This window comes from Ruminococcus sp. NATIVEDY161, from assembly GCF_045819895.1.
GTDB lineage: Bacteria > Bacillota > Clostridia > Oscillospirales > Acutalibacteraceae > Ruminococcoides.
The window spans coordinates 691,805-749,475 of sequence record NZ_CP162392.1 but is presented as its reverse complement, the minus strand read 5'-3'; the positions used below and the strand labels follow the sequence as shown (position 1 = coordinate 749,475).

The 57,671-nt window shown below is 46.2% G+C and carries 48 protein-coding genes, 1 tRNA gene, 1 pseudogene and 1 CRISPR repeat array (2 of these 51 running past the window's edge); of the genes and pseudogenes, 35 read left to right on the top strand and 15 right to left on the bottom strand.

All coding sequences use genetic code 11. The features are described from left to right. The 4 genes from cas2 to AB1I50_RS03570 all read left to right on the top strand — a co-directional run. Positions 1-206, top strand: partial view of a CRISPR-associated endonuclease Cas2 gene (gene cas2 / locus AB1I50_RS03585; protein WP_407724865.1) — the 3' portion only. It extends 85 nt beyond the left edge of the window; the window shows 206 of its 291 coding nt (coding positions 86-291); its start codon lies off the left edge, out of view; the stop codon is at positions 204-206. 145 nt (positions 207-351) lie between these two features. After that, positions 352-1,926: direct repeats of the CRISPR family, unit length 33 nt; unit sequence GTCACGCCTCGCAAGAGGCGTGTGAGTAGAAAT. Between the two features lie 314 nt (positions 1,927-2,240). Then, positions 2,241-2,663 carry a ribbon-helix-helix domain-containing protein gene (locus AB1I50_RS03580; RefSeq protein ID WP_407724864.1) on the top strand — a complete coding sequence of 141 codons (423 nt, stop codon included), beginning with the start codon at positions 2,241-2,243 and terminating at the stop codon, positions 2,661-2,663. Continuing rightward, positions 2,656-4,185: a MobP3 family relaxase gene (gene mobP3, locus AB1I50_RS03575; protein ID WP_407724862.1), complete on the top strand. Its 1,530-nt coding sequence runs from the start codon at positions 2,656-2,658 to the stop codon at positions 4,183-4,185. Before AB1I50_RS03580 ends, mobP3 (AB1I50_RS03575) begins: the two co-directional genes overlap by 8 nt. Positions 4,186-4,492: 307 nt before the next feature. After that, entirely contained in the window at positions 4,493-4,762 is a 270-nt protein-coding gene (locus tag AB1I50_RS03570) for a DUF6809 family protein (protein WP_407724861.1), read from the top strand. 248 nt (positions 4,763-5,010) lie between these two features. Here AB1I50_RS03570 and AB1I50_RS03565 read toward each other — a convergent pair whose 3' ends face one another. Beyond that, positions 5,011-6,597 (bottom strand): SpoIIE family protein phosphatase, encoded by a 1,587-nt coding sequence (locus AB1I50_RS03565; RefSeq protein WP_407724860.1) that lies wholly within the window; start codon positions 6,595-6,597, stop codon positions 5,011-5,013. A 134-nt stretch (positions 6,598-6,731) separates the two neighbouring features. Between AB1I50_RS03565 and AB1I50_RS03560 the strand changes: the two genes are divergently transcribed. Next, positions 6,732-7,028, top strand: a complete 297-nt coding sequence (locus tag AB1I50_RS03560; protein ID WP_316610782.1) for an STAS domain-containing protein — start codon at positions 6,732-6,734, stop codon at positions 7,026-7,028. A gap of 238 nt (positions 7,029-7,266) precedes the next feature. Beyond that, complete coding sequence (locus tag AB1I50_RS03555) at positions 7,267-9,177, top strand: hypothetical protein (RefSeq protein WP_407724859.1); 1,911 nt, start codon at positions 7,267-7,269, stop codon at positions 9,175-9,177. Between the two features lie 50 nt (positions 9,178-9,227). On the opposite strand, the gene AB1I50_RS03550 is transcribed toward AB1I50_RS03555, so the two are convergent. Further along, positions 9,228-9,794 (bottom strand): TetR/AcrR family transcriptional regulator, encoded by a 567-nt coding sequence (locus AB1I50_RS03550; RefSeq protein ID WP_407724858.1) that lies wholly within the window; start codon positions 9,792-9,794, stop codon positions 9,228-9,230. A 1,170-nt stretch (positions 9,795-10,964) separates the two neighbouring features. On the opposite strand from AB1I50_RS03550, the gene AB1I50_RS03545 reads away from it, so the two are divergent. The 4 genes from AB1I50_RS03545 to mobP3 (AB1I50_RS03530) all read left to right on the top strand — a co-directional run bounded on the left by AB1I50_RS03545 (position 10,965) and on the right by mobP3 (AB1I50_RS03530) (position 14,809). Next, a complete protein-coding gene (locus tag AB1I50_RS03545; protein WP_407724856.1) occupies positions 10,965-12,179 on the top strand; it encodes a tyrosine-type recombinase/integrase in 1,215 nt (404 codons plus the stop codon). Between the two features lie 169 nt (positions 12,180-12,348). Beyond that, entirely contained in the window at positions 12,349-12,708 is a 360-nt protein-coding gene (locus tag AB1I50_RS03540; protein ID WP_407724854.1) for a helix-turn-helix domain-containing protein, read from the top strand. Positions 12,709-12,876: 168 nt separating this feature from the next. Next, positions 12,877-13,287 (top strand): ribbon-helix-helix domain-containing protein, encoded by a 411-nt coding sequence (locus tag AB1I50_RS03535; protein WP_407724852.1) that lies wholly within the window; start codon positions 12,877-12,879, stop codon positions 13,285-13,287. Further along, the gene (gene mobP3 / locus AB1I50_RS03530) at positions 13,256-14,809 is read left to right on the top strand and encodes a MobP3 family relaxase (RefSeq protein WP_407724851.1); all 1,554 of its coding nucleotides are present in this window, start codon (positions 13,256-13,258) and stop codon (positions 14,807-14,809) included. Before AB1I50_RS03535 ends, mobP3 (AB1I50_RS03530) begins: the two co-directional genes overlap by 32 nt. Positions 14,810-14,841: 32 nt before the next feature. Here mobP3 (AB1I50_RS03530) and AB1I50_RS03525 read toward each other — a convergent pair whose 3' ends face one another. The 4 genes from AB1I50_RS03525 to tnpC all read right to left on the bottom strand — a co-directional run bounded on the left by AB1I50_RS03525 (position 14,842) and on the right by tnpC (position 20,413). Further along, positions 14,842-15,522, bottom strand: a complete 681-nt coding sequence (locus AB1I50_RS03525; RefSeq protein WP_407724850.1) for a DUF6444 domain-containing protein — start codon at positions 15,520-15,522, stop codon at positions 14,842-14,844. Between the two features lie 412 nt (positions 15,523-15,934). Then, positions 15,935-18,340 (bottom strand): leucine-rich repeat protein, encoded by a 2,406-nt coding sequence (locus AB1I50_RS03520; RefSeq protein WP_407724849.1) that lies wholly within the window; start codon positions 18,338-18,340, stop codon positions 15,935-15,937. Between the two features lie 214 nt (positions 18,341-18,554). Beyond that, the gene (locus AB1I50_RS03515) at positions 18,555-19,310 is read right to left on the bottom strand and encodes a hypothetical protein (RefSeq protein ID WP_407724847.1); all 756 of its coding nucleotides are present in this window, start codon (positions 19,308-19,310) and stop codon (positions 18,555-18,557) included. 242 nt (positions 19,311-19,552) lie between these two features. Then, positions 19,553-20,413, bottom strand: a complete 861-nt coding sequence (gene tnpC, locus AB1I50_RS03510) for an IS66 family transposase (protein ID WP_407725315.1) — start codon at positions 20,411-20,413, stop codon at positions 19,553-19,555. Between the two features lie 1,133 nt (positions 20,414-21,546). Between tnpC and AB1I50_RS03505 the strand changes: the two genes are divergently transcribed. The 6 genes from AB1I50_RS03505 to AB1I50_RS03480 all read left to right on the top strand — a co-directional run bounded on the left by AB1I50_RS03505 (position 21,547) and on the right by AB1I50_RS03480 (position 26,434). Further along, positions 21,547-22,761, top strand: a complete 1,215-nt coding sequence (locus tag AB1I50_RS03505; RefSeq protein ID WP_407724845.1) for a tyrosine-type recombinase/integrase — start codon at positions 21,547-21,549, stop codon at positions 22,759-22,761. A gap of 101 nt (positions 22,762-22,862) precedes the next feature. Then, positions 22,863-23,291, top strand: a complete 429-nt coding sequence (locus tag AB1I50_RS03500; protein ID WP_407724844.1) for a helix-turn-helix domain-containing protein — start codon at positions 22,863-22,865, stop codon at positions 23,289-23,291. A 168-nt stretch (positions 23,292-23,459) separates the two neighbouring features. Further along, the gene (locus AB1I50_RS03495) at positions 23,460-23,882 is read left to right on the top strand and encodes a ribbon-helix-helix domain-containing protein (RefSeq protein WP_407724842.1); all 423 of its coding nucleotides are present in this window, start codon (positions 23,460-23,462) and stop codon (positions 23,880-23,882) included. After that, positions 23,869-25,275 carry a MobP3 family relaxase gene (gene mobP3, locus AB1I50_RS03490; RefSeq protein WP_407724840.1) on the top strand — a complete coding sequence of 469 codons (1,407 nt, stop codon included), beginning with the start codon at positions 23,869-23,871 and terminating at the stop codon, positions 25,273-25,275. Before AB1I50_RS03495 ends, mobP3 (AB1I50_RS03490) begins: the two co-directional genes overlap by 14 nt. Next, entirely contained in the window at positions 25,214-25,342 is a 129-nt protein-coding gene (locus AB1I50_RS03485; RefSeq protein ID WP_407724839.1) for a DUF6809 family protein, read from the top strand. Before mobP3 (AB1I50_RS03490) ends, AB1I50_RS03485 begins: the two co-directional genes overlap by 62 nt. A gap of 342 nt (positions 25,343-25,684) precedes the next feature. Beyond that, positions 25,685-26,434: a hypothetical protein gene (locus tag AB1I50_RS03480; protein ID WP_407724838.1), complete on the top strand. Its 750-nt coding sequence runs from the start codon at positions 25,685-25,687 to the stop codon at positions 26,432-26,434. A 739-nt stretch (positions 26,435-27,173) separates the two neighbouring features. Here the strand turns inward: AB1I50_RS03480 and AB1I50_RS03475 are convergent. Then, positions 27,174-28,106: a hypothetical protein gene (locus AB1I50_RS03475; RefSeq protein WP_407724836.1), complete on the bottom strand. Its 933-nt coding sequence runs from the start codon at positions 28,104-28,106 to the stop codon at positions 27,174-27,176. Positions 28,107-28,388: 282 nt separating this feature from the next. On the opposite strand from AB1I50_RS03475, the gene AB1I50_RS03470 reads away from it, so the two are divergent. The 3 genes from AB1I50_RS03470 (at position 28,389) to AB1I50_RS03460 (ending at position 33,220) form a co-directional block, all read left to right on the top strand. Further along, positions 28,389-29,714, top strand: a complete 1,326-nt coding sequence (locus tag AB1I50_RS03470; RefSeq protein WP_407724835.1) for a MurT ligase domain-containing protein — start codon at positions 28,389-28,391, stop codon at positions 29,712-29,714. Position 29,715: 1 nt separating this feature from the next. After that, positions 29,716-30,420, top strand: coding sequence for a type 1 glutamine amidotransferase (locus tag AB1I50_RS03465; RefSeq protein ID WP_407724834.1), 705 nt, complete (start codon positions 29,716-29,718; stop codon positions 30,418-30,420). A 214-nt stretch (positions 30,421-30,634) separates the two neighbouring features. Continuing rightward, positions 30,635-33,220, top strand: a complete 2,586-nt coding sequence (locus AB1I50_RS03460; protein ID WP_407724833.1) for an Ig-like domain-containing protein — start codon at positions 30,635-30,637, stop codon at positions 33,218-33,220. A 43-nt stretch (positions 33,221-33,263) separates the two neighbouring features. On the opposite strand, the gene AB1I50_RS03455 is transcribed toward AB1I50_RS03460, so the two are convergent. Next, the gene (locus tag AB1I50_RS03455; RefSeq protein ID WP_407724832.1) at positions 33,264-35,348 is read right to left on the bottom strand and encodes a glycogen debranching protein; all 2,085 of its coding nucleotides are present in this window, start codon (positions 35,346-35,348) and stop codon (positions 33,264-33,266) included. Between the two features lie 301 nt (positions 35,349-35,649). On the opposite strand from AB1I50_RS03455, the gene AB1I50_RS03450 reads away from it, so the two are divergent. From AB1I50_RS03450 to AB1I50_RS03405, 10 genes are all read left to right on the top strand, one after another. Continuing rightward, on the top strand, positions 35,650-35,997 hold the full coding sequence (locus tag AB1I50_RS03450; RefSeq protein ID WP_407724830.1) for a DRTGG domain-containing protein: 348 nt from the start codon (positions 35,650-35,652) through the stop codon (positions 35,995-35,997). Further along, entirely contained in the window at positions 35,994-36,416 is a 423-nt protein-coding gene (locus AB1I50_RS03445) for an ATP-binding protein (protein ID WP_407724828.1), read from the top strand. Before AB1I50_RS03450 ends, AB1I50_RS03445 begins: the two co-directional genes overlap by 4 nt. Positions 36,417-36,564: 148 nt before the next feature. Next, a complete protein-coding gene (locus AB1I50_RS03440; RefSeq protein ID WP_407724826.1) occupies positions 36,565-37,839 on the top strand; it encodes a [Fe-Fe] hydrogenase large subunit C-terminal domain-containing protein in 1,275 nt (424 codons plus the stop codon). Between the two features lie 107 nt (positions 37,840-37,946). Further along, the gene (locus AB1I50_RS03435; protein WP_407724825.1) at positions 37,947-38,273 is read left to right on the top strand and encodes a DRTGG domain-containing protein; all 327 of its coding nucleotides are present in this window, start codon (positions 37,947-37,949) and stop codon (positions 38,271-38,273) included. 1 nt (position 38,274) lies between these two features. Next, complete coding sequence (locus AB1I50_RS03430) at positions 38,275-38,994, top strand: PHP domain-containing protein (RefSeq protein ID WP_407724823.1); 720 nt, start codon at positions 38,275-38,277, stop codon at positions 38,992-38,994. 416 nt (positions 38,995-39,410) lie between these two features. Beyond that, on the top strand, positions 39,411-39,908 hold the full coding sequence (locus AB1I50_RS03425; protein ID WP_407724822.1) for an NADH-quinone oxidoreductase subunit NuoE family protein: 498 nt from the start codon (positions 39,411-39,413) through the stop codon (positions 39,906-39,908). Continuing rightward, on the top strand, positions 39,908-40,459 hold the full coding sequence (locus AB1I50_RS03420) for an ATP-binding protein (protein ID WP_407724820.1): 552 nt from the start codon (positions 39,908-39,910) through the stop codon (positions 40,457-40,459). Before AB1I50_RS03425 ends, AB1I50_RS03420 begins: the two co-directional genes overlap by 1 nt. A 1-nt stretch (position 40,460) precedes the next feature. Further along, positions 40,461-40,835 carry a (2Fe-2S) ferredoxin domain-containing protein gene (locus tag AB1I50_RS03415; protein ID WP_407724819.1) on the top strand — a complete coding sequence of 125 codons (375 nt, stop codon included), beginning with the start codon at positions 40,461-40,463 and terminating at the stop codon, positions 40,833-40,835. Between the two features lie 10 nt (positions 40,836-40,845). Beyond that, positions 40,846-42,654, top strand: coding sequence for an NADH-ubiquinone oxidoreductase-F iron-sulfur binding region domain-containing protein (locus AB1I50_RS03410; protein WP_407724817.1), 1,809 nt, complete (start codon positions 40,846-40,848; stop codon positions 42,652-42,654). A 17-nt stretch (positions 42,655-42,671) separates the two neighbouring features. Beyond that, on the top strand, positions 42,672-44,408 hold the full coding sequence (locus AB1I50_RS03405) for an NADH-dependent [FeFe] hydrogenase, group A6 (protein WP_407724816.1): 1,737 nt from the start codon (positions 42,672-42,674) through the stop codon (positions 44,406-44,408). A 62-nt stretch (positions 44,409-44,470) separates the two neighbouring features. Here the strand turns inward: AB1I50_RS03405 and AB1I50_RS03400 are convergent, their stop codons facing one another. The 4 genes from AB1I50_RS03400 to AB1I50_RS03385 all read right to left on the bottom strand — a co-directional run bounded on the left by AB1I50_RS03400 (position 44,471) and on the right by AB1I50_RS03385 (position 47,645). Continuing rightward, complete coding sequence (locus AB1I50_RS03400; protein WP_407724815.1) at positions 44,471-45,259, bottom strand: class I SAM-dependent methyltransferase; 789 nt, start codon at positions 45,257-45,259, stop codon at positions 44,471-44,473. Positions 45,260-45,261: 2 nt separating this feature from the next. Then, positions 45,262-46,734 (bottom strand): CotH kinase family protein, encoded by a 1,473-nt coding sequence (locus tag AB1I50_RS03395; protein WP_407724813.1) that lies wholly within the window; start codon positions 46,732-46,734, stop codon positions 45,262-45,264. 165 nt (positions 46,735-46,899) lie between these two features. Continuing rightward, positions 46,900-46,976 (bottom strand) — tRNA-Arg (locus AB1I50_RS03390). 84 nt (positions 46,977-47,060) lie between these two features. Further along, positions 47,061-47,645, bottom strand: coding sequence for a hypothetical protein (locus AB1I50_RS03385; protein ID WP_407724812.1), 585 nt, complete (start codon positions 47,643-47,645; stop codon positions 47,061-47,063). A 333-nt stretch (positions 47,646-47,978) separates the two neighbouring features. On the opposite strand from AB1I50_RS03385, the gene AB1I50_RS03380 reads away from it, so the two are divergent. After that, entirely contained in the window at positions 47,979-49,115 is a 1,137-nt protein-coding gene (locus tag AB1I50_RS03380) for a CHAP domain-containing protein (RefSeq protein ID WP_407724811.1), read from the top strand. 97 nt (positions 49,116-49,212) lie between these two features. Here AB1I50_RS03380 and AB1I50_RS03375 read toward each other — a convergent pair whose 3' ends face one another. The 3 genes from AB1I50_RS03375 to AB1I50_RS03365 form a co-directional block, all read right to left on the bottom strand. After that, on the bottom strand, positions 49,213-51,627 hold the full coding sequence (locus AB1I50_RS03375) for an alpha-galactosidase (RefSeq protein ID WP_407724809.1): 2,415 nt from the start codon (positions 51,625-51,627) through the stop codon (positions 49,213-49,215). A 5-nt stretch (positions 51,628-51,632) separates the two neighbouring features. After that, a complete protein-coding gene (locus AB1I50_RS03370) occupies positions 51,633-52,925 on the bottom strand; it encodes an MFS transporter (RefSeq protein WP_407724807.1) in 1,293 nt (430 codons plus the stop codon). 147 nt (positions 52,926-53,072) lie between these two features. Continuing rightward, the gene (locus AB1I50_RS03365; protein ID WP_407724805.1) at positions 53,073-54,533 is read right to left on the bottom strand and encodes a DUF6937 domain-containing protein; all 1,461 of its coding nucleotides are present in this window, start codon (positions 54,531-54,533) and stop codon (positions 53,073-53,075) included. Between the two features lie 350 nt (positions 54,534-54,883). Here AB1I50_RS03365 and AB1I50_RS03360 point away from each other — a divergent pair. The 5 genes and pseudogenes from AB1I50_RS03360 to AB1I50_RS03340 form a co-directional block, all read left to right on the top strand. Further along, positions 54,884-55,441 (top strand): annotated as a pseudogene (locus AB1I50_RS03360) (DUF3793 family protein). 14 nt (positions 55,442-55,455) lie between these two features. Beyond that, a complete protein-coding gene (locus AB1I50_RS03355) occupies positions 55,456-55,878 on the top strand; it encodes a flavodoxin (protein WP_407724804.1) in 423 nt (140 codons plus the stop codon). A gap of 326 nt (positions 55,879-56,204) precedes the next feature. Continuing rightward, a complete protein-coding gene (locus tag AB1I50_RS03350; RefSeq protein WP_407724803.1) occupies positions 56,205-56,459 on the top strand; it encodes a heavy-metal-associated domain-containing protein in 255 nt (84 codons plus the stop codon). Positions 56,460-56,461: 2 nt separating this feature from the next. Then, complete coding sequence (locus tag AB1I50_RS03345) at positions 56,462-57,163, top strand: ABC transporter ATP-binding protein (RefSeq protein ID WP_407724801.1); 702 nt, start codon at positions 56,462-56,464, stop codon at positions 57,161-57,163. Continuing rightward, positions 57,163-57,671: the 5' portion of an ABC transporter permease gene (locus AB1I50_RS03340; protein ID WP_407724799.1), read on the top strand. 1,882 nt of this gene lie beyond the right edge of the window; the window shows 509 of its 2,391 coding nt (coding positions 1-509); it begins with the start codon at positions 57,163-57,165; its stop codon lies off the right edge, out of view. Before AB1I50_RS03345 ends, AB1I50_RS03340 begins: the two co-directional genes overlap by 1 nt.

Genomic DNA, 57,671 nt, shown 5'->3' with positions numbered 1-57,671 from the left:
ATCATGCACAAAGAGTGCAGAACTCTGTGTTTGAAGCTGATTTGGATTATTCTTCGTTTTTGAGACTAAAAAGCAGATTGACAGAATTAATTGACCGGGATAAGGACAGTTTAAGATTTTATTATCTCGGCAATAATTGGGAGCGAAGGGTTGAACACATCGGAGCAAAGCAAACCTATAACCCGGAAGGAGTTATTATCCTGTAAGGCGAACCTCCGATAAGTTGATTTTGGCGGTATCTTCGCCTGAAAAAAACAGGAAAATCACAAACAATTATTCTCGGATAGAATAATTATATCAAGTTGTCCGCCTCTATTGTGGCGTAAATCCGCGAAAACACAGCATTTTGCGGTCACGCCTCGCAAGAGGCGTGTGAGTAGAAATGATAACAAGCCCGACAAAGCCTTCGGCGTGTATGTCACGCCTCGCAAGAGGCGTGTGAGTAGAAATACAAATAAGCCGTCAATTAACAATGTTACATTGTGTCACGCCTCGCAAGAGGCGTGTGAGTAGAAATAGCGAAACTCTGAGAGCCTTTAAGCGTATAGCGGTCACGCCTCGCAAGAGGCGTGTGAGTAGAAATTTTACGAAGAACCTACAACAAAGAAAGAATATACGGTCACGCCTCGCAAGAGGCGTGTGAGTAGAAATGTTAATTATCTGAAAAGTCAGCCCAAGCATAAGCCGTCACGCCTCGCAAGAGGCGTGTGAGTAGAAATGTCGTTAATGCAGGGTGGCGAACACATCGCTGTGTCACGCCTCGCAAGAGGCGTGTGAGTAGAAATGTTATTTCGGCTATTGAGGTAGCTTTCGCGATCGGTCACGCCTCGCAAGAGGCGTGTGAGTAGAAATTTGTTATCAAGGTGAATAACACTATCCTTGCCGGTCACGCCTCGCAAGAGGCGTGTGAGTAGAAATATACCCTGGTTCAGCCTTGTTGCCCGGACTTACAGTCACGCCTCGCAAGAGGCGTGTGAGTAGAAATTATCAGAACCGCTCCTGCTTTGATACATTCGTATGTCACGCCTCGCAAGAGGCGTGTGAGTAGAAATTTCACCGGGCGGCGAGGCGTTCAGCGGCATAAAAGTCACGCCTCGCAAGAGGCGTGTGAGTAGAAATATGACAATAAGCACTGGATATCCACAGCAGATAATGTCACGCCTCGCAAGAGGCGTGTGAGTAGAAATGTTAAGCTCGAGCAGGAGGTTAAAGTTTTAAATCGTCACGCCTCGCAAGAGGCGTGTGAGTAGAAATTTTTGGATAAATGTAAAGAAGTGTTATAGGATTCGTCACGCCTCGCAAGAGGCGTGTGAGTAGAAATAGTATTCCATATACGTTTGACAACACACTGCCAAAGTCACGCCTCGCAAGAGGCGTGTGAGTAGAAATAAATGCGATATTTGGCAATATACCGAGAACGGCGTCACGCCTCGCAAGAGGCGTGTGAGTAGAAATGCTTGCCGATAGCGGATTCATCACCTAACGCTAAACGTCACGCCTCGCAAGAGGCGTGTGAGTAGAAATATGAAATTAACGTTTATTCAAACAGCACGCGCGACGTCACGCCTCGCAAGAGGCGTGTGAGTAGAAATTGCAAAGAACGGCACAAAGCCTAAAGAGTACCTGTCACGCCTCGCAAGAGGCGTGTGAGTAGAAATTGCAAAGAACGGCACAAAGCCTAAAGAGTACCTGTCACGCCTCGCAAGAGGCGTGTGAGTAGAAATCCATTCACGGCTGCCTTTGTGAAACGTGCGAAACGTCACGCCTCGCAAGAGGCGTGTGAGTAGAAATGAGTGTAAGACCGCAAATCCATTACAGTATCAGGTCACGCCTCGCAAGAGGCGTGTGAGTAGAAATAAGCGGTTCGGGTCGCTACAGAATACGCCGCCGCCGGTCACGCCTCGCAAGAGGCGTGTAAGAAGAAATAGCTATCCAACTCAACGGAGCGTTAGTTAATTGCCAAACATTGCATTGCAGATATTACCTTAAAAAGAATCTTTGAAATAAATGAAAAGGAAGTTATCCTCTTGCCCCGGCAAGGGGATTTTTTATAGCCCAAAACGCCGGTGATTATTGGAAGCAGGTAAAAGCGAGCCGTCCTTTTGGGGACGGCCCGCGAAAGACATCGGACGGCAGAGCCGACCGTTATGCAGTTTTAGGCGAACACGCGCAACGTTTGCTGAGGGGTTCCTCAGTATTTGCGGCGTTTGTGTGAACGGAGATATTTTTAGGAGGAAACTATGGAAGAATACAAGAAGGTTACTATCAGTTTTACAAAAGATCAGTTGGAAAAAATGGATGAAATCATGTCAAAGGAGCAAGGCTACTCACGCAGTTCATTGGTGCGTGAAGCGGTTGATTACTACCTCGGATACCTTGCTCAAAAAGGCAGTGTCAGTTATTTGTCGCCGATCATCAGCCAAAATATCAAGCTGGTGCTCGGGAGATTTGAAGAAAACCTGAGTGAGATGTTGTTCAAGTTGGCAGTCGAGGTGAGCAAAAGCAATATCCTTTCTGCGCGTAACTGTGAGCTAAACGACTACGCTTTGAATTATTTGAATGATGTTTCCGAGCAGCTTGTCGCGGAACACAACGGTGTGCTTGATCTTGAAAGCGCGCAGGATTTCGCTGACGCTGATTATTTTGGTGATGAAAATGGCTAAGATAATTGTATCATGTCGCTTCCAAAAGAGCGCAAAGGATATGGCTGATCTCATAAGATACATGGCTACCCGCGAGGGTGTTGAAAAGTTACCAAACAGCAAGAGATTCAATATCGCTTCTTCAAAACAGCACGACCTTATTCTTTCTGTGGTGAAGCATTTTCCTCAAAGCACAAAGTTACTTGAATATGATGATTACTATGCTATGCCCACAATAGAGAACGCGAATGAATATCTCGATGCAGTTGCGGAAAGATATGCTGACAGAGCGGATGAATTGAAGGGTTTGGTCAACTACATTTCCAACCGACTGGGCGTTGAAAAACTCGGTTCCCACGGATTGTTTACACAATTCGATATGCCGATTGATCTCAATACCGTCGCGGAACGCGTAGCGAATCACGACGGTGTTATCTGGACAGAGGTTGTAAGTCTGCGCCGCGAGGACGCTGAGAGGTTACACTTTAACAACGCCGAAGTGTGGAAAAATCTTGTTCGCCGCAACATGAACGAGATTGCACAAGCCCATCGAATCAAGATTGAAGATCTGGAATGGTACGGTGCGTTCCATAATACAACGCACCATCCGCATATTCATCTGGTGATTTTCTCGAAAGGTCAGGAGGGATTTCTTTCTGAAAAGGGAATAAAAAAACTGCGCCGCGCGTTTGGTCAGGACATCTTTCGTGACGAGCAGTACAAGCTGGCGACAATCGAAACCGGATATCGGAATGAGCTGAAAGATAATTTGGCTGACCTTTTACAGCAAATCCAAATGCGGCAATCGATCCTCAACGCTGACTATTATCTTTTTCTGTTGAGAAAAATCAAGGATGAATTACAACAGCAGAAAGGGAAAAAGCTCTACGACTACCTACCGAGAAAGATGAAAGGATTGGTTGATTTCGCTCTGCATGAGTTTGCTAAAGAAAGTGATTTAGCAGAGATCTATTCAAAATGGAATGAAGTCAACCGCGAAAAGTTGAGCCTCTACTACGATACAAAGGACAAGCCCGACGTGCCGATCGAGAAGAACCCGGAGCTTCGGTCACTGAAAAATTTGCTTATCAGGACTGCGTTGAGTATGAATTTTAATGCTTCGGTTGCGGTAAATACCGCGCGTATTGGTTTCCTGTTCTCCATGCTGGCAAAGCAAATCGTCAACAGTGCCGGAAAAAGGTTAGACGAGCTCAACAAGATGATGCCCTTAACGGACAGCAAAGAGCGAGCTAAAATCCGAGAGAAAAAGCTGGCTCACGGGCAGAAAGGAGGTGCAGACGGCTACGGCACTGATGATGAAGTTTACGACAGCCAAGCTGCGGAAGGTATTCTCACCATGCTTGACTACTTGATTTCGCTTGGTAATCAGGAAAGTGAACATGATAACGAGGAACAGAACACGCAAACAGCCGACGAGTTCAATTTTGACAACGCCTATGCTGAATATCTGAATGATGAAGATATCGGCTATGACGATGACCTCGATGACGAGGATGAAGAATATTTCGGACTATCTATGTGAACAACGAGATTAGCGCGCTGTTTCGCCGTATTTCACCCTGTGTGTGGTTTGTTGGAGATAGGTGAGAAAAGTTATCCGTCAAAACTATTTGCTCCGTTTTTGAGCGTTTGTCGCGGGTTGTGAGTGATGTGGCACATTCATATTCGCCTTTAGAGCACTCCCTTTTTACTATACACGTTAGTGTATAGTAAAAACAGGGCAATAGTAGCGTTCAAAATTTGCGCCGCATAAATCAAAGATAACCCGAAAAAACTCTGGACTTTTTCTTTTTCTGTGCTATCCTGTTATGCTTGAAGGAGGTATCGGCATGGATACGATAAAAGAACTGTTCTATGGCAACATACACCCATTCGAGCGCGATGTACCTAAAGACAGCGAGGGTGATAAGCTGAATCAACTCATCATCAGGCATACCGCAACACTCAAATCAACGCTGAACGAGCAGGAAATGCAAATTGTAGCAAAACTAAAAGACGCTTTAACAGAGCAAAGCAGCTTGTGCGAATGTGAAGGTTTCATCAACGGCTTTCGATTAGGCGTCAGGCTGATGGCGGAATCCTTTTACGGCGGAGAGTAAAAAATCGCCCGGCAGCGAGGTGTGCGCTGCCGGGCAAACGACCTAGCTCGACAACATTGCTAAAGGGTGGTACAACGAAAAATAAACGCCCTGTTTCGCTGTATTTCGCCCTGTGTGCGGTTTGTTGGGGGAATGCGAGAAATGAAAACTGCGCTATTTTTGAGCGATTGTCGCAGCTTGTGAGAGATTATTTATCTTATTGTCAGAGGTATAGCACTATATCCATGTAATTTGATATGTGCTGCTTATCAGTCGGGCTTGATCTGGAGTGCAAGCGTTGTCATATCATCCGATTGCTCTGCTCCTTGGGCAAAAGCGTTGATTTCCTCGGTTACAGCTTTCAGCAGATTATCTGCACCGCAGGCTTTGTTTTTAAGCAAAACTTGCTCCAGCCGCGTTTCGCCGAATAACTCGCCGCTTTTGTTTTCCGCTTCCGTTACGCCGTCGGTATACATAAACAGGCAGTCGCCGGGGTTCATTTTTACCTTGTATTCGGGGAAATCAACATCCTCAAACGAGCCTGCCATAATACCGTTTTCAGTATCCAGCGCGGTCAGCTTGCCGGATATGATATACGGATAGTTATGACCTGCGTTGGAGTAGGTCAATTCTCCCGATTCCGGATCGTACACGGCGACAAATGCCGTAATAAACATCATATTCGGATTATGCGCCGCAAGGTTGTTATTGAACTCAAACAGCATTTTTGCGGGAGAGTAGCCGAGCTTTGAGTAGTTGTTCAGCAGAGTGATCGCGCGTGACATAAACAGCGCGGCGGTTATACCCTTGCCTGAAACGTCGCCGATCGCGACAAAAACACAGCCGTTATCCAGTATGTGATAATCATACAGATCGCCGCCGACTACCTTTGCAGTCGTCATCGAAGCGCTGATTTTGACCTTCTCGTTTTCAAAGGAGTCCGGTTCCAGCAAGCCCATCTGAATAGATTGAGCGATGTTCAGCTCGGCTTTTTGCCGGTTCAGCTCTGCAACGTCATCGATGTATTGCTCAAGCTCCTCTGCCATTGTGTTAAAGGAATCTGACATTTCGGCAAGCTCGTCCTTACCCTTGACAGGCAGCTTTTCGAATCCCGCGTCACGGTCTGAGACAAAGCCCTTCATTCTCATACTGATTTTTTTCAGCGGCTTCGATACTCTAAAATACAGGATGACTGCCGCCGAGACGCCGACAGTCAGCGTGACTATAACCATAATAACCGCAAATTCGCGGAATTTCTTTTTAAAATCACTTGTTACATTTTGAAGGGATATCTCGGCGCTCACAATTGATTTGATTTTTGCGCCTGCTTTTCCATTTTCGGAATCTCCGTAATACCAAACCGGCATATAACAAGCCAGCTTGTCCTCGTTTTTGTTCGTGATATGAACGACAATGCCGCTTTCGTCGCCCTCAAAGGCTCTTTTCATCTCATCGGTCAAGCCGCCTTCAACATAATGACCCGTTAAATCGTTTACAGGGTGCGAATCCTCTTTTGACCCTTGAAGCGCGCTGGTGCCGCGCGTCAAATACATGACCGTGTTATCCCGCAAATTCGGCAAAAGAAAGTAGATTATATCCACTTCATACTGATTGCAGGCGTTGGTAAGCACAGATGTTATGATCTGTTCATCAGTCGATTCAATATCATACTTGTCCGGGTCGGTAAAAGTGACAAGCTCGGCGGCATCCTTGGCGGCTTTCGTGATATCGGCGGTCGCTTCGGCAACTGCTTTATTATAGGTGTAGGTGTATAAAGCGGCAAACATCACGACCTCAACAGCGGTAATGATAATCAGCAGCCAAAGCGCTACCTTTTTGAATATAGAAGATTTCATACGCACACCTCCCGATTATCATTATTATACAGTATTCCGAGGCGATTGTCACTAAAAAATTTGCGCAGATTTAATGACAAATCAAAAACACTGTGTTATACTATAAGCAGTAAAAACAAAACGGAGAATGAACTATGAAAGCTACATCATCAAAAAAGGGCAGCACCTGCACACTGACCGTTGAAGGAAAAATCGACACGATGACCGCTCCCGAGTTGGAAGAAGCAGTAAAATCAAATCTTCCCAAATGCGATAAAATGATTTTTGACTTTTCCAATACAGACTATATCACCTCGGCAGGCTTGCGCGTGCTGGTGTATGCTCAGCGCGAGCTGATGAAGAAGGGCGGCGTTGAAATAACGGGCGTAAACGATAGCATCAAAAACGTCTTTACCGTTACGGGAATGTACAAGGTACTGAAAATCAAATAATACTGCGTATTATCAATCAGGGATCTCCGGTGTGAATGGAGATCCTTTTTATTTTTGAGACAATTAGTCAGTCATCTGTCTAAAAGCAGACACTTGACCTAAAAAGCGTCCAAATGTAGACAAACAGCGGCTTTTTTGAAGATTGTATTTGCCTGAAATCGGTGTTATCATAAAGCCACAGTCAAGGGAAAACGAAAACAAAATCCCAAAACAAAACCAAAGAAAAGGAGCTAACACCATGAAAAAGACAAACAACATCAAAACAAGAATCATAGCAGGTTTATTATCAACCGTCACCGCTTTCTCAGTAGGCGTTATTGCAATCAGCTCCGCTTCTGCTGCAGAAATAAATTCTTCCGAATATATTTTGCAGCAGAACGACGCAAACGCTCCCGTGAGCTTTGCGACAGTCAAAGCCGAAGACTACGGCAAGCAGGCAGGCATAAACGCTGCCAACGCCGCGTTTGATACGCTCGGACAGGTTTTCCCCGGAGCGAGCATTTTGGTATCGCCGTTCAAAACCCTGTTCAATGCGAACGTCAAAGGCGACGATCCTATCACAGCGGTAAACAACAAGCTCGACAAAATGGATCAGAAGCTTGATGATATCAGCAACACTCTTAAGGCTCTCAACAACAATATCGACCGCAATGTCGCATGGCTCGGCAACAAGACCGAGCTGAGCGAGCTAAAGACCAACTACCGCAATCTCAGCGCAGCGCTCGAGGACTTTGCGAAGGACATTTATTCGATCGAAAATGATGATGATCTCAACAATCAGCAGAAGATGATGAAGCTGGCGTCACTGAAAAAGGGCGCGGATTTCAGAGACGTAAAGCGTTACTGCACCATCATCAGAGATTATATGGACGGCAGCAACAAATATGTATCGGATTGTATGTTCGACCTGCTCTACAACGACAAGGCTCCCTCATGTATGATAGAGCGGGAAGCCTACAACAAGGCGTTCGGCGCGGCAGAGGATCTGACAAAGCAGTATATGTACGCGGTCTCTCTTATCGCCGAGTGCCAGAAAGCAGCCGACGCGGTTTACTTTTTCACGGAAGCGGACGTCAAGGCGCTCGGAAACGGCATATTCAAATCCGAATACGACAATTTTGACAAGGCAAGAGAGATCTTGGACGCTGACGACGCTGCAAAAATGCTCACAGCGGCAGCCACAGGCGCAGATAACTTCCGGAAGCACAACACCGGCAAATTCATCTTCAAGGGAAGCAAGTCGATCGACAAGGTTTGCGGACGTTTTGAATATGCAGAGCTCTATCCAAACAGAACTTCCAAGACAAACGACTACATCAACAAGAGCGCGCTTTCCACAGACGATATTAAGGCATTGGCGGCATATGTGCGCGAAAATTATCCCAACACCTCTATTTACACCTTCCTCAAAAATAACAAGGCGCTTTATTGTGATTTTAATTTGAAGAATGTCGAGACAGACATCGTTCCGGGATATATCCTGACCGATACTGCCCTTCAAACCGAAGAGCACAGAGTCGGAACCGAGGATTTAGGCGAATATGGCGGAAGTCTGTTATATGACTGCAGTGTTTACGCAAAGGGTATCAATATATGTGACCCTAAATGCGAGGAAGAGAACATTTTGGTTTATACTTATCGCAGAGCAGACATTTATATGTACTTCATTTACTGCCGTTCCAGCTATTATTACTGCAGCTCTTACGAAAAGAAGATCGTCACTCTCGGCGATCCGATCACAACGGATGAGAAAAACGCGGTAAACAAGTTGGACGAAGAAAAGGCTCAGGAAGAAAAAATGAGAAATGAGCTCTCCGCATGGAAAAACTCTCACGTTGAGTTCGCAGATCTCACCTTTGAAGATTACAAGGAATTCTTCGACTGGAAAACATGGAACGAAAGCAGCAGACATTACCATTACGACGAAAAATACTTTGCGGATTATATCAGAAATATGAAGGAATTTAATAAATACGGCAGTTATATGGATAAATACCTTTTTGTACAATATATGAAAGTCAAATTATCTCCCAATCCCAAACACGCAAACGCTCCCTACGAATTGTATCAAGAGTATGTAGAATTATATAATAAAGGTAAATATAACAGAGAGTACGGAATTTGGTTGATCGAATATAAAGGAATGTAAAATACAAAATTATCCCCGTGCCAAAACGGCACGGGGATTGCTTTTTTGCTTTATGAAAATAAACCTTCTATACCGTTGTCAAGCTCGGTGATCGTCTCGACAATAAACTCCTTCGGCTCGGCAAAGCCGCCCTCTACCCACATCGAGATCACTGCCAGACAGCCCTGCGCGCGGTAGCGGCTCATATAGGCGAGGCGCTTGTCGTCGAGGTTCGAGCCGGTTTTCTCGCTCTCCACCTGACGGAACACGCCCTCGATCATTTGGGTGAGGTCGGCGTGCAGCTGTCCGGTGTTGTTGGGACTGAAAATCATCTTGAACACCGCGCGGTTATCATACATATAATCAAGCAGACTCTTGAAAAATTCCTCCGCGGGCTGTTCGCCGAGCTCCAGCGCGATATACGCGATCTCGGTCATGGTCTCTCCCTCGATCTTATCATTGAGATCGTATATATCAAGATAATGCGTGTAAAACGTCGCGCGTCCGATATCCGCTCTGTCCACCAGCTCCTGCACGGTGATCTTGTGCAGCTCCTTTTCGGACAACAGCCCGGCAAACGCGGTGTAGATCGCCCTTTTGGTTCTTTGCGTCCTGCGGTTGTGCTTGCTCTCACTCATCCTGTCCACGCTCCTTCGGTATGCTAGTATCATATCAAATTTCTAGACAGATTGCAAGATACAGCAAACCGGTTTAGAGATTGATTCGCTCAAAATTTGCGCCGCATAAAACAAAGAAAAGCGATTTTTCAAAACTAAAAAAACGACTTGAATATCTCATGCTGAAAGTGCTGTAGGAAATCTCAATAGAATAATCATTAAACAAGAGAATGCTGTGCTTAATTGAAATGGTTTAGCACAGCATTTATGATTTATTGGGGTAGGATTTAGAATTATAGCTGGTGTGATTTGAAATTTATGAGGGAGCGTTTATCAATTACCGCGAAGTTGATTTCTGATGAATCAGAATTACCCTGAGCAACTAATCTCCATAACTCAAAAAAGTATCAGTCACCCTTTTTCTGCTGTTGGGAAAATGCTGGTATTTTGATGCTGTTCCTGAATATTTTGCAAGTTCTGATCTCGGTTTTGCATAAATGACTTTAAAATCATTCAAAACTGAAAACACAAAAAAAGGCTTGGAACCGACGTTCCGAGCCTTGAAAGTTCAGTATTTATGCGGATAATTGTTGCGGCGTTCACGTTTGGAGACCGCTGCTCTACCAACTGAGCTATACCCCTAAATATTTGGTTGCTGCGAGGTGAGACACGCTCACTCGCAAAAAGTATGATACCACATACACGCGGTTTTGTCAAGCGATTTTTGCAAGAAAACCGCAAAATATAACGCGAAGAAAAATGCAATTTATTTGAGGGGGAAGTCAGTCGGTGTGCGGCATACTTGCGTTTTTGGAACTAACGCGTGTCAAGCGCACGTTGATCACATTTTAGTTGTCCGTATTTAAGACGAAAAAAGCGTGCGCCGACACGCGTTTCACAAGCCTTAACCACTGACTGACCACGTTCTCTGTTGAACTTGTTTAACTACGTTCTTTCAGTAGCTGCACTGCGGCTGCCATAGCAGCGAAACACTTGCATTTACTTTTACAATTACGGTTCTACTTTTCAAGGCATTGTACTGATAATGGTACAGTGCTTTTTGCTATAATAGAGATAGGCAACCTAAATTGAAAAAGTAAAGTTCTGTTTTTCTTAAAATACGGCTTATTGACTGGATATTGAAGGATACTTGTGGTACTGTTTTGGTTACCAAAAACGAGGAGTGATACTATGAAACGAGAATTATTAGACAACGGAAATATTTGGCAGAAGTCAGATGGTCGCTGGATCGGGATGGTGCGCTACAAGGATGAGTACGGTGTTACTCAGCGCAAGAGCTTTTCAAGCAAGAAAAAGAAAACGCTTCAAGCAAAGATGACCGAATATGTTAAGAATTTTCAGGAACAAACACCTAACTCGGATGAAGCCCGGAAACCGCTGAAGGAGAGTATGAAGAATTGGCTGCGGGTGTACAAGTTCCCCGAAGTCGAGCGCACGACCTATGACCGATATGAATGTACTGCCGAGCACCAAATCTATCCCTATATCGGGAAGAAGCCGGTAGGCGACGTAACGCCTGCAGATATCAAAAAATTGCTTACAAAGCATATGAACGCAGGCTATGCGTTCACGACGAGCAAAAAGGCGTACTCAATTCTCAAGATGTACTTCAAGCAGATGTACCAGGAAGGTGCTATCCCGAACAATCCGATGGCGATGATTGACATGACGAAGAAAGACAACTACCTTGCTGCACAAGACAAGGAGAGCAAGCCTCAGTGTGATTTGGTGGTCGTATTCACGGATGAAGAATTAGATCAGATCAAAGCGGAAGCCTTCAAACGTTTCGCTAACGGCAAGCCTGTATATCAGCAAGCGGCGGCTTACTTCCTTATGCTCAACACAGGATTGAGGGCAGGGGAGCTTTGCGGTATCATCAACAGTGACATAGATCTCGAAAACCGCGTCATACACTTACAACGCGGTGTTAAGGAAGTACACGTCCGTGATGGCTTGGAGTATGTACCAAAGCTGGAGATAAAGGTCGGCAAGCTGAAAAGTAAAACGAGCAAACGAGACGTGCCACTTAACGACAATGCGATAGAAATGATCAACCGCTTGCGCGAGGAAGTATATCTCGGAGAGGACGCGCCGCTTATCCCTGACGAGAACGGCAACTTCACAAATCCGCGCAATATGCGAAACCGCTTCTATCGTATTCTCGACGCGATCGGTATGGAGCATAAAGGTCTACATACATTTAGACATACATTTGCAACACGTTTGATAAACGGTGTTAAACAACCCGACGGAAGTGTAAAAGCGCTCTCGGTAAAACAGGTTGCAGAACTGCTCGGACACACCACCTCGGAAATCACAGAAATTTACTACGTCAAGCGCGATAATTCAAGACTCGCCGGATTGACCGACAACTTTAATCTGTAATGCGAACGCAGAGCAGAGAGTGCCGACTCTGCTCTGCACGCCCTTTCTCTTTGCGTTCAAAATCTACATTGCCTAAAACGAAGAAACCGGAGGAACAAAAATGTATAAATACAGTCAAACGCCAAATGGTCAATACCACGGCCCTCTCCCCGTGCGTAATTTCTTTCCTTTGCCAAACGCTATTTTTGACCTTGGGCTGACGGCAGAGGAAATCGCCGTTTATGCTTTTCTGATGAAGTGCGAGGACAGGCGAACCTACACTTGCTATCCGAGTTATAAAACTATTGGCAGAGCGATTGGAAAAAGCAAAAACACCGTGATCAAGTATGTGAATATGCTTGAAGAAAAAGGCTTGATAACTAAGCACAAAACCTTTGTGGTAACCAAGGATGGCAAGGCTTGGAATGGGAATCTTATGTTTGGAATTGCGCCTATCAGAGATGCTTTGGATGTTTATTACTATCATCAAATGTGGGATAGAAACCGTATCCCGTACATCAAGCAAAAGAAGCGCAAAAAACGCCGGTGATTATTGGAAGCAGGTAAAAGCGAGCAGTCCCTTTGAGGGCTGCCCGCGAAAGACATCGGACGGCAGAGCCGACCGTTATGCAGTTTTAGGAGAATACACGCGGCGTTTCTGAGGAAGTCCTCAGTATTTACGGAGTTTGTGTGAATAGGAAATATTACGGAGGAAAACATGGAAGAATACAAGAAAGTGACTGTCAGCTTTACGAAAGATCAATTAGAAAAGTTGGATGAAATCATGTCAAAGGAGCAGGGCTACTCGCGCAGTTCTCTGGTGCGAGAGGCGGTAGATTACTATCTTGGCTACCACGCTCAAAAGGGGAGTGTCAGTTATTTGTCGCCTATTATCAGTCAAAATATCAAGCTGGTTCTGTCACGCTTTGAAGAAAACCTGAGCGAGATGCTTTTTAAGTTGGCGGTTGAGGTGAGCAAAAGCAATATTCTTTCTGCGCGTAACTGCGAGCTGAACGACTACGCTTTGAATTATCTGAATGATGTTTCCGAGCAGCTTGTCGCAGAACATAACGGCGTGCTTGATTTGGAAAAGGCGATTGATTTCGTCAACGGAGAAGAAAATGGCTAAAATTATTGTCTCCTGCCGCTTTCAAAAGAGCGCAAAGGATATGGCTGATCTCATCAGGTATATGGCTATCCGTGAAGGTGTCGAAAAACTTCCTGACGCCAAGAAATATAGGATTGCCACTCAAAAACAGCACGACCTTATTCTTTCTGTGGTGAAGCACTTCCCTCAAAGCAAAAAGTTTCTTGAATATGATGACTATTATGCTATGCCGACAAGAGATAATGCGAATGAATTTCTCAATGCTGTTGCAGAAAGATATGCCGACCGCTCGGATGAATTAAAGGGCTTGGTCAACTACATTTCAAACCGTCCCGGCGTCGAAAAACTCAGCTCACACGGATTGTTTACGCAATTTGATATGCCGATTGACCTCGATACAGTTGCGGAACGTGTTGCGAATCATGACGGTGTTATCTGGACAGAGGTGGTAAGTCTGCGTCGTGAGGACGCGGAACGGTTGCATTTTAACAATGCCGACGCGTGGAAAAATCTTGTTCGAAGGAACATGAATGAGATTGCCAAAGCCCATCGTATCAAGGTTGAGGACTTGGAATGGTACGGCGCGTTTCATAATACAACTCACCATCCGCATATTCATCTGGTGATTTTCTCAAAAGGACAGGAGGGATTTCTTTCTGAAAAAGGTATCAAGGAGCTGCGCCGCGCCTTTGGTCAGGACATCTTTCGTGACGAGCAATACAAGCTGGCAACAATCGAAACAGGCTATCGTAATGAGTTGAAAGATAATTTGGCAGACCTGTTACAGCAAATCCAAATGCGACAGTCGATTCCAAATGCTGACTATTATCTCTTTCTGTTGCGAAAAATCAAGGACGAATTACAACAGCAGAAGGGAAAGAAGCTCTATGGGTATCTACCAAGGAAGATGAAAAAGTTGGTGGATTTCGCTCTGCGTGAGATTGCCAAAGACAATAGCATATCCCAAATCTATTCCAAATGGAACGAGATCAACCGTGAAAAGCTGAGCCTGTATTATGATACGAAGGACAAACCGGACGTTCCAATCGAGAAGAACACAGAGCTGCGGTCGTTGAAAAATCTGCTTATAAGGACAGCGCTTGGAATGAACTTCAACGCGCAAATCAAAGTCAACACCGCGCGTCTCGGATTTTTATTCTCTCTGTTGGCAAAAGAGATTGTTAACAGCGCCGATCGAAGGTTGGACGAGCTCAACAAGATGATGCCCTTGCCTGACGGAAAGGAGCACTCTAAGATCCGCGAGAAAAAGCTGGCTCACGGTCAGAAAGAAGGCTCGGACACTACAGGCAATGGGGAAGAAGTCTACGACAGCCAAGCCGTGGAGGGTATCCTGACTATGCTCGACTACTTGATTTCGCTTGGCAATCAGGAGAGCGAACATGATACAGAGGAACTGAATTCTCAAACAGAATACGATTTTGATTTCGACTCTGCCTATTCTGAATATCTGAATGATGATGTTGATTATGATGAAGATGATGACCTTGATGACGAAGAACAACACTTCGGACTTTCTATGTGAACAGCACGGTGAGCGCCCTGTTTCGCCGTGTATCACCCTGTGTGCGATTTGTAGGCGAAAGACGAGTGTGTACCCGACCGGATTGTTTGCGCGGTGTTGAGCATTTGTCGAGGTTTGTGAGCGACTGCCCGTTTTGAGAGATTTTTGAAGGTTATGGTTTTGTTGACGCTGACCGCACCTACCGTATTAAAGGCAACAACAAGCGCTTGCAGATTCTTGCCGTATTGTACATTTGCTTTTACATCTTTGGGAAATGCTCCTGTTTTGGATTCGCCGCAAAGAGGGCACACTTCGACACAGAGTTTTTCGTGAGCGGTGATATTTACCTCAACTACTGCGTCAATGACGTTCCGCGTCTCCTTAACGCAAGCCTTTGAAGCGCACTTATCCCTGTAAGGACATGCGGAACAATCGGCGTGCATATGCCGATGGATTTTGTCAGGCTCGGCAAGAACAGCAAGATGGGTTCCTTGATGTCCTTTCTGTCCGCCGCGTTTCTTACCGCTTTTCTCGCGAAGACTCTTGTTGACTTTCTTGAAACCGTCAGATGATGGCGGTTTGGAGCTGTTGCCAGAGTTCTTGTTAAGCTGCTCACGCAATTCTTTGATTGTCGCGTTTAGTTCGGCTATGGTTTGATTAAGCTTTTCAATTTGCTCTAACAGCATTTGATTTTGCTTCATCAAAGACTCGATAAACTCTTGTGTAACCGGCATTTGCTCCACCGCCTTTCGTTACTGATATTATACCAGAATTAACGAAATTTGGCTATACTATCGCATTTTTGCAGTTGTGAATTTTGACGAACCCGATTTTTAAGAAACGTTTTTAGAGTCTCTGGAGAGCATAGCGTATGACAAATTTATACTTTTTTCATTCGTAAGCCCGCTATTCGATACTTCAAAATTTCTTTTGTGCAGGTATACAAATTTTTATCGTTCTGAATAGTTACATTTGTTTATTAGTAATGACAGCCCTCGCGGCTGTCATTATTTTTGGTCGCGGAAACGTGACGTTTCATCCAATTCGAGAATAAAAACCGGTTAAATAAAAAATGCGTTATCCCGACCGTTTACGATAGCAAATTTAAAGCCTCCACCGCTTGCGGGGGAGGCTTTAAGCAAGCAATTATGCTTTTTTCTTAAATTCCGTAATTTTGTCTACCGTGAACTTTTGGATATCCGTCGCGTCAAGAATATCAACCACGCCATCAGCGTTTACGTCGGCAACGTCTTTTTGTACATCAGTCAGAGTGACTTTATCAACAGTGAACTTCTGAATAATAATCGCGTCGAGGATATCAACAACATTGTCACCGTTGACGTCGCCGGTTGTATAAGTTTTAGGTACAGAAACAACATATACGCTGAAGTGGTCGGTTGTGAATACCAGATATCCGTTTTCATATACGGCGTTCATATCGGTAAGGGTATTATCGTTTTCAACCCTGTAAACCTTCGCGCCTTCAATATCGCAGGGGATTTTTACGGTTACATTACCGTCCGGCTGAACCTCAGCGCCGTCTTTAAGCAGCGAAATATCATACACACTGTTAATAGCTTCGCCCTGACCGAGAACTATATCTCCGGCTTCGGTTTCAGCTTTTTCGATAACCTTAAGAGTCAAGCCTTCATCGGAAGTAACGGAAATATTTGTTTCTTCATCGGTGTATGTTTGATTATTATTCCCGCTTATCACAACAAACGGAATATTATTTTTATTTGCGTATTTTTCCGCCTCGCTTCCCTTAACTCCATATATAGTAAAACCTGCGGCATAGCCGTAAAAAGCGTCATTGCCAATACTCGTAACACTCTCGGGAATTGTTATGCTTGTCAAGCCGGTGCATTGAGAAAATGCAGAATCGCCTATACTTGTAACGCTGTCGGGAATGGTAACACTTGTTAAGTTTTTGCAATTTGAAAAAGCATAATAGCCGATACTCGTCACGCTGTCGGGGATGTTAACGTTTGTCAAACCGGTACAATTATCAAAAGCAAAAGCGCCGATACTCGTTACGCTGTCGGGTATGTAAACGTTTGTCAAACCGGTGCAGCCATCAAACGCAGATGTGCCGATGCTTGTTACACCGTCTTGTATAATAACGCTTTTGATATCCGCTCCCCACGGAGCGGTTGTTATCCAAGAACCGTTATACAATTTGTTTGAATAATTATCCATTTCGCAATTGCCGCTGATTGTGAGTGTGCCGTTTTCATCAAGCGTCCAAGTGCAGCTAAATTTTGAATCATCAAAATTAAAACCTTTAGACAAGGCGTATCTTTCCGCTTCGCTTCCGGAATATCCGTAAATGGTAAAACCGTCAATTTTCTGTAATTCGGAATTATCATCATAATAATATCCAAACGCGCGAATTCCAATAAACACTACACTGTCCGGAATGGTTACGCTTGTTAAACCGGTACATCCTATAAACGCATAATCGCTTATAAATTCCACATTGTCGGAGATTTCTATGTTTGTTATGCTGGTACATTCCGAAAAAGCATAATTGCCGATATCTACCACATTGTCAGGAATCTTCAAATCAGTAACAAGTTCATTGTTTAAATACAGATTGTGTGCATAAGATAAAGGATTAGCATAATTATTGTCATAACTAATATTGCACCAAGCTGCAATATCTGAAATATTGACTTTTGTCAAGCCTGTACATTCTTCAAACGCGCCCCATCCGATATTTGTAACACTATCAGGAATCGATATGCTTTTCAAACCGGTACAACCATCAAATGCAGAACTGCCGATACTCGTAATGCCATCCGGAATTATAAAGCTTGTTAAGCCGGTGCAGTTTCTAAACGCTTGATTGCTGATGCTTGTCACGTTGCCGGGAATGGTAACACTTGTTAAGCCGGTGCAACCGTAAAATACATAATCACCTATACTTGTTACACTATTTGGAAGTGATATATTTGTCAAGCCTGTGCAACCTGAAAACGCACTTTCGCCTATACTTGTCACGCTGTCGGGAATGGTTATGCTTGCCAAAGCGCTACAGTATGAAAACGCATGGCCGGTAATTCCATTTGTTCCTTCTTTAAGAAAAATGCTTGTGTTGTCAGGCATTTTTCCTTTGTATTTATAAGCAACCTTACCTGCGTATACCAAACCATCGGGCTGGTTGTTAAACCATGCTGTATCGCTAAACGCAAACTCTCCGATGTTTGTCACGCTGTCGGGGATTGTCACGCTTGTAAGCCCCTCACTGTAGGTGAACGCCCAACTTCCGATGCTTGTAACGCCGTTTTCTATAACTACACTTTTTATGCTATCACCCCACGGTACAGGATTGTTGTAATCGTAAGAATCCATTTTGCCGTTACCGCTGATAGTCAGCGTACCTTCGTCGTCAAGCGTCCAAGTGCAGTCGCCGGTTGTACCGCTTTGTTCGCCGACTTTTGATGTTTCGGAATTTTCCGCCGCGCTTACGGTAAACGGTACCGCAGTGAATACCGATGTTACAATTATAAACGCAAGCAGTATACTTAGTGTTCTTTTTAATTTCTTCAATTTCTTTCCTCCTCAAAAATACGCCGCAAATTTACGGCATTTTTAATTAACGCTAAAGGACATTATTATTTTATCATTTATTACACTTTAACGCAATCCAAATTATCATTGCCGTTTTTGTCAAATATGCACAATAAAACAACCCCTTCGCAAAGAAACAAATCTTTGCAAAGGGGATTGAATATTTTTAATCTATATCAAAGCGAGACGCTGTTTATCCTACGAAGGGCTGAACATAGTTTACGTCGGCGCTGTCTGAGTTTGATGTGTTGTTAACTGTATTTGCGGTGTTAACTGTATTAGCGCTGCTATTTGACTGTCCGTCGTTGTAGGGCTGTACGGTGTTGTATGACTGATCGGCGTTGGAAGCTTCAACCTTGTTTCCCTTGGGGTTGTCGTTGGGATTTGTCTTTGTGTCGCCGATCGAGCCGTTGCCGGTGTTGTCTGCGCCTGTGCCGCTGTAAGGCTTAACATAGTTTGCTTCTTCACTTGTGTTGTTAGTGCTATTGTTTGAATTGGTGTTAGTGTTGGTATTTGTGCTTGTGTTTGTGTCCGCTGTGTATGTGTTGTTGCTGTTGCTGTTATTGTTGTTGTTAACCGGCGCGGCGTAGCTTGAATTGTCGGTTGTCTTGTTGTTATTTGAGGTCTTTGCTGTCTTTGTCTGAGAAGTCTTTTTGATGTTAGTATCTGTCTGCGATACCGTTGTGCTCTGTGCCGCCGGAGCGGAAGCGGATTTGTTGATTGCCGGGATTCCGAAAATGCAGAAGCCTGCGATTCCTGCCGCCAGTACGGAAGTCGCGAATACCGCGATGATTCTCTGTCTGATTGCCTTCTTCTTTCTGTCTTTCTGAATAAGAGCTACCTTTCTCTGTCTTGCCCATCTTGCGCCTTCCTGAGAGATTCCGCTGTTGTTTGTTTTTGCCTCGAAGTTGTCGTTGTAGTTGTTTCTGATTTCGTTAGTGTTTTTCATTTTTCATTTCTCCTTAATTATTGAAATTTGTCAGGGCTTGGTTTTGTTTTTATTATTTATTTGACGTTTCGCTATCTTTGACCCGCCGTTGCAAATTACTTGATTTAACTCTTCGTTTTCCAAAGGCGGCTTGGATGCAACGTCACGTTGCCCTGACTGTGGCTATATAATAACACACAGACTATGACAAAACCCTGACAAAAATCTGTAATATTTCAAGTTTTTTAAAAAATTGTAACTATTCAGTACCCCATCCCAAAAACCTGATTGATCTGACCTGATAAAACCATCTTAACCGCGTGATAAGAATCAAACCCGTTTTTGCGGGCGGTGCTAACGAACGACATTAAGCCCATGTATTCCTCTGCGCCGGTTCTGCTTCTGAAGCAGCCGCAAACCTTGGTCTTTGTTTTGATGTTGCGGATATCGCGCTCGGCTTGATTGTTGTCGAACGGAACACCGAGCTTTTCTAAAAACAGGCAGACTGCTCCCTTGTGTTTTTTGAGTCTGTCGATGAGCGCGAGAATTTTACCGCGTTTTACTCTGCCGCGTTTTTTCCTGACAGGTTCCGCAATAGGATTCTGCGCGTATGCCTCTTTTATTATGACATCGTATTCGCGTTTGTATTTTTGAATTGTAAACACGCTGAGATAATCTTTTCCTGCCGCGATCGCCTTGTCTTTTGCTCTTTTCATACGCAAAAGGTGTTCCTTGAATTTTCTCGCCCATGCTTGCTCCGGGTGATTTTCTGCAATTCCGTTCAGCTCTCTCAGAAGATGAGCGCAGCATACAGAATGCGTCACATCGTTAAACTTCCAATAGGAAGTCCAGCAATCGTGGACGATGATCCCGTGATAATCAGGAAGGACACCCGTGGATTTTATGCCTTCATAACCGCGTTTTTTGCTGACGGTCATATATGTGTAGCTTCCGTTTGAAACATTGTGAACCCAATGAAGTTTACCGTCTATGTTGGTTCCCGTTTCATCGCAATGAACCAACGGAGTTTCAGAAAGCTTTTGACGTATTAGCTCAAGTGCCGGCTTTACTTTCTCTGCACAACGGCTTACGATATTCTTAATCGTACCGGTTGAAAGAGGTATGTTGAATACGCCGCCTATCAGGGACGGAAGAACGGATTATATCAATTATCTCTTTTCGTAGCCATAAAATATCAAGTCAAAATTTGCGCCGCATAAAACAAAGAAAACGGATTTTTCAAAACTGAAAATCAACTTGGGATTTCATGCTGAAAATGCTGTCGGCAAAACTCAATAGAATAATCATATAAAAAGAAAATGCTGTGCTTAACGGAGATGGTTGAGCACAGCATTTATGATTTATGGGGGAGGGGTTTAGAATTAAATCCGGGTTGATTTGAAATTTATGGGTGAGTGTTTATCAATTACCGCGAAGTTGATTTCGGATGAATCAGAATTACCTTGATTAGCAAATATCAATAACTCAAAAAAGTATCAGTTACCCTTTTTCTGCTGATGGAAAAGTGCTGGTCTTTTGATGATGTTCCGGGATTTTTTGCAAGTTATTACCTCGATTTTGCATAAATAACTTTAACATCATTCAAAACTGAAAACACGAAAAAAGGCTTGAAACCGACGTTTCGAGCCTTGAAAGTTCAGTATTTATGCGGATAATCGTTGCGGCGTTCACGTTTGGAGACCGCTGCTCTACCAACTGAGCTATACCCCTAAATATAATGTCGCTGCAAATGAACGCGTGTCACTTGCAGAAAATATAATAACACAGACACGTGTGTTTGTCAAGATGTTTTCGTGATAAAAACGCGGAATCGCAATTCTTTTTAAAAGATTTTTTCCGGATTTTTTCCGGAAAGACGTGTGTTTTGCGTGCGAGCAGCAAAGCCGTTATGATAAACTATGCCGCACTACTCACACGCTTTTTCCGTGGTCTGTGACCGCTGCTTGGGCACGGTTGAAAAAACACGTCCTGAGTTACTTTTTTCGGTGGCTGCGATGTGGCTGCCAAAATGAAGAAATCCCCATAGTTTGACAAAATGCCGAACTATGGGAATTTTTTATGCCCGAAAAAGCATTGTCCAGATTATCGCCCACTGAATCGTGTAAAATTGGAGTATGGGAAGTTGTAATAGTTGGTTTTCCACAATTTTTTGCCGTAATTTTTGTCAGGGGTTTTGCTGGATAATGACCACTGCTTGTGGTATTGTTGTGGTTACCAAAAATAGGAGGTCGATACGATGAAACGAGAATTATTAGACAACGGAAACATTTGGCAGAAGTCGGATGGCAGATGGATTGGCATGGTGCGATACAAGGATGAGTTCGGCGTTGCTCAACGCAAGAGCTTTTCCAGCAAGAAAAAGAAAACGCTACAAGCGAAGATGACTGAGTATGTCAAGAACTTCAATGAACAAGTCGCCAATTCGGATGAAGCCCGGAAACCGCTGAAAGAGAGTATGAAGAATTGGCTGCGCGTGTACAAGTACCCGGAAGTAGAGCGCACAACATATGACCGCTATGAATGCACTGCTGAACACCAAATCTATCCCTACATTGGGAATAAACCAGTCGGAGACGTGACAACTGCTGACATCAAGAAGTTGCTCACCAAGCACATGAATAACGGATATGCCTTCACAACAAGCAAGAAAGCTTACTCGCTGCTAAAGATGTTCTTTAAACAGCTATATCAGGAAGGTGCAATACCAAACAATCCAATGGCTCTAATCGATATGACGAAGAAAGATAACTACCTTGCTGCTCAAAACAAGGAAAGCAAACCGCAGTGTGATTTGGTGGTCGTATTCACGGATGAAGAATTGGAGAAAATCAAAGAGGAAGCTTTTAAGAAATTTGCTAACGGTAAGCCCGTCTACCAACAAGCGGCGGCGTATTTCCTGATGCTCAACACAGGATTGAGAGCAGGAGAGCTGTGCGGTATTATCAACAGCGACATAGACCTCGAACACCGTGTAATACACTTGCAACGCGGCGTAAAAGAAGTACACGTTCGTGACGGCTTGGAATATGTGCCAAAGTTGGAGGTCAAGGTTGGCAAGCTGAAAAGCAAAACGAGCAAACGTGACGTGCCGCTCAATGACAACGCAATTGAGATGATACAGAAATTGCGCGAGGAATTGTATCTCGGTGAGGACGCTCCGCTCATACCGGACGAGAACGGCAACTTCACTAACCCACGCAATATGCGAAACCGATTCTATCGCATACTTGACGCAATAGGGTTACCGCATAAAGGTTTGCATACGTTCAGGCATACATTCGCAACACGCCTTATCAACGGCGTAAAACAACCGGATGGAAGTGTGAAAGCTTTGTCCGTAAAGCAGGTTGCAGAGCTGCTTGGGCATACCACCTCGGAAATTACAGAAATCTACTATGTGAAGCGCGACACTACAAGACTTGCCGGACTGACCGATAACTTCAATCTGTAATGCAAAGGCAGAGCAGAGAGCACCGACTCTGCTCTGCACCATTTCTCTTTGCGTTTGAAATTTGAGCCACATGAAACAAAGAAACCGGAGGAACTAAAAACATGTATAAATACAACCAAACGCCGCAGGGGCGGTATCACGGTCCTCTCCCTGTACGTAATTTCTTTCCTTTGCCGAATGCTATTTTCGACCTCGGGCTGACAGCGGAGGAAATTGCCGTCTATGCTTTTCTGATGAAGTGCGAGGACAGGCGAACCTACACTTGCTATCCAAGCTACAAAACGATTGGCAGAGCAATCGGGAAAAGCAAAAACACTGTTATCAAATATGTAAATATGCTTGAAGAAAAAGGTTTAATCACCAAGCACAAAACCTTTGTGGTAACCAAGGACGGTAAGGCGTGGAACGGAAATCTGATGTTTGGAATCGCGCCCATCAGAGGTGCGTGGGACGTTTATTACTATCATCAAATGTGGGATAGGAATGGTATCCCGTACATCAAGCAAAATAAGCGCAAAAAACGCCGGTGATTATTTGAAGCAGGTAAAAGCGAGCCGTCCTTTGGTGGACGGCTCGCGAAGGACATCGGACGGCAGAGCCGACCGTTGTGCAGTTTCAGGAGAACAATCGCAGCGCTTTTGAGGGAGTCCTCACTATTTGCGGCGTTTGTGTGAACGAGAAATTTTCAGGAGGAAAATATGGAAGAATTTAAGAAGGTTACTATCAGTTTTACGAAAGACCAATTGGAAAAGTTGGACGAAATTATGTCAAAAGAACAGGGCTATACGCGCAGTTCTTTGGTACGTGAGGCGGTGGATTACTACCTTGGCTACTTCGCTCAAAAGGGAAGTGTCAGTTATTTGTCGCCAATCATCAGTCAAAATATCAAGCTGGTGCTCGGCAGATTTGAAGAAAATTTGAGCGAGATGTTGTTCAAGTTAGCGGTTGAGGTGAGCAAAAGTAATATCCTTTCTGCTCGAAACAGTGACCTCAACGACTACGCTCTGAATTATTTGAATGATGTTTCCGAGCAGCTTGTCGCTGAACATAACGGTGTGCTTGACCTTGAACGCGCACAGGATTTCGCTGAAGCTGATTATTTTGGTGATGAAAATGGCTAAGATAATTGTCTCATGTCGCTTTCAAAAGAGCGCAAAAGATATGGCTGACCTCATAAGATATATGGCGACTCGTGAGGGCGTTGAGAAGTTGCCGAGCGGAAATAAATATAGCATCGCCACCCAAAAACAGCACGACCTCATTCTTTCTACGGTAAAACATTTCCCTCAAAGCAAAAAGTTCCTTGAATACAATGACTACTACGCCATGCCTACAAGGGAAAATGCGAATGAATTTCTCGACGCAGTCACGGAGAGATACGCTGACCGCGCAAGTGAATTAAAGGGCTTGGTCAACTACATTTCAAACCGACCCGGCGTTGAAAAGCTCGGTTCACACGGATTATTTACGCAGTTTGATATGTCAATCGATCTCGATACGGTCGCGGAACGGGTCGCCAATCACGACGGTGTTATCTGGACAGAGGTGGTAAGTCTGCGCCGTGAGGATGCAGAACGACTGCACTTTAACAACGCTGAAGCATGGAAAAATCTCGTGCGACGCAATATGAATGAGATTGCCAAAGCTCATCGAATCAAGGTGGAGGACTTGGAATGGTACGGTGCGTTTCATAATACAACGCACCATCCGCATATTCATCTGGTGATTTTCTCGAAAGGGCAGGAGGGATTTCTCTCTGAAAAGGGAATCAAAGAACTGCGCCGGGCGTTTGGTCAGGACATTTTTCGTAACGAACAATACAAGCTGGCGACCATAGAAACGGGTTATCGAAATGAGTTGAAAGATAATTTGGCTGACCTGTTACAACATATTCAGGCGCGGCAATCGCTCCCTAATGCCAACTATTATCTTTTTCTGTTGAGGAAAATCAAAGATGAAATACAACAGCAGAAAGGGAAGAAGCTCTATGGCTATCTACCAAGGAAGATGAAAAAGTTGGTAGATTTCGCTTTGCATGAGTTCGCTAAAGACGATGTTTTATCTGAAATCTATGCAAAATGGAACGATGTCAACCGGAAAAAGTTGAGCCTTTACTACGACACAAAGGACAAGCCCGACGTGCCGATTGAGAAGAACCCGGAGCTGCGTTCGCTGAAAAATATGCTTATCAGGACAGCGTTAGGTATAAACTATGATGCTCCGGTTGCAATCAACAACGCGCGTATCAGTTTTTTGTTCTCCATGTTGGCAAAGCAAATTGTCAACAGCGTAGGCAAAAGACTGGACGAACTCAACAAGACGATGCCCAAAACGGATAGCAAAGAGCGCTCAAAGATTCATGAGAAAAAGCAGGCTCACGGGCAGAAAGAAGGCGCAGATGGTACCGGTATTGATGATGAAGTCTACGACAGCCAAGCTGTAGAGGGAAGAAATGCAAACTGTAGAAAAGCTAAAAGACGCTTTGACGGAGCAAAGCAGCTTATGCGAGTGTGAAGGTTTCATCAACGGCTTTCGATTAGGCGTCAGGCTGATGGTGGAATCTTTTTACGGTAGACAATAACAAATCGCCCGGCAACATGTTGTGCGCTGCTGGGCGGTTCTGTTGCTTATCGTGTAGATTATGAGCTCGACGAAAATTGCTAAAGATTGATACAGTGAAAAAATAAGCACCCTGTTTCGCCGTGTGTTGTTCTGTTTGCGAGTTTTTGGAGAAAGGAAAGTACCGGTCTGAAAACTTCGCACCGTTTTTGGGCGTTTTATCGTGGCTTGTGAGCGTTATCCTGATTTGAAAGGTTATAGATAAGATATACGGCTATCATTTAGCTTAGGTGTTTTATCTAAAAATATAGTATATGGAGTTTAATTGTGTTATAATAAAACTATTACTTACATGGAGATATATATGGATTATAAGAATTGGAAAAAAGATGATTTCGAATGTATTACTTTATCTTCTCTTTTGATGGAAAAAGCAAATGAATTTAAAACAGCTTTGCTCAAATGTGTTGAACTTTCTCCTAACCCGGAAATATCTGATTTGATTAACATTCATAATATGGAAAGGTTTGAAAATATAATAAAATCTATTTGCGAGAAGGTAAAACAAATAAGTAATCGCGTTTTAAACTCTGACACTGGTGATAGCGCAGTTGAATTTGAAACATGGATATTACTTGGGTCGATGACAGAATTCGCTTTACAATCATTTTTATCTATATATTTTGATGATTATCAAAATACAAAATGGCAGCAGTGGGAAGATTTTAATAAGGATGAAGTTTTAAAACACATAAAGGATACATTAAATGTTTTGGTTGAAAAAGATGTTATTTCTTCAAATCAGAAAAAATCAATTGTGGAAAATGCTAATCAACACATAAAAACTCATATAAAGGAACATCGCGTTGAGAATATATCTTTAGAAGAGTTGATTCAATTATATAATCATATTCAGGTGCTAAAAGATGATGAAATCAAAATGCTACGGATCATCCAAATCAACAGGAACTGTATTCACTCTTTTAAGAGTCGTGAGATTGGCGATTATAATGAATTGATGAGATGCGTATATTTCTATATCTGCCTGCTAGATATACTCATTCAAGGACTTCCTGATTGCGATTGTTATGACGATTACTGCATTGTTTTATAAACACTTTTAACTTCAAATAAGTTTTTTCATTGTGATGTACACTTAAGAATAAACAGACTACAGTACGAAGAAAGGAATGCGATTGTTAAAATCTACGCAAAAATTCTTGTTGCTTTCCAATGCAGTGCCTGTTATAATTTTCTTAGGGCATCTATCCTTTGGTTGATTATTATGTGATAAATGTATTATACAAAATCTGAAGTTTCCTTTACCAAGCAGGATTTATTTTTTGGTAAAAGCCTGTTTTGGATGAGCTTTGATACAAAAAGAATATACATGTTACATCTTAAAAGCGTATTATACGATACAAAAGTAATATGATGGGGCTGAGAATAAATGGAATACAATAAGATAAGAAAATATTTTAATATTACTCTTTCCGATGAAGAACTATCAAAAATATTGTGCCATTCAAGTGCTAATATTGATAAAACCATTAAAATTACAAACTCCTTTTATTATTCGTATGGAAGAGCTGCTATCAACGCAGCAATATCATTCTTTTTAGAGTCAGCCTATAAAAAATATGATAAAACTGATATAGTGAAGCAAATATCAATTCTTCGTAGATTAACTGAAGAACAACTAAAGTTTGTCGATGAACTTGTAACAAAACAAATCAAAAAGGGTCAGCCGCTCACTCATATTTATTCCGAACACGAAGCGGAGTTGCCGATATCTTTGAGAAGCCTTTACAACTACATAGACAACGGCTGGCTCCATGTGCGTAACATTGACCTTAGACGAAAGGTGACTTACAAGCCAAGGAAAAAGAGGAAGAAAAGCGAGAAAGCAGCTGACGGAGATCAGTTTTATTATCGTTATGAGCATACCTACCAGTAGCAGTATTTTCTGTAATCAAGCCGCCGTTGATAAATAAGCCGGGATTGCTTGCAGCGATGCTTTCTGTGCCGCCTGATGTGCCGCCGGAACTCGGAACTGATATGCCGTCGATTGTTGCGTTCATAGATATTGGATTTGTCTTAGCAAAATGATATCCGGAAGCAAAAACACCCGCTCCTCCTGATGCCTTATTACCGCTTATAGTACCGCTAATGAGGTTAAATCTGCTATTTAATTTATTGATATTTCCGGCGCCAACCATTGCCACGCCGCCACCGAAATCAGTCGCTTCGCAGTTGCTGCCAATACCGCAGTTATCTATATTACCGCCATTCATAACAAACGTTCCGCCTTCAACCGTAACGCCACCGCCGAGGTAGTTGTCACCCTTGTGATTTTTAAGTGTTACATTGTTGTTCATTATGCAAGTAGAACCGCGCTTAATGTATACAAGACCGGGATCATGATGAGACTGATTATCACCTTCTATAATTAATTTAGAGATCTCGTCACCAAGATTTACCTTCGCTCCGTTTTCAATATAAAATGCATAGTTGGATGTAAAAATGGTGTGACCGTTACCGATAACAGTGACAACCGCACTTTCTTTTTTAATTGACATGGAGCCGTTTTCAATATCTCCGGTCAGGTTAATTACATACTCTCCGCCGTTTGTGTTGATTTCATAACAAACAGTTTCGAGTTCTGTTGCTGAGCCTACATCTTTTACAGTTACACTATCCTCGGCGTATACCGTCAGGGGGAGCGCAGTAAAAAGCAACGCTACGGACAAGAGTATACATAAATACTTTGCGACGGTCTTTTTCATTAGGACACATCCTTTGCGTTAAATTTGTACATAAACAACAAATTATTTTGTTTATGTACATTTTTTATGCTTATATCACAAATTGACGGCAAAGTCAATACATATACTATATTGCTTTGTGATTTTTTGCGATTTTTTTACCGAAAAATCTTCCGCTATAAGCCGTTTTCACGATGTCTCTACTTGTATAATCGGAGTGAGAAGCGCAAAAAGCAATTAGCTATTGAAAAACACAGCGTTTTGGCTTATAATGTAACTATATTTTATTTACGGAGAATTGTTATGAAGGTATTTTTTACTGTATTAATCTGCAAGCTGCTCAGGTTTGTCGGCAGGCTTATCGGCAAGGGCAGCAGCTTCCCCGGTCAGATTGCGCTTAAAATCTGTCCGGATATTCTCAGCAGGGTAGAGCTTCCCGAGTTTATCATCGCCGTAACAGGCAGCAACGGCAAGACCTCTACGGTTGAGATGATAGCTCATATTCTGATGAAAAACTGCAAAACCGTGTCGTGGAACCGCGAGGGCTCAAACCAAATTGAGGGCGTAACCACCCTTGTGCTGGGCAGCTCAACGCTTTCGGGCAAGGTCAAGAGCGACATCCTGCTTATCGAAAGCGACGAACGCTTTGCAAGATATACGTTTAAATATATCAAGCCTACCCACTACGTAATCACCAACCTCTACCGCGACCAGCTAACCAGAAACGGCCATCCCGAGTGGGTTTACGACGCGATTGCTGACAGCATTTACGACGGAACCCAGCTTATCCTCAACGCCGACGATCCGCTCGTTTCGCGCTTTGGAATCGGCAGGGAAAATGTGGTATGGTTCGGCGCGGACAAGCTCTCGACCGATACCGAAAATCTCGTCAGCGCCTACAACGACGGCGCATATTGCCCTGTTTGCAAGGCTCCGATGACCTACAGCACCTACCACTATAATCACATCGGTCATTTTCAGTGCACAAAGTGCGGCTACAAGCGTAGTGACACCGCCTACACAATCACAGCGGTTGACCTCGACAACGGCGTTATGGAGATTGACGGCAAGTATAAAATTTCACTCGCGCTCAAATCGCTTTATAACATCTACAATATTCTCTCAGCCTATACCGTCGCGAGAATTGTCGGCATTGACGGCGCGGAAATCGCTCGCGATATGGGCGACTACGTGCTAAAAAACGGCAGGGTTATTACCTTTGAGCTCGGCAACAGAACGGGAACTCTGCTCACCTCAAAGCACGAGAACAGCATTTCCTACGACCAAAGCCTGCGCGTAGCCTCGGCTTACAAGGACGGCTGCGACGTGCTGATTATCGTCGACGCGGTCAGCAGAAAGTACTTTACAAGCGATGTTTCGTGGTTGTGGGATATCGACTTCGATATGCTCAATTCTCCGAATGTAGGCGAGATTGTCCTCGCAGGAAAGTACGTAAACGACCTCGGAATGAGGTTCTCATTCACTGATATTCCGTCTGACAAAATCAAGCTGTTTGAGGATATCCCCGAGGCTGTCGATTACCTCGACAACGGCAGCGGAAGGTATATCTACGCGATTACCTGCTTCTCGGACAAGGGTAAATTTTTGGCGAAGGTAAAGGGTGAATGATATGAAAATTCTGCATCTTTATTATGATATTATGAATCTCTACGGCGACTACGGCAACGTGAGCGTGCTCGAAAGACTGATTGCTCAGAGCGGTACGGACTGCGAGGTTGTTAAAAAATCGCTAGGTGACAACGTTGATTTTAACGATTACGGCTTTGTGTTCATCGGCTCGGGAACCGAGAAAAACCAAAAGCTCGTGCTTGAGGATTTTAAAAGGCTTGCGGACGGATTTAAGGCGTATGTCGAAGCGGACAAGCCTGCACTGCTCACGGGCAATTCCTTTGAAATGCTCGGCAAAACCATAACCGATTGCGACGGGGGAGAGCACAGCGGTCTCGGAATGTTCGACTTTACCGTGACCGAGCAGAACAAAACGAGGATGACCGCCGACGCGATTTTCGAATGTGACTTCCTCGACAGACCGCTTGTCGGCTTTGTCAACAAGTGCTCTCAAATTACGGGAATTACAGACCACGCATTTACCGTTAAGCGCGGACTTGCCGATAACGAGAGCGATAAGACCGAGGGCTTAAAATATAAAAACCTGATCGGAACCCACCTCACAGGTCCGGTGGTTGTGAAAAATCCGCATTTCGCGGAGTACCTCGCGAGTCTGCTAATCAGCGGCGAAATTAACAGCGAATGTCTTGAACTCGCGAAAAAGGGCTTTGAAGTAACGCTTGCCGAGCTAAGCAAGGATAACTAAAATTCTACAGAAGAAATATAGAGGCAGCCTTCGCGGTTGTCTCTTGCTTTTTTACCTTTTTTCGGTATTTTTCGGCATAAGAATTATCTATGTGAAAATTTTATGAAAACTTACACTCTAAATATTGACTTTTGTGGATAAATACTATACAATATTCTCATAATGAATTTTGGAGGAATATGTCGTGAACTTGCCGCGCAAAATTATATCCCTATTGCTTGCTCTGTCGATTTTGACGGCGGCAGGCGTATTTAGCTGCGCCTTCGCGGCGGAAAATTCAAATTCAAATCAGCAAAAAATAACCGTAACCGCCGAAAAAATCAAAAAGGACGGCACGTATATCGCTATTCAAAACGCGCTTGAAATCGCGCGTAAAAACGCGACCGACTCAAAGCACTATGTTGTTGAGGTCGAGCCGGGCGAGTACAGCATCACCAAAACCCTGATGATTTTCAGCAACACCCACCTTGTGCTGACGGACGTAACACTTAACCGCAGTCAGGCGAGCACCTCAAATATGCTCCGGATCGGCAATTTCGACACCGAAAAATCAGGCGCTTCGGGCTACGACGCATACAAAAACATCATAATTCAGGGCGGCACGTTCGACGGCGGCGGAACTCAAAATACTATTTTGAAGGCGGCTCACGCCACTAATTTCACAATTCAAAGCACGAATTTCAGAAACGTAAACAACAGCCATATTATGGAAATCGCAGGTATTGACGGCTTCGCGGTCAAGAACTGCTCGTTCAAAAACCAGCATATGGACAGCGAAAAAATCGGCTACGAGGCGATTCAGCTCGACATCCTCAAAAAAGGCCATATCTACGACTGCCGTTCCGAGGCTCTGCCGATGAACAACGTCAGGATTGAAAACTGCCTGTTCGACGACTGCCCCAGAGGTATCGGCACTCACACAGCGATTTATAACGCACCGTTCAACGGAATTTTAATTAAGAGCAACCGCTTCACGAACCTCGGCAGCGCGGCGATTCAGGGAATGAACTGGAAGAACGTCAAGATTGTCGGCAACTCGATTGAGAACACCCCGAGGGGCATTACGCTCTACTCAATGATGGGCGGCGGCGACGGTACGTTTTTGGCAGGAGTTCTCGCGGATGAGGGCAAGACCGAAACAAATATTTCCGAGAGCTATCAGGAGCCCTGCAACGGCAACATTCTGATTGCGGAAAACTCAATCAACCACTGCGGCGCGGTCGAGGACGTTTACGCAAACTACGAATGTGAGGGTATCTCGCTTGTCGGCGCAAGGCTGGATAAGGTTTACGATGAAAATTCCGACGGCAGCGGCGGTCTGCCAAAGGGCGAATATTTCCTCGAGGGCGTGACCGTCCGCAACAACTTCATCAGCGTTAAAGGTCACGGAATTCGCGCGAAAAACGTCCGCAATGCTTCCTTCACCGACAACGTAATCAACTGCGGCGAAAACGACTTTAACAAGTCGATTTACCAAGGAATTAAAGTCTACGACAACAGCAAAATAAACTTTATCGACGGCAACAGCATATACGGAAGCGATAACTTCGGAATTGACGTCGAGGACGCAAAGGTCACTGTTATCCGCAACAATTCCATCGACCAGTCGGGCGACTGCGGAATTTGCCTGTGGGACAACAGCTACAGCGCTGATATTTCCGACAACTACATCAAGTCGTCCGGCAAAAACGCTATGTCAATTCAGAGCACGTCCCAGGCGGATTACATCGGCAACAACTTCTTTTACGATAACAAAATCAACCGCATTGACGTGTGGAAAAACTCAAAGGCGAAGCTCGGAAGCAACACCGTCGAAAACCTCGATTTGACCGAGTTTTCACTCAGCTACGGCTATACCGATTTGGCTGTGGGCGAGGCGTTCGGACTGAATACAACGCTCACGCCGTCGAAAGCAAAGGCTAAGTTCAACTGGGTTTCGTCAAACAGCAACGTCGCGAGGGTTGACAGGCTCGGAAATGTTTCCGGACTTTCACCCGGCAAAACCATAATTACCGCGACAGCACTAAACGGACTTAAGGCAAGCTGTACCGTGACGGTTTATCCCGCGCCGAAAAATATCGCGGTAGGGGAGAAAATGCTCATTCTCGGCAAGGGGGAGAAGTTTAACCTCGGCACGGTACTAAGCGAGAATTCGTCCGTGCATAAGGTCAACTACACCACCAGCAATCCAAACGCCGTGGGCTTTGTCTCGGACAACGGCGTAATTCAGGCTAAGCACATCGGTACGGCTACCGTTGTCGCAAGCCTCTTTAACGGACTGCACGACAACTGCAATATCATCGTCAAGGAAGCTCCTGCAAGCCTAAAGCTCAACCGCAGTAAGCTGAATATGGGACTGGGCGAGGAGTTTGTGCTCGAGGCGATTATCCCCGACAACTCCGCTTCAAGTATTTCAATGTACTCCGACAATCCGCGCGTAGTCGACGTAGACGAAAACGGCAGACTTAAGGCGAAGGGACTCGGCACGGCGGTAATCACGGCGCAGACCTTCAACGGACTGACCGCCAAGTGTACGGTTACGGTTAAGGAAGCCCCTGATAACATCGAGCTGAACTCGACAAATATCAAGATAAAAACCGGTCAGACGATTAAACTGGTTGCAAAGCTTACCGAGGGCACGGCTTCAAACGAGCTTGTGTTCAAGTCAAGCGATACCTCGGTCTGCAAAATAGACAAGGCGACCGGCGTAATAACAGCCAAGTCGCCCGGAACTTCAAGGGTGAGCGTGACCACCTACAACGGTCAGTCGAGCTCGATTGAAGTGAATGTAGTAAATTAATTCCAATCAAAAAATCCACCGGAAATTCCGGTGGATTTTACTTTTACCATAATTTTTCCGCAACAAGCGCGATAACGCTCCTGCCCTGCATTTTAATTCTTCTGTCGTGGAGCAAAATATTGCTGTGCTCGCAAATTACCTTGTCGGCATTTTTGCCGGTGTCAACGTACAGCTTCCAAACATAGCCTGTCGGCAGTCCGGGCAGCTCAACGTCGCAGCTCTCCCAGTGGGCGTTAATGCCGAAGTACACAATCTCGTCCCTTGCCGGGTCGTCGCCGGCAGCGCCTGCGTACATAACCGCGACCATCCTTGATTCGCCGTTAAAGTCGGTTTTCCACGGCTGGGCAGAATGGATACTCTCCGGCGGCAGAGTGCAGGTGCACTCACGCCTGTTCTTTGTGATAACGTGGAAGCGCTTTCTGAACGCTATCATATACTTAAAGAACTCAAAAACGTCGCTGTACTTTTCTTTTCTGCTCCAGTCAAGCCACGAGATAATATTGTCCTGACAGTAGGGGTTGTTGTTGCCGAACTGCGTGTTGCAGAACTCATCTCCCGACAGGAACAGCGCCGCGCCGCGGCTGCACATAAGGGTTGCAAAGGCGTTTTTAATCAGCTTAACTCTCAGCGCGTTTATGTTCGGATCGTTGGTTTCACCCTCAAAGCCGCAGTTCCAGCTGTTGTTGTCATCAGCGCCGTCGGTGTTGTTCCAGCCGTTTCTCAGGTTGTGCTTTTGGTTGTAGGAGTATAAATCGTAAAGCGTAAATCCGTCGTGGCAGGTGAGGAAGTTAACCGAAGCGCAAGCTCCTCTGTACGACGGGTCGTACAGATCCTTAGAGCTTGTAAGCCTGTGAGCCGCAGCCCAAGCCAAGCCGCCGTCGCCTTTTAAAAATCTTCTCAGGTCGTCGCGGTACTTGCCGTTCCACTCAGCCCAGCGGTTCCAGTTGGGGAAGCTTCCTACCTGATAAAGTCCGCCTGCGTCCCAAGCCTCGGCAATCAGCTTTGTGCTTCTCAAAATCGGATCGAACGCAAGGCTCTTTAACAGCGGCGGCTGATCCATCGGAGTGCCGTCCTCGTTACGTCCCAAAATCGACGCGAGGTCAAAGCGGAAGCCGTCAACCTTGTACTCGGTAACCCAGTAGCGCAGACAGCTCTTGATAAAGTCGCGCACAATCGGGTGATTGCAGTTGAGCACGTTGCCGCAGCCGCTGAAATTGTAGTATTTTCCGTCGGGAGTCAGCATATAGTAGATGTTGTTGTCAATTCCCTTAAAGCTGAAGAACGGTCCCATCTCGTTGCCCTCGGCGGTGTGGTTGAACACAACGTCAAGAATAACCTCAATACCGTTTGTCTTTAGGTCGCGGATAAGCTCCTTAAGCTCCGTACCCTCGCGGTGATGCTCGTGGTCGGCTTCGTAGCTGGTGTTCGGCGCGAAAAAGCAAACCGTGTTGTAGCCCCAGTAATCGTATAGCTGCTCGCCCTCGTAGTGGCGGTCGGCTCCGCACTCGTCAAACTCAAAAATCGGCATAAGCTCAACGGCGTTAATTCCGAGCTCCTTAAGGTAGGGGATTTTCTCGCGGATAGCCGCGAATGTGCCCGGGTGCTCTACTCCCGAGGATTCGTGACGGGTAAAGCCCCTTACGTGCAGCTCATAGATAATAAGCTCCTCAAGGGGAATTGACGGGGTTTTGAAGTTGCCCCAGTCCCAGTCGTTGAACACAACTCTCGCCTTGTAGACCTTCTCCTGCTGATGCTTGCCCCACTCGCTCTGACCTGTAACAGCCTTTGCGTAGGGGTCAAGAATAATCCTGCTCTTGTCAAAAATCAGTCCCTTTTTGGGGTCGTGAGGACCGTCAAAGGAGTAGGCGTACTCAAATTTATTAACTTCAAGTCCAAAGACAATTATGGCGTATGTATTGCCGACTCTGTACGAATCGGGAAAAGGAATTCTCGCGTAGGGTTCGTTTTCTCCGGGGTGGAATAATAGAAGCGTACACGAGGTAGCATAGAATGAGCTAATCGTAAAGTTAACTCCGCCGCGCACCGGCATTGCGCCCTCGCTGTCATAATAACCCGGTCTCACGTCATAACCGCAGATATTGTCGGTAGGATATAAATCCCTAAGCATTACAGCACCTCTTTATATAATTCATCTATATGATTTTAACATTATATTTATTATTTTTCAATAAAGAAATTAAAAAAATTCGACATTTTTTTCTTTCCAATTTTGGCCATATACTAACCATATACTAACTTGCGGACAAATTATGACAACTTTGCTGTTTTAATCACAAATAGTAATATTTATCTTAATTTTTCGTATTGTGTTTGTATTTTTTATATGTTATAATAGCTTTGTGCATTATGCTTTTATAAAACCACGGGCAGGCGTTTTTTTACTGCCGCCTCAAGAAAGGGTGTAAACTATGGTTGTAAAGGATATTATTGATATTTTAGAGGGAGAAATCATCTGCGAAGGCGACCTTAATCAGGAGATTAAAACCGCCTGCGGCTCCGATATGATGAGCGACGTGCTCGCTTTTGTAAAGGATCAGTCCGTGCTTTTGACAGGCCTTGTAAATCCCCAGGTTGTTCGTACCGCCGAGATGATGGATATGGCGTGTATCGTATTCGTTCGCGGAAAAATGCCCGACGACTCCATCATTAACCTTGCCGAGGCAAGGGGCATTACCCTTATAAAAACCCGTTTCAGAATGTTCACCGCCTGCGGACTTCTTTATTCCAACGGTCTTTCGGGAGGAACAAAGGTATGAGCAACGCTATACACCTTCATTACGACGTTTCGGCTGAGGATTTTACCCGTGCAGGCGAGGCGAGCGGCTTTGTAAAAAAGAGGCTCAAATCTCTCGGCTTCAATCCCGACGCAATCAGGCGCGTGGCAATCGCCATGTACGAGGCTGAAATCAATATGGTAATCCACGCCAACGGCGGCTTTTGCGACGTCGACATCTATCCCGACAGAATTGAAATTCTGCTTTCCGATAAAGGCCCCGGAATTCCCGATGTTGACAAGGCTATGCAGGAGGGCTTTTCAACCGCGCCCGACAACGTGCGTTCACTCGGCTTCGGCGCAGGTATGGGACTTCCCAACATCAAAAAATATACCGACGATATGCGCATTGAAACCACAATCGGCGTCGGTACAAATGTATATCTTACGGTAAAAGTTTAACGGCTTGTATTACGCTCTATAATAATTTTTGGAGCGAAGCTGAGGTGTTGTCCAAATGTTTGATTTGGGTAACAACACCCATTCCATGCGATGACCCTTAATTTTCCATTTTTCATTTTCAATTATCAATTTAATTGCAGGAGTATTTATGAGTAAATATTTCCACTCGGTTGAGCTCGAGGCTGACCTCTGCTGCGGCTGTACAAACTGCCTAAAGCACTGCCCGACAGAGGCAATCAGGGTGCACGGCGGCAAGGCGAAAATCCTGTCCGAGAGGTGCATTGATTGCGGCGAGTGCATAAGGATTTGCCCTCACCACGCCAAAAAAGCTCACAGCACAACCCTTGACGAAATCAAAAAATTCAAATATAACGTGGCAATCCCTGCGCCTGCGCTGTTCGGACAGTTCAACAGGCTCGACAATATCGACATCGTGCTCACAGGTCTTAAAAAGCTGGGCTTCGACGATGTTTTCGAGGTGTCGCGCGGAGCGGAGCTTGTCAGTGAAGCCACACGTAAGCTGATTAAGGAAAATAAGCTGAAAAAGCCCATAATCAGCTCGGCTTGCCCTGCCGTTGTAAGGCTTATAAAAATCCGTTTTCCCGAGCTCTGCGGCAACGTAATGCCCTTGCTCGCGCCGATGGAGGTATCGGCGAAAATCGCGCGCAGGGAGGCTATCGAGAAAACAGGTCTAAAGTCCGAGGAAATCGGCATTTTCTTCATTACGCCCTGCCCTGCGAAGGTAACCGAGGCTCACTCGCCGAACTACGCCGAAAGCTCAAACGTTGACGGCGCGATTGCCATATCGAAGATTTACCCCGAGCTCACCCACGCGATGGATCACCTCACCGAGATTGAGCCTATCGCGCAGTCGGGAATTATCGGTATCGGCTGGGCTACCTCGGGCGGAGAAGCCGCCGCTATGCTGGGTGAAAAGTACCTCGCAGCAGACGGCATTGTTAATGTAATCAGAGTTTTGGAGGAGCTCGAGGACGAGCATATCAGGGACGTTGAGTTTATCGAGCTGAACGCCTGCTCGGGCGGCTGCGTCGGCGGAGTGCTGACGGTTGAAAATCCCTACGTCGCGCGTGCCAGAATTCAAACGCTCAGAAAGTACCTGCCCGTTTCGATGAACCACCTCGACAACCGAAATATCGACGATATGAAGTGGACAGAGGAGCTCGAATTTGACGCGGATATTTTCAGGCTTGATGAGGATATCGTAAAGGCTATGCAGATGATGTCCGAGATGGAGGATATCCTAAGCGGACTTCCCGGGCTCGACTGCGGCTCATGCGGAGCGCCTACCTGCCGCGCAATGGCGGAGGATATCGTCCGCGGAAAGGCAAAGGAAACCGACTGCATACATAAGCTAAAGGCAAAAATCCAAAACGTCTACGACCAGCTTAAGAATACGATTTAGAGTTAAGAGTTTAGAGTTAAGAGTTTAATTGCTTTTACTATAGGTTTGAGCAATAGATAAACTTGCGTTTATTATCGTAATTATTAATTCGAGTTTACGAGGTAACTATGACAGTAAAAGATTTTATTGAAAAATGCGATTTAAAAATCCACGTTGAGGGCGAGCTTGACAGGGAGATTAATGACTGCTATATCGGAGATTTGCTCAGCTGGGTAATGGGCAGAGCGCCTGCCGACAGCGCGTGGCTGACGGTTATGGGCAACATCAATTCCATCGCGGTCGCCACCCTTGCCGACGTAAGCTGTATTGTGCTTGTCGAAAGCGCCGCGCTCGATGACGAAGCAAAGGCTAAGGCTGAAATGCACGACGTTACAATCCTCTCGACCGATAAAAACAGCTACACTCTCGCGGTGGAGCTAAGCAAGCTAATTTAATATGAAGTATTTTTACGATTTACACCTTCACTCCTGTCTGTCGCCGTGCGGAGATATGGATATGACTCCGAACAACATCACGGGTATGGCAAAGCTGCTCGGGCTCGACGTTATCGCGCTGACCGACCACAACACCTCGCTCAACTGCGGGGCGGCGATTGAGGCAGGCAAGCGCAACGGAGTTTACGTAATCCCGGGAATGGAGCTGACCACCAGCGAGGATATCCACGCGGTGTGCCTGTTCCCGACGCTTGACCGCGCCCTTGACTGGAGCGAATATGTCGATAACCACAGAATTAAGGTCAAAAACCGCGCCGAAATCTACGGTAGGCAGGTCATAATGAACTCCGAGGACGAGGAGATAGGGGAGATTGAGCACCTGCTTATCCCTGCGAGCGAAATCAGCATTATGAACGCCCACAAAATCGTCGCGGACTTCGGCGGAATTTGCTACCCTGCGCACATCGACCGCGACAGCCTGTCAATTCTTTCCGTGCTCGGTGAGATTGACGAGTACTGCGGCTTTACAACCGCGGAGCTTGCCGACATAACAAAGCTCGAAGGACTGCGGAAGCTTCATCCGATTCTCGACACACTGAACATCGTGACGAATTCCGACGCGCATTACCTCGAAAATATGCGCGACGCGGAAAACACATTGGAGCTTGACGAGCTCTCGGCAGAGTGTATAATAAGCTTCCTGAACCGCCCAAAAGGCTGAAGCTACAATTGAATACAAAAGCAGGGAAGATAAAGATAAAAAAGAAGAGAAAGATAAAGAGAAAGATAAAGAGAAAAGAGAAAATAAGAGAGAAAATAACCTGCCTGCAATTAAATTGCAACGGCAGGTTTTCTATTTATTCTCTCTCTTTAAATATCTCTCTGTAATTAAAGTAATTCTATGTTTTACATTTTACACCTCTTTAATTCTCATTCGGAAAAATTTATCAAAATTTGTCGAAATAAATTGTTTCCATTGTAAAAAACGTATAGACTTTCATAAAGTTTTATGTTATAATATAAAGCAATAGTTGGGTGAGTGTGTATATTTTTATGAAAATCACCCGACAGGATTGCAAATTTTGCGATTTTTGCAATTAGCAATTCGATTACTATTCTATTCAGGGAGGAAAAACGATGCAAAAGAAAATCAGCAGTATCCCGTTTTCGGGAACACCTGAGCAGGAAGCAAAGTTAAAGGAAGTCATTGCCAGGAACATTGACGATCCCGGTGCTGTAATGCCTGTTTTGCAGGAGGCTCAGGAGATTTATGGTTATCTGCCGATTGAGGTTCAGAAAATGGTCGCGGAAGGTCTTAACGTGCCGCTTGAGGAAGTGTACGGCGTATCGACCTTCTATTCACAGTTCGCGCTCTCTCCTAAGGGCAAGTACAATATCTCTGTATGCCTCGGTACAGCCTGCTACGTAAAAGGCTCGGGCGATATCCTCAACAAGCTTTCCGAAAAGCTCGGTATTGAGGCGGAGGAATGTACACCCGACGGCAAGTTCTCGCTCACAGCGTGCCGTTGTATCGGCGCGTGCGGACTCGCTCCGGTAATCACCGTTAACGACGATGTTTACGGCAGACTTACCGTTGACGACGTTGAAGACGTGCTCAAAAAGTATCAGGACTAATGAGAGAGTTATCCTTAAACGTAATGGACGTTGCCCAGAATTCTGTCAGGGCAGAGGCAAGCCTCGTCACAATCACCGTTGACGAGAGCGACAAAAACGACAGACTTACAATTTCTATTGAGGACAACGGCTGCGGTATGACCGAGGAGCAGGTTCAGCAGGTTATCGACCCGTTCTTTACCACGCGCACAACGCGCAAGGTGGGCTTGGGAGTTCCGCTGTTCAAGATGTCCGCCGAACAGACGGGCGGCAGCTTTTCAATTAAGTCAGAGCCCGGCAAGGGCACAGTGACCACTGCGTCATATGTTAAAAGCCACGTTGATATGACTCCGCTCGGGGATATCAACTCGACCGTTGAAATTTTAATCAGGTGCAATCCCGATATCGACTTTGTCTTTATTCACAGCACCGATAACGGCTCCTTTACCCTCGACACGCGCGAGCTCAGGGAAGTGCTCGACGGAGTAAGCCTTGACACGCCCGACGTTTTGGATTGGATTCACGCATTTTTAGAAGAACAAACTCAAATTATATACGGAGGTGCCAATTAAAATGAAATCTTTAGCTGAACTGCAGGCTATCAGAGATAAGGCAAGAGCAAATGTTAATTTAAGAAAAGAAAACCCCAACGCTGCAAAGGTGCTCGTTGGTATGGCAACCTGCGGTATCGCGGCAGGCGCAAGACCTGTTCTCAACGCTTTTGTTGAGGAGATTGCAAAGCGCGGTCTCTCGGACGATATCGTAGTTACACAGACAGGCTGTATCGGAATTTGCCAGTACGAGCCCGTTGTAGAAGTAGAAATTCCCGGTCAGGAAAAGGTTACATACGTTAAGATGACCCCCGAAAAGGCTGTTGAGGTTGTTAACGACCATCTTGTTAACAAAAACGTAGTTTCCAAGTACACTATCGGAGCTTACGCTGAATAAGGAGGGCTATATGTATCGTTCTAATGTACTTGTTTGCGGCGGTACCGGCTGTACCTCTTCAAACAGCTTAAAAATAGTTGACAGATTAAAGGAAGAAATCGCGGCAAACGGACTCGAAAAAGAGGTTAACGTTATCACAACCGGCTGCTTCGGTCTTTGCGCGCTCGGCCCGATTATGGTAGTTTACCCCGAGGGCAGCTTCTATTCAATGGTAAAGATAGAGGATATTCCCGAAATCGTAGAGGAGCACCTCTTAAAGGGTAGAATCGTTACCAGACTTCTTTACCAGGAGACCGTTGAGGAGGACAAGATTAAGTCCCTCAACAAGACCGCTTTCTACGCTAAGCAAAAGCGTGTTGCCCTGCGTAACTGCGGCGTTATCGATCCCGAAAAGATTGACGACTACATCGCTCAGGACGGCTATGCCGCTTTGGGTAAGGTTTTGACAGAAATGACTCCCGAGGAAGTTATCCAGACTATCCTCGATTCAGGTCTGCGCGGCAGAGGCGGCGCGGGCTTCCCGACAGGTTTAAAGTGGAAATTCGCCGCGGCTAACGACGCTGACCAGAAGTACGTTTGCTGTAACGCCGACGAAGGCGACCCCGGCGCGTTCATGGACCGTTCGGTTCTCGAGGGCGACCCTCACTCACTGATTGAGGCTATGGCTATCGCAGGCTACGCTATCGGCGCTACAAAGGGTAGAGTTTACGTTCGTGCTGAGTATCCTATCGCCGTTAAGCGTCTGCAAATCGCTATCGACCAGGCTCGCGAGTACGGTCTGCTCGGTACAGACATCTTCGGCTCAGGCTTTGACTTTGACCTCGAGCTCCGTCTCGGCGCGGGCGCGTTCGTATGCGGCGAGGAAACCGCTCTTATGACCTCTATCGAAGGCAAGCGCGGAGAACCCAGACCCCGTCCTCCGTTCCCGGCTGTTAAGGGTCTTTATCAGAAGCCCACAATCCTCAACAACGTTGAGACCTACGCGAACATCGCCCAGATTATCCTTAAGGGCGCTGACTGGTTCGCTTCAATGGGTACCGAGAAGAGCAAGGGTACCAAGGTATTCGCTCTCGGCGGTAAGATTAACCACACCGGTCTTGTAGAAATCCCGATGGGTACAACTCTGCGCGAAATCGTATTCGAAATCGGCGGCGGCATCCCCAACGGCAAAAAGTTCAAGGCTGCTCAGACAGGCGGTCCTTCCGGCGGATGTATCCCCGAGGAGCACCTCGATATTCCGATTGACTATGACAACCTTCTCGCTATCGGCTCAATGATGGGTTCGGGCGGACTTATCGTAATGGACGAGACAACCTGTATGGTTGATATCGCCAAGTTCTTCCTCGAGTTCACCGTTGACGAGAGCTGCGGTAAGTGTACTCCGTGCCGTATCGGTACAAAGAGACTTCTTGAAATGCTCGACAAAATCACAAAGGGACAGGGCTCGCTCGAGCTTATTGACGAGATGGAGCAGCTTTGCCACTTTATCAAGGCTAATTCCCTCTGCGGTCTCGGACAGACTGCCCCCAACCCCGTACTCTCAACTCTGCGTTACTTCAGAGACGAGTATGTAGCTCACGTTGTAGACCACAAGTGCCCCGCAGGCGTTTGTAAGGATCTGCTCGAGTATTCAATCATCAAAGACAAGTGCTTTGGCTGCGGAATGTGCGCCAAGAAGTGCCCCGTCGGCGCTATCTCGGTTACAGATTACACCGCTCCCGGCAAGAAGAAGCCCGCTTATGAGATTGATACAAGCAAGTGCATTAAGTGCGGCGCTTGTATGGATACCTGTAAGTTTAAGGCTATTATTAAAGGCTAAGGAAAGGAGATATAACTATGGAAATGTTGAATATTAAAATCAACGGCAGAGATTACCAGGTAGAGAAAAATACCACTATTCTCGAAGCCTGCCATAAGTTCGGTATCAAGATTCCGACGCTTTGCTACTTAAAGGAAATCAACGAAATCGGCGCCTGCCGTATGTGTCTCTGCGAAGTTAAGGGCGCAAGAAGCCTTGTTGCTGCCTGCGTATATCCCATCGACAGAGAAGGCACCGAGATTTATACAAACACACCTCAGATTCGCGAGTACAGAAAGACCAACCTTGAGCTTCTGCTCTCAAATCACGATAAAAAATGTCTCTCATGCCCCAGAAACAACAACTGCGAGCTCCAGAAGCTCTGCCTTGAATACGGCGTAGATGAGACTAAGTTCCAGGGCGAGATGACCGAGTATCCCGTGGATAACTCAACTCTCCACCTTGTAAGAAACAACAACAAGTGCATCCTTTGCCGTCGCTGCGTAGCTGCTTGTAAGGAGCAGTTTGTAGGCGTTATCGGAGCTAACAACCGCGGATTTGATTCCGAAATCGGCTGCGCGTTCAACGCTGAGCTCGCTGATGTTCCGTGCGTAAGCTGCGGTCAGTGCACCGTTGTTTGTCCCACAGGCGCTCTTGTTGAGCGTGACGACACCGCAAAGGTGTTCGAGGCTATCGCAGACCCCACAAAGCACGTTGTAGTTCACACAGCGCCCTCAATCCGCGCTACACTCGGCGAGTGCTTTGATATGCCCATCGGCACAAACGTAAAGGGCAAGATGGTTGCCGCTCTTAAGATGCTCGGCTTCGACAAGGTATTCGACACCAACTTCGGCGCCGACCTCACAATTATGGAAGAGGGTACAGAGTTTATCGAGCGCGTTCAGACCGGCGGTACTCTCCCGATGATCACTTCCTGCTCACCCGGCTGGGTTAAGTTTTGCGAGCACTACTATCCCGACCTTATTCCTCACCTCTCAACCTGTAAGTCTCCCCAGCAGATGCAGGGCGCTATGATTAAGTCCTACTACGCTGAGAAGGCAGGCATTGACCCGAAGGACATCGTTGTTGTATCGGTAATGCCCTGCGTAGCTAAGAAGTTTGAGATTAAGCGTGACGACCAGGGCCGTGACGGTATGCAGGATAACGATATTTCAATCACAACCCGCGAGCTTGCAAAGATGATCAAGACCGCAGGTATCCAGTTTAACGAGCTTCCCGACGAGGATTTCGACCCGATTATGGCTATCGGCTCAGGCGCAGGTACAATCTTCGGCGCAACAGGCGGCGTTATGGAAGCTGCCCTCAGAACCGTTGCTGACGTTCTCACAGGCGAGGATCTCAAGCAGATTGACTACACCGAGGTTCGCGGTACTGACGATATCAAGACTGCTACTTACGAAATTGCCGGCAAGCAGGTTAAGGTTGCGGTTACTTCCGGACTTAAGAACGCTGCCAAGCTCCTTGACGAAATCAGAGCAGGCAAGAGCGAGTATCAGTTCATCGAGGTTATGTGCTGTCCCGGCGGCTGCGTAAACGGCGGCGGTCAGCCCATTCAGCCCGGTCACGTTAGAAACTTTACCGACCTCAAGGCTCTCAGAGCTAAGGCTCTCTACGAGGACGACCTCAGCCTTGAGTACAGAAAGTCTCACGATAACCCCGAGATTAAGGCAATCTACGACGAGTATCTTGAGAAGCCCGGTTCACACAAGGCTCACGAGCTGCTTCACACCTCATATGTTGCAAGAGGCAAATAATTATCTTTTTCCCTGATAGATAATATAAGGGCTGTCGCATGTTAAGCGGCAGCCCTCTTGTCTTATTTATTAACTTTATAAATCTCAATGTGGATTTGGTGCTTTAGTTTAAGCGGTTCATCATATTTTTCTAAGATACGGCGGTATTCGGCTTCGAACTCCGCTGCTTTTTCTTTTGAAAGGCTTGCGCCTACTCCGCGGCAGCTCATTATTCTGCCGAGCCACGCTTCCTTTGTGAACTCAAGCTCGGTGTTGTAGGAGCAGACATTCTCTATATCAAAGCGGTTTTTCGCCCAGTCAGGGAAGATGAATTTGTACTCCTTAAAACCGCAGCCGTTCCAGTTGGGATTGTATTTCAGCACAAGGCTTTCCATCTCAGCGATAACGCTGTCCTCGTACGGAAGCCAGTCCATAAAAATTTTGCAGAAAAGTCCGCCGGGTTTAAGCACGCGCCATATCTCGACCGCGGCTTTTTCGGCGTTGAAGTAGTGAAAGCACTGCACCGCCGTGACAACATCAAAGCTGCTGTCCGCAAAGCCCGTTTTCTCGGCTGAGCAGACCTTGAAGGAAATATTGTCAAGCCCTTTCGCCTTAACGAGCGCTTTGCCATAATTTATCTGATTTTCCGAGATGTCCGTCGCGGTGAAATCCGCACCTGTATGCGCGAGGTTTAACGGCAAAACCGCCGTACCGCTCCCGAGGTCGAGAATTCTCTGACCGCTTTTGCCGATACCAAACGAAATCAGCCTTTCGTACATACTTTTCGGGTAAATATCGCGGTACTTTGCGTAATAATCTGACGTTAAGCCGAAGTCGAACTCCTTGCCTTTGTCGATATTTTCAAGCTTCATTTTTATGCCCTTGTTCCTCTCATAACGCCGCCGATTTTATACGGTTCCTCATACCCGGCGATATAACGCTGAATGGTTGTGATGTTATCAATGTTCAAGCCGCTGCCGTCAACATCCGCAGCCTCGCTGTTGAATTCAGTCACGGGCAGTTCCGCCAAAGTCTTTTGAGCCGCGGTGACGTCGGAGATTGTCACGTAGTAATCGCGGTCGGTATCTCCCAAAACATATGAATTCTCGTTTACGCCGTAGTAATCGCTCAGCCAAGCGGTTCGCTCGGCAGTCCATTGCTTTAGAAAAGCGTAGTTTTCCTCATATGTGGCGAACGGTATTTTTTGGTAATTAAGCCACCATCTTTTTACCGACCACTTCTGAAAGTTGCGGTTGATCACGCCGCTGTACTGAGCTCTCAGGCTGTCGAGCATACCGCCGTCAGCCGAGATGTTTTTGATATAACCGTAGTTTTTCAGGAATACGAGCTTAATTTCGTTTTGAAACCAGTCCTTATTGCACAGCCACTTGTACAGGTTTTTCTTGTCCTGCATAATTCCGTCGCTTACGCTTGCCGCCTTCGCGTTTGCGGAGTTTAGCTCACCGTTGACGTTGCCGAGCGACAAATCGTAATCCCACGGCGGACCTGCGTAGAGCTTGCCGTTTTTATAGAAAAAGAACACGGAGCTGTAGCCGAAATCCTGATTTTTTATAAACTCGTTCAGAAAATAAATTTTCGCAAAGGATTCCACGTCAATTTTGCTTCGGATTTGATGTTCATCGCCCTTTTGCAGGGTGTTCACAATGTCAGTCATAACGGAAGTAATGTACGCTGTCTGCTCCGCGTCGGGCTCCTCGGGCTCGCTGACGGCAAAGCGAACTCCGCCTACACTCAAATACGTAACGCCTTCCTCAACCCTTGTGGATTCAAGCTCAATCAAAAAGTCATTTTTGCCGCCGTTGCTCTCGATGTCAAGATCAACGCGGTCCTTGCCCTGTTGAACAGGCTCGTAAACCGTGTAACAGCCGCGGTACTCGCCGTCGAGCCACAGCTCAGCTATTCTCTGTTCCGAGGTGTAGGGAACGCCCATCTCGCGCGCAAGCTCAAATGCGGTGTAGTTGCGAAGTAAAGTCGGGTCAAAGCAATTCGCGAGCAAAGCCCACTTTTTGCCTTTGCCCATTCCGAGAACATCGGTCTTTTTGTCGAATTTGAACGTAAACGCCTTTTTGGATATGCTTGACATTGCCGTGCTGTTGCCGCGCACCTTAAAAAGCACGCTTCCGCTGAGCGGTGTGTTGACGCCATCTGTAATTGTTATTTCGGCGTTAACATAGCCGTCGGCCTTTTGAAGCGACGCGCCGTTGCCTTTCTCTGTAATAATCTCAATTTTCGGCACGGAAACCTCCGTACCCTCGGCGCTTGCCGAAATCCCCGTGCACATAAAAATCAGCGCAGTAACTATAATTATTGAAACAAGCTTTTTCATATTCCACCTCAGTGATATATCTACATTTTGATTATATCAAATCATTACTGTGATGTCTATATAAATTTGCGCTAACGCTTAAAGCTCGGCACGCTCGTCTTCGAGTCTCTTACGGCGTGCGATACAATAAATAAAACGGATACCCAAATGGGTATCCGTTTTATTTGGCGCGCCGGAAGAGACTCGAACTCCCGACCTTCTGATTCGTAGTCAGACACTCTATCCAGCTGAGCTACCGGCGCATAACGGTTTGTTTTAACCGCAAGTAATATATTACCACACATTAATTTAAAATGCAAGTGTTTTTTTGCTTTTGATTATTTTCCTTAACTTTTTTTATTTTTCTGCGTCCAAGTTTGCAGGTATTGCACGGCTTTTGTGTCACCGACAGGGTACTCCGCGGCGATATAATTTATTCTGTCGAGCGATGGTACGAGCAGAACCGTCGCGTTTTTCTTTTCGGTGGGGAAGGTACAGCCGATTTGAATCGCGTCCAAATCCCCGACAAAGCCGTTAAAGTCCACCGCGACGTCCTGCGCTCCGAGGTTTTTGAAGTTCGTCTCAATGCTCGCGACAGCGGCGGACGGCGTAATCCCCGACGAGATAATGTTCAGCGTATACACCGTCGTGCCCGTCGGGTCGGCGTACTGCAAATCGCTCCTCGTGCCCTCGGCGGGCAGTGCGGTAAAGTTATCGGGTATTTCCATATAGCCGAAAATTTCGCTGCCGATTGTCTGGTTTTTGTCGCTGTACTCAACATCTATGGCTGCCGCGATTGTCGTTTCGGCAGCGTTTGACGACTGCGCTTCGTCAGCAGTCGCACTTGATTGTGATGAATTTTCCTGCCCCGAACAGCCGAAAAACGATAAAAATAAAACTGCCGAAATCAGCAGTGCAAACGGCTTTTTCATCCCAAAACCTCCGTGATTTATAAGCTAAAAAAATAATATCACCCTTCAAAAATAATATTATTCCAAATTAGAAATAAATCTTTGTTTTTTAAAAGAATTATGGTATAATATGGTTAACAAGCCCGCACAAACCCAGTATTTGTGGCTTATCTCCGAAACAACCGAATATATTGTGAATGTTGTAGCAAATAAACCGCCGAATATTGGTAATAATCGGTGTAATTACGGTTTGATTTTTCGCGATTTGTGTGTTACAATATGTATGTGGTAACAAAAAGGTTACAGCACTTACTAAACTTTCAGAAATGAAATTCTGATTGGAGGTAGATAAACTTGATACGTATTGCAGCAAAAAGATTTAGCGCGGTTTTAATAGTAATTGCGCTGATTGTAACATCTGTATTATCAATGGGCATTTCCGCCGGTGCGGCGACAACATATACTCCCAGGCTTAACGCTCCGGAGTCAAATAACGTTTATTATTACAACAGCAACTATAACGTTTTTCAGAAGTACGGCTACGGCTTGCCGAACTGTACGGCATACGCTTACGGCAGAGCATATGAGATTTTGAAATCAACTCCCAAGCTCAGCTGGAACGGCGCAGGTCAGTGGTACGACTACAACAAAAGCGGCGGCTATTACAGCTACGGCAGCACACCTAAGCTCGGCGCTATTGCCTGCTGGTGCTACAGCGGCGGCGGTCACGTTGCGGTTGTAGAGAAGATTGAAAACGGTACAATCACACTTTCAAACTCAGAGTGGGGCGGAAGAACCTTCTACCTTACAACCTGCTCTACAAGTGATAAAAACTACGGCGGCAACAGCTGGTGGACCTTCCAGGGCTTTATTTACCTGCTTGATTCCGCAACTCCGGCTCCTGCTCCTACATACAAGACAGGAATTTACAAGACAACTGATTATGTTAACCTCAGATATCACGCGGGTACAAGCAACACTATCCTTACAACAATTCCCTCGAACACTCAGGTTACCGTAACTCACCTCTACACCGAGGCGAGCACAGGCTGGGTATGGGGTTACACAACCTATGCAGGCAAGTCAGGCTGGTTTGTTCTTGAATACGCAACCTATATTTCGGCGCTTCCCACAACAGCTCCTACAACGGTTGCTCCCACAACAGCAAAGCCTACAGTGCCCCCGACAACGGTTCCGCCGACAACAGTTGCTCCTACAACGGTTGAACCTACAACCGATCCCGAAGCTCCGACAGAGCCTATTACAACAGAGCCCTCTGAGACAGAGCCGGTTGGTCTGGGCATAGGCGATGTTAACGCCGACGGCGAAATCAACATCGACGACGCCACAATGATTCAGAGATACGTTGCTTATATCGAGGAACTCTCTGTTGAGCAGATGGAATGGGCAGACTTCGACTTTGACGGATATGTAACAATTTCAGATGTAACAGCAATGCAGTCATTCCTTACTTATTGGAAGGATATGTAATACAATCAAACAAATCTTTTATCCGGCGGTGAGCAGTCACCGCCGGTTTTTTCGCGTGAAAACAAAGCCGGCAGACGTTTTTGTCTGCCGGTTATGTTTATTCCTGAGTTTTTTCTTCTGTTTTTACTTCAGTTTTTAATTCTGAATTTTCCTGCGGTTTTTCCTCATCGACCGCCTCGATAAAGTAAATTCGTGAAGCAAAGTCGGGGAATACCCTGACGTGTTCGTTCAAGCCCGTGCCCGAGAATGCCGAGCTCAGCGCAACGCCTGTGGTCATCAGCAGTTTGCCTGTCGCGGTGAAGCTCTCCGCCTCGCCGTCCATCTTGTAGTATTTGGCGACGACGTTGTGGATGAACGAGTCCTGCTTGATGTGGAACGGCGCCATTGTGTTAATCAGACTGCCGAACAGCTTTATGTCAATTTTGCGCTGACTGTTGTACAGCTTATACTTTTGCTCGGGGTTAAGCCCGTAGGCAAAGAACTTGTGCGACTGCGTGTTCGGAGTCATAAGCTCCTGCAGCAGCATTCCGACCGCTTTGCGCTTGTCGGGGGAAACGCAAATCCATTGGTGCAGATTGCCCGAGTAAATGCGGTAAAATTGACCGTACTGCAAAACGTCGCGCCACTGCTTGTACAAGGCAATCTGGGATTTGATTTGCTGCCGTTGCTCGGCGTTCAAATCCCTTACGTCGTATTCGTAGCCGAGAACTCCGAACGCCGCAACGTCAAAGCGCGTCTCCTGAGCGGTACAGCGCAGGGTTTGATGGTTCGGACTTGCGCTGACGTGAGCGCCCACACACGACTGCGGATAGCCGTAGCTGTAGCCTTCCTGAATGGTCGCGCGGCAGATTGCGTCGGTGTTGTCGCTGCCCCAAATCTGCGGAAAATAGCAGAGAATTCCGAGGTCAAAGCGGTTGCCGCCCGAGGCGCAGCCCTCAAAGAGAATTTCGGGGAATTTATCTACCAGCGCCTTCATCATGCGGTACAGTCCGGTAATATAGCGGTGGGCTGTTTCACCCTGATTTTTGGGCTGTAGATACTGGGAATAGGCGTCGGAAAAAATCCTGTTCATATCCCACTTAACATAGCTTATATTCGCTGAGGAGAAAACCTCGGTCATTTTATTTATCAAAAAGTTTTGAACCTTCGGGTTCGCAAGGTCTAAAATTCGCTGGTTCCTGCCCTCGGAGTGGAGCTGACCGGGAACTTCCATTGTCCAGTCGGGATGCTCGCGGTAAAGGTTGCTGTCGGTGTTCACCATCTCGGGTTCAACCCAGATGCCGAACTGCATATCCAGCGCGTTGATTTTATCCGCAAGTCCCTTTAAGCCTGTCGGCAGTTTTTTCTGATTTGGATACCAGTCACCGAGCGAAGATGTGTCGCTGCTGCGCTCTCCGAACCAGCCGTCGTCCATAACGAACAGCTCAATTCCGAGCTCCTTGCCTGCTTTTGCAAGCGCGACCATTGATTTTTCGGACACATTAAAGTAGCACGCTTCCCAGCTGTTGAGCAGGACAGGACGGGGCTTGTTTTTCCAAGTACCCCTGACAATATGCTCGCTGACAAAGCGGTGCATATTCTCGCTCTGTCCCGAAAAGCCCTTGGTCGAGAAGGTCATAACCGCCTCGGGAGCTTCAAAGGCTTCGCCCCTTTTGAGGATGTACCTAAAGCCGTCGGGCTGAATACCCGAGGTAATTCTCGTCTTTCCGTAGGCGTTGACCTCAACCGCGGCGTAGTGATTGCCGCTGTAAATCAGGTTGAAGCCGTAAACGCCGCCTGTGAATTCGCCTGCGTTCGGCTCGTGAACCATAAAGAACGGATTAGCGCGGTTTGACGAGCAGCCTGCGCGCGACTCGATAACGAACTTTCCTGCGGTCAGGCTCGCGGTGTTTTTGTTCATCTCACGCGCCCACGCGCCGTGAAAGGACGTAACGCTTACTCCGCTGAACGGAACGTCAATCTGCGTGCTCAGCAGGCGTTCAATCTCAATCGAGCCGGGGCTGCCGTTAATAAGCCTTGCCGAGCGCGTGATAACGTCACATTCGGCAAATACACGGTAGTGAAGCTCCAGCGTCATTCCGCCGTCCTTTAGCTTAACGCAGAGGTGCTCGCTTTTGCCGTCCTCACTGTACGCCGTCGGCAGGGTGGTATAGTCAAGCTCTCCATGGCTCATTTCGTAGCAGTCAAAAAGGAAGTTAAGGCTTCGGCTGCCGTTGTTCATCACAAGCTCAATGAACGGCTCGCGCACGTCTCCATGACCGGGCGACGAAATCTCAAGGCACATATCCTCGAGCAAGGTGGTGGGATGTTCCTTGGAGTAAATTATGCTGTTGCCGAGCTCAAACTCACGCTTTTCGCGGAAAACCTCGCAGTCCTCGCTTGACGAAATCGCCACCTTCGGTCCGTAGTAGAGGTGCTCCAAATGCCCTGACTTTCTCACGGCAAAGATGTATGAGGTGTGCTCGGTTTCGAGCAGGAAAGAGGGCAGAGAGCCCTTTAATTTTTTAATCAATCAAATCACCCTTTTTCGGTGGTTTCTGTTTCGGTAGAAATTTTCTTTTCTTTTTGATTTTTGTCGATGGTAGACATAACCTTTTTCTCGTTGTAGAAGCTGAGGATAATTGCGCCGAGTGTGCAGAACGCAACGGCTACAAAGCCTACGATTGTCATACCGAGAACGGACGCGGTGATGTCGTTGCTGTTGGTGTTCTGGGTTGTGCCGATGATGGCGAGTGATGTGAACACGAGCATAGCGAGCGACTGACCGAACTTCATGGCAAAGGTACGCGCCGCAAAGAACATTCCCTCGCGGTTTTCGCCTGTGTCATAGCCGTCAGCCTCGGCAACGTCGGCAACAATCGACTGCGGAATAATGTCGAGCAGTGCCATCGGGAACGCCGCGATAACGCAGATAACAACGCCGTAAACAACGCCCGGGATAACCGTTGTGCCGATTACGCCGATAAGTCCTGTTATTACATAAGCGATTGCAAGTCCCAAAAATCCCGAGATTACGAGCTTTTTCTTTCCGAACTTCTTAACGAGCTTCGGAACAATCGGGTAAAATACTGCTGAGAGCACCGTCATTCCGCCGAGGAAAATCATGGTGTAGGATTCGTCGAGCTTCATCGAAACCTTAACGAAGAACGGCAGACCAGTCTGGAACAGAGTAAGTCCTACCCAGTACATAATGTCGGAGCCGACAAAGGTGCGGAAGCTTTTGTTTTTGAAGGTTGCGCCGAGCGACTTGAACATATTTGCGTTCGACGGCTTTGTGTCAACAAATTCCTTTTCCTTTAGGAAGAAGGTCGGGATAAGCATACAAATGCAGGAGATTATCGCCAGCACGATAAAGCAAATGCGGTAGCTCCACGCAAAGCCGACGCTTCCGCGCAGCATTCCTGCGAATACAAACGGGGTGTAGGCGAGCAGTGTGCCTGCAAAGAAGGTCAGCGAAATCGCTGTTGAAATGTACATACGGTCGTCCTGAGTTTTGCCGAACTCCGAGATAAGCGCGTTGTACGGTGTGCAGTACATCGTCATAAACAGGTAGAACAGTACAACGAATACCGAAATCCACACAACGTTCCATCCGCTGATCGTCTCAACAGGCGCGCAGAACAAAAGCACGGTTACAATCGACAGCGGAATTGCCGCGTACTGCATAAACGGAATACGTCTGCCGCGTTTGTTTTTACTGCGGTCTGAAAGCGAAGCGATAAGCGGATCGGTAACCGCGTCAAATACACGTGAAAGCGCCGTGATAAGTCCGAGAATTGTTAAAAATCCGCCGATTACAAGACCGGGCATAATGTACTGAATAGCGCCTGAGTTGATGTCGTTTTGCGTTGGCAGGTAAAAGGTTACGAACCACCGTTGATAATTCCGCTGAGCGTAGACCAGCCGAGCTGACCTACCGCGAATATCCTCATTTGTCTTTTGGTTAGCCGTTTCATATTATCCTCCCAAGTTGCTGTTTTTAAGCTCCATCGCGATTTTGACCGCCTTGTACGCGCCGTCGTAAAGCCCGATGGATTTGTTGATTTTTATTGCCTCGCACATCTCGGTGAGCAGAGCGTCCTCGTTCAGGAACATATCAGTCATCTGCAGGGTGTGCGGAATATCCGAACATTCAAGCGTTCCGTCGCCGAATTCAGCGGAGTGGATCGCTCCCCACTTTTCGTGACCGCCGATACGCTTTAAGAATAGCTTGGGAATGGGGTAGAAGGCAAGCTCGCTCGGCTTTGTCAGCAGAACGTCGGCGCTGCGCATAAGAATATTGGTGCAGTAAACCGCCTCAAAAATATTCTCGTGGCAGAACACATGAACGCCCTGAACCTCGCCGTCAATCGCGTTTTCGCAGAAGGCTTTTGTGTCGTCCCAGTTGTTAAAGTGGGTTTTGCCGAGCATATTGAGCGACGGCACGTCGCGCTTTAATGCGTCCCAAACCTGCTTGTAGTCTCCGATGTTGATGTAGATAACCGCGCGGTTTTCCTTAACCGCAGGGATAAGGTGCTTTATTACAGCGGCAAAGAGCTCTCGCTGAGCGCCTGCTCCGCCGATTGTCAGCAAAAAGCGCATCGGCTTGCCGTCTTTCTTGCGGTTAAGCCTTGCCTCGCAGTCCTTCTCGATATTCGCGACAAGCTCGTGGTCGATGTAGTGACCTGTGTATTTAAGGCTTTCGGGCGGCATGGGCTTAAGCACCTTTTTCTTTGCCATTCCGTTTAGAATTCTGTAGCCCATATACGACTGCCTTGTCTGTATCAGGTGAACCGAGCCCTCGGCAAGGTGCAAAGCCATCGGCCAGTTATCGGGGATGGCGTTTACAACGTGTTTCATTCCTGCGTGCAGAGCCGCCTGCGCAGGCCATACATGAGTGCCGATAACAGGAATTTCCTTTGGAATATTCTTAAAAACCGTCGTCATCAATTCAGCGGTTTTTTGGTCGGATGAATTGTAAGTGAGCTGTCTGAAGCCTTCATAGTTGAGCGGTTCCCAGAGCAGCTTGTTGAACAGCCGACTTTTCTGCGAAAGGCGCGAGCCGAGCGAATATAAATCATTCTGAGCGCCGATTACCTTGGTGCAGGTGGTGTTGGGATAAGAGTTCAGGTCCATCCAGTAGGGGGTGTAGCCCAGCGCGTGAGCGGCGCTTGCCATGGCAATTGAAATTCTGTAATGGCCGAAGCCCATGCGAATGTTGCCGACGATTAAGCCCTTTTCAAGGTCAAAGGAGCTTCCGTTCTCTCCCTCGGCAACGCGGATGTCCTCAACGCCGAGCGGTTCGTTAAGGCAGGCGTTTTTTACGAGCTTAACAGGGTAGTTCTTAGTGCTGTCGTCGCCGTACTTATTGATGTATTTTTTCTTTCCGTTGAGAGCCTTGCGGTAGGCTCTTTCGCTGATTTCGTTACCGAAAATCACTTTGGAGCGGTCTTTCGTAAAATCCTCCTTTATTTTTCCACATAAAGCGGAATATTATATACAAAACAACCAAATATATCTTAACATATATATAAAGAAAACGCAATGTTTATTTAAGAATTGCGCGTGAAATTAATCGAAACGACCTTTACGATATTAAAATTATGAAAAAATAAAAAATTACCCCTTGACAAACGGATAAAAATACTGTATACTACAATACAGTTAGCAACCGCTAACCTATGATATTATTAATATCAAATGCAACGGCGTCCATAGCGGATGCATATTTTCGGGATATCGGTTAGCAATAGCTAACTGATAGTAAAATCCCTCGGAGGAATACGCAGATGTCGGAAGATTTGATAATTAAGCATTGTTCTCCTACCCTCGCGGGGCTGAAAACCGCTAACCTTTTCAGCTGCGTCTACACAGACAAGGCTGAACTTAAGCGCTATGCAGAGCGATTTAACGAGCGTTTCGGCGCGTGGGGAGTAAAAATGCAGCCGTTGGAATTTGGCAGGGAACGCGCCTTGATTTATGTTTATCGCCCGACAAAGCTTAAAAAGGATTTGAGCGATTTTTAGTCCAGAGATATTCTCTCATCCTTTGGCTACAAGCGGTTTGAGCTGACCGAGTGTATCGAAACGCTCAAAAGCAGAATTAACCGCTGCAAGGCTTTTCCGCACGAAATCGGACTTTTCCTCGGTTATCCTCCCGAGGATGTCCGCGGGTTTATTCTTCATAAAGGAAACTGCTGTAAATGCTGCGGTTGTTGGAAGGTTTACGGTAATGAAGAAAAAGCCCTGCGCGAGTTTGCCAAGTATAAAAAATGCTCCGACATCTATTATTCCAAATGGCTCAGCGGAACATCATTTACAAAATTAATCGTTAAAAAATCAGCGTAGGAAGGTAGTTTATTATGAGTAAAACAGCAGTAGTATTTTGGAGTGCCACAGGTAACACCGAGGCTATGGCGGACGCCGTAAAGGAAGGCGCTGCACAGGCAGGCGCTGAGGTAAGCGTATTTTCAGCTTCGGATTTTTCAGCGGATAAAGCCGCAGAGTTTGACTCGATAGCCTTCGGATGTCCCGCAATGGGCGACGAGGTGCTCGAGGAGGATGAGTTCCGGCCGATGTTTGATGCGGTTCTGCCTGCACTTAAGGATAAGAAAATCGGTCTTTTCGGCTCATACGGCTGGGGAGACGGTCAGTGGATGCGCGACTGGGAGGAAACCTGCAAATCTGCAGGCGTTACCCTTGTAAGCGAGCCTGTAATGGCTAACGAAGCTCCCGGCGACGAGGCTGTTGCAGCCTGCAAGGCGCTTGGCGCGGCTTTGGCTTAAAATATATTTATTAATTATGCTTCCTGAATACGGCACACCGGGACTACCGAAAGGCATCGTAGCGGTACAACGGTTTGCCGATCCAATACCAATTTCATTATTATTTTGCATGAACGTCTGCTTTTGCAGGCGTTTTTGCATTGTTATTCTTATTGATTTTTATAGGGTACGGTCTTGACCGTTTGATTTTCGCATTGTAGCTTGACAAAACGGGTATTCTAATTTATAATATAGTTAGCGAACGCTAACTGTTTTATTGCGTGACGCTTTTAATTTTGCGCAAAGGTTAGCATAGGCTAACATTATCAAAGACAGGACTGATATATATGATTAAAACGACATTAACGATTGACGGAATGATGTGCCCGATGTGCGAAAGCCATATAAACGATGTAATCCGTAAGGATTTTGAGATTAAAAAGGTAAGCTCCTCGCATAAAAAGGGCATAACCGAGATTATCAGCGAAACCGCGCTCGACGAAGCGGCAGTCAAAAACGCCATTGACAAAACAGGCTACAAGGTGATTTCGGTAAAAACAGAGCCGTATGAGAAAAAGCGCTTTTCGCTTTTCGGGAGGTAAGTATGTCGATAGTTAAGTTTGACAAGGTTACAAGGGTTTACAAAAGCGGCGAGCACGAGCTAAAGGCGCTTGATAACGTGAGCTTTGAGCTTGATGAGGGCAAGTTTGTGGTTATACTCGGCCCGTCGGGAGCCGGCAAGAGCACATTGCTCAACCTTCTCGGCGGTCTTGACAGCCCCACAAGCGGCACAATCACCGTCGGCGGCAGGGATATAAGCACCCTTTCCGACAACGAGCTTGCCGACTACCGCGCCGCGACGGTGGGCTTTGTATTTCAGTTTTACAATCTGATACCCACTCTGACGGTGTACGAGAATGTCGAGCTTGTCTCGCAGATTTCGCCTAATTCGCTCGACGCTAAAAAGATGGTAGCCGAGGTCGGCTTACAGGACCATCTGCACAACTTTCCTGCCGAGCTCTCGGGCGGTGAACAGCAGAGAATTTCAATTGCCAGAGCGCTTGCCAAGAATCCGAGGATTTTGCTCTGTGACGAGCCGACAGGCGCGCTCGACTCCGAAACAGGCGTTATGGTGCTCAAGCTGTTGCTCAGCATGGCAAGAAACTACGGCAAAACCATAGTAATCGTCACCCACAACCAGAGTATTGCGAAAATGGCGGACGTTGTAATCCGCGTTAAAAACGGAAAAATTCGCTCAATGACGGAGCAGGAAAACCCGATGAGCGCCGACGAGGTGGAGTGGTAATGCTTATACGCAAGTTGTTCCGTACCGCGTGGGGCTACAAGGCTCAGTTTATCTCGATGATAATTATGATAACGCTCGGTATGGGTATGTTTTTGGGCTTCAATATGGAGTGGGCGACAATCGAGCACGACACGTTCAAGTTCTTTGACCAAACTCGTTACGCCGACTACCGCCTGTATTCGCAGGAGGGCTTCACGAGCGGTGATTTGGAGAAAATCTCGCAGATTGACGGCGTTGACTCCGCCACGCGCTTTCTCTCGGTCAACCTCGATATTAAGGGTGAGAAGAACAAATCCCTCGCGCTCGACGTCAGCGAAAATTACACGGTATCAACCTTCACGGTAATGCAGGGCGCGGAGTATGACGAAAACAGCGACGGCTTTTGGCTGTCGGATAAATTCGCTTCTCTTAACGGTTATTCTTTGGGCGATACCTTAACGCTCGAATATCAGGGCGTTGAGCTCTCGGGCGAGATTGTGGGGCTTATCAAGGCAGGCGAGCATATGAT

What these genes read in the sequence shown, in the direction of transcription:
- AB1I50_RS03515 (WP_407724847.1), bottom strand. Translation starts at nt 19,310, where the DNA reads ATGAAAAACACTAACGAAATCAGAAACAACTACAACGACAACTTCGAG.
- AB1I50_RS03560 (WP_316610782.1), top strand. Translation starts at nt 6,732, where the DNA reads ATGAAAGCTACATCATCAAAAAAGGGCAGCACCTGCACACTGACCGTT.
- AB1I50_RS03455 (WP_407724832.1), bottom strand. Translation starts at nt 35,348, where the DNA reads ATGCTTAGGGATTTATATCCTACCGACAATATCTGCGGTTATGACGTG.
- AB1I50_RS03395 (WP_407724813.1), bottom strand. Translation starts at nt 46,734, where the DNA reads ATGAAAAAGCTTGTTTCAATAATTATAGTTACTGCGCTGATTTTTATG.
- AB1I50_RS03545 (WP_407724856.1), top strand. Translation starts at nt 10,965, where the DNA reads ATGAAACGAGAATTATTAGACAACGGAAATATTTGGCAGAAGTCAGAT.
- AB1I50_RS03405 (WP_407724816.1), top strand. Translation starts at nt 42,672, where the DNA reads ATGGAAATGTTGAATATTAAAATCAACGGCAGAGATTACCAGGTAGAG.
- AB1I50_RS03415 (WP_407724819.1), top strand. Translation starts at nt 40,461, where the DNA reads ATGAAATCTTTAGCTGAACTGCAGGCTATCAGAGATAAGGCAAGAGCA.
- AB1I50_RS03355 (WP_407724804.1), top strand. Translation starts at nt 55,456, where the DNA reads ATGAGTAAAACAGCAGTAGTATTTTGGAGTGCCACAGGTAACACCGAG.
- AB1I50_RS03470 (WP_407724835.1), top strand. Translation starts at nt 28,389, where the DNA reads ATGAAGGTATTTTTTACTGTATTAATCTGCAAGCTGCTCAGGTTTGTC.
- AB1I50_RS03570 (WP_407724861.1), top strand. Translation starts at nt 4,493, where the DNA reads ATGGATACGATAAAAGAACTGTTCTATGGCAACATACACCCATTCGAG.
- AB1I50_RS03580 (WP_407724864.1), top strand. Translation starts at nt 2,241, where the DNA reads ATGGAAGAATACAAGAAGGTTACTATCAGTTTTACAAAAGATCAGTTG.
- AB1I50_RS03385 (WP_407724812.1), bottom strand. Translation starts at nt 47,645, where the DNA reads ATGAAAAAGCCGTTTGCACTGCTGATTTCGGCAGTTTTATTTTTATCG.
- AB1I50_RS03505 (WP_407724845.1), top strand. Translation starts at nt 21,547, where the DNA reads ATGAAACGAGAATTATTAGACAACGGAAACATTTGGCAGAAGTCGGAT.
- AB1I50_RS03430 (WP_407724823.1), top strand. Translation starts at nt 38,275, where the DNA reads ATGAAGTATTTTTACGATTTACACCTTCACTCCTGTCTGTCGCCGTGC.
- AB1I50_RS03450 (WP_407724830.1), top strand. Translation starts at nt 35,650, where the DNA reads ATGGTTGTAAAGGATATTATTGATATTTTAGAGGGAGAAATCATCTGC.
- AB1I50_RS03370 (WP_407724807.1), bottom strand. Translation starts at nt 52,925, where the DNA reads ATGCCCGGTCTTGTAATCGGCGGATTTTTAACAATTCTCGGACTTATC.
- mobP3 (WP_407724840.1), top strand. Translation starts at nt 23,869, where the DNA reads ATGAAAATGGCTAAGATAATTGTCTCATGTCGCTTTCAAAAGAGCGCA.
- AB1I50_RS03495 (WP_407724842.1), top strand. Translation starts at nt 23,460, where the DNA reads ATGGAAGAATTTAAGAAGGTTACTATCAGTTTTACGAAAGACCAATTG.
- AB1I50_RS03345 (WP_407724801.1), top strand. Translation starts at nt 56,462, where the DNA reads ATGTCGATAGTTAAGTTTGACAAGGTTACAAGGGTTTACAAAAGCGGC.
- AB1I50_RS03555 (WP_407724859.1), top strand. Translation starts at nt 7,267, where the DNA reads ATGAAAAAGACAAACAACATCAAAACAAGAATCATAGCAGGTTTATTA.
- AB1I50_RS03350 (WP_407724803.1), top strand. Translation starts at nt 56,205, where the DNA reads ATGATTAAAACGACATTAACGATTGACGGAATGATGTGCCCGATGTGC.
- mobP3 (WP_407724862.1), top strand. Translation starts at nt 2,656, where the DNA reads ATGGCTAAGATAATTGTATCATGTCGCTTCCAAAAGAGCGCAAAGGAT.
- AB1I50_RS03445 (WP_407724828.1), top strand. Translation starts at nt 35,994, where the DNA reads ATGAGCAACGCTATACACCTTCATTACGACGTTTCGGCTGAGGATTTT.
- AB1I50_RS03535 (WP_407724852.1), top strand. Translation starts at nt 12,877, where the DNA reads ATGGAAGAATACAAGAAAGTGACTGTCAGCTTTACGAAAGATCAATTA.
- AB1I50_RS03565 (WP_407724860.1), bottom strand. Translation starts at nt 6,597, where the DNA reads ATGAAATCTTCTATATTCAAAAAGGTAGCGCTTTGGCTGCTGATTATC.
- AB1I50_RS03550 (WP_407724858.1), bottom strand. Translation starts at nt 9,794, where the DNA reads ATGAGTGAGAGCAAGCACAACCGCAGGACGCAAAGAACCAAAAGGGCG.
- AB1I50_RS03500 (WP_407724844.1), top strand. Translation starts at nt 22,863, where the DNA reads ATGTATAAATACAACCAAACGCCGCAGGGGCGGTATCACGGTCCTCTC.
- AB1I50_RS03420 (WP_407724820.1), top strand. Translation starts at nt 39,908, where the DNA reads ATGAGAGAGTTATCCTTAAACGTAATGGACGTTGCCCAGAATTCTGTC.
- AB1I50_RS03425 (WP_407724822.1), top strand. Translation starts at nt 39,411, where the DNA reads ATGCAAAAGAAAATCAGCAGTATCCCGTTTTCGGGAACACCTGAGCAG.
- AB1I50_RS03480 (WP_407724838.1), top strand. Translation starts at nt 25,685, where the DNA reads ATGGATTATAAGAATTGGAAAAAAGATGATTTCGAATGTATTACTTTA.
- AB1I50_RS03440 (WP_407724826.1), top strand. Translation starts at nt 36,565, where the DNA reads ATGAGTAAATATTTCCACTCGGTTGAGCTCGAGGCTGACCTCTGCTGC.
- AB1I50_RS03465 (WP_407724834.1), top strand. Translation starts at nt 29,716, where the DNA reads ATGAAAATTCTGCATCTTTATTATGATATTATGAATCTCTACGGCGAC.
- AB1I50_RS03435 (WP_407724825.1), top strand. Translation starts at nt 37,947, where the DNA reads ATGACAGTAAAAGATTTTATTGAAAAATGCGATTTAAAAATCCACGTT.
- AB1I50_RS03475 (WP_407724836.1), bottom strand. Translation starts at nt 28,106, where the DNA reads ATGAAAAAGACCGTCGCAAAGTATTTATGTATACTCTTGTCCGTAGCG.
- AB1I50_RS03410 (WP_407724817.1), top strand. Translation starts at nt 40,846, where the DNA reads ATGTATCGTTCTAATGTACTTGTTTGCGGCGGTACCGGCTGTACCTCT.
- AB1I50_RS03485 (WP_407724839.1), top strand. Translation starts at nt 25,214, where the DNA reads ATGCAAACTGTAGAAAAGCTAAAAGACGCTTTGACGGAGCAAAGCAGC.
- AB1I50_RS03400 (WP_407724815.1), bottom strand. Translation starts at nt 45,259, where the DNA reads ATGAAGCTTGAAAATATCGACAAAGGCAAGGAGTTCGACTTCGGCTTA.
- AB1I50_RS03525 (WP_407724850.1), bottom strand. Translation starts at nt 15,522, where the DNA reads ATGCCGGTTACACAAGAGTTTATCGAGTCTTTGATGAAGCAAAATCAA.